This is a genomic window from Streptomyces sp. NPDC007991 (assembly GCF_042958445.1).
Lineage (GTDB): Bacteria > Actinomycetota > Actinomycetes > Streptomycetales > Streptomycetaceae > Streptomyces.
This window is the reverse complement of sequence record NZ_JBIBJD010000001.1, coordinates 517513-573587: the sequence shown is the minus strand read 5'-3', so window position 1 is coordinate 573587 and position 56075 is coordinate 517513. Positions and strand designations below refer to the sequence as shown.

Sequence of the window (56075 nt, the reverse complement as noted above, 5' to 3'; positions counted from 1 at the left end):
TGCCCGGCTACGTGGCGGGCCTGAAGCAGGGCTGGGCCTTCTCCTGGCGCTCCCTGATGGCCGCCGAGATCATCGCCTCCTTCCCCGACCTCGGCGTCGGCCTCGGACAACTCCTGGAGAACGGCCGCAACGCCAGCGACATGGCCATGGTCTTCGAAGCCATCCTCCTGATCCTCGTCGTCGGTATCGCGATCGACCTGCTGATCTTCAGCCCGCTGGAGCGGTGGGTGCTGCGCAGCCGCGGCCTGCTGGTGAAGTGACCCCGTGATCGACAAGCCCGTTCTCCTCGTCATCGCGCACGGCAGCCGCGACCCGCGGCACGCCGCGACGGTGCACGCCCTGGTGCGCCGGGTCCGCTCCCTGCGTCCCGACGTACGCGTGGAGACAGGCTTCCTGGACTTCAACGTGCCCTCGGTGCAGGGGGTGCTGGAGTCCCTGGCGGTCCAGGGCGTCCGTGACGTCGTGGCCCTCCCGCTCCTGCTGACCCGGGCGTTCCACGCGAAGGCGGACATCCCGGCGGTCCTGGCGGCCGCTCCCCCGCAGCTGCGGATCCGCCAGGCGGAGGTCCTGGGCCCGTCGCCGCTGTTGCTGTCCGCCCTGGAGCGGCGCCTGTACGAGGCGGGCCTGTCCCCCGCCGACACGTCCTCGACCGGGGTCGTGCTGGCCTCGGCGGGGTCCACCGACCCGGAGGCGATCGCAGTGATCGCAGAAATCGCGCGGGAGTGGCGGCACACCGGTTGGTGCGCCGTGCGGCCTGCGTTCGCCTCCGCATCTCTGCCCCGCACCGAGGACGCCGTCCGGGAGCTGCGGGCCCTCGGCTGCGCCCGGGTGGCGGTCGCCCCCTATGTCCTCGCCCCCGGCTTCCTGCCGGACCGCATCGCGCGGGGCGCGGTGGAGGCTGACGTCCTTGCTGACGTACTGGGGCCGGCGCCGGAGGTGGCGCGGGTGGTGCTGGAGCGCTACGAGGCGGCTCGGGTACCGGCGTTGGCGGCTGTGAGCGCCTGAACGCACGGGCTCCGATTTGCCGGAGGGCCTTACTCGCCTGCGGGGATCGGGGTAGCGTCAGTCAGTCACGCCGGATCGCAGTCTCCGGCGCTGCTCCAACTGATGTGTGCGGGAGAGGCGTTGGAGAGTTCAGCCGGGGTGGGCGGAGCCCACGGCGTCCTGGTCCTGTCGATCGGAGTGGGGAGCTTCGACGACGGCGCCCGTGAGGAGGACCTGGGTTTCATCCACGAACGGATGGACGAAACCCGTCGGGCCTTCGAGCTGCTGGGGGCGACGGTCGAGTGCTCCGTGAATCAGACGGAGGGAGAGATCGACGGTTTCCTGCGGCGTTGGCTCGTCGATGAGCCCGGACCCGCCGGCGTGACCGTCGTCCACCTGATCGGCCACGGTCGTACGGACCGCAGCGGCCGCCTGTCCTTCGTGGCCCGGGACGACCGTGAGGTCGACGTCTACCGCTGGATCGAGAAGGCCCAGCAGGAAGTCGAGCGGGACGGCAACCGGCGACGGGTGGTCTTCCTCGTCGACACCTGCTCGGCTGGCGCGGCCACGGGGCGGCAGCCGATCTCCGAACTGAACGGCAGCCGCGGGGTGTGGGCGCTGGGAGCGTCTCCCAGCACGCTGCCGACGGAGCAGGGCCGGTTCAGCCACTGGATCGCCACGGCGCTCAACCGGGTGCGCGGCTACGACTTCACACTGAACGACGAGGCGATCAAGTTCACCGCGTTCGTCCGGGAACTGATCCAGGTGGCCAGGCGGGACGTGCCCTCCTGGCGCATGTCCCTCGGCTTCAGTTTGGAACAGGGGGACGGGGACTGGCCGTTCCTGCCAAACCCCAGGACCGCCGGCCTCACCGCCGAGCAACTCCGGATGCGCCGACGCTCCCTGGGCTATGTGCCGGGCGAGGAGGAACTTCGCAAGGACCTGGGCGCCCGGATCGCCGCAGGCGAGGAGATCGCCGACGCGGTCTACTTCCACGACCGAGCCTCCGGACGTGGCCTCGTCTCCGCTGGCGGCAGGGAAGGTTTCTTCTCTGGCCGTGCCGCCGAGTTGAAGCGCTACATGGAATGGCAGGCAGGCGACGGCCCGCTGATGACGGTGACAGGTGCGGCGGGGGCCGGGAAATCGGGACTGCTGGGTGTCATCGTCTGTGCCGCGCACCCGGAACTGCGCGGGAACTTCCACGAACTGTGGGCGGATGTGGAGCCCAAACTCCCAGAGGTTCCCGACGTGGTCGCGGTGCACGCCCGGCAGCGTTCGGTCGAGCAACTGCTCGACACCATCGTGAGGCTGACGGGTCTGACACCGCCCGTGGACGAGGACGAAGACGTCCACGGTGACGAGCGCGACACCCCCGAGTGGACCGCCGACCTGCTGCGCAAGGCACTCGACCGGGAGCAGAAACATCGCCTCCTCGTGCTCGACGCGGTGGACGAGAGCACCGATCCACAGGCCGTACTGGACCTGGTCGCCGACCTGATCGCGCCGAAGAACCAGCGCGACACCGCCGGCCCGGCGCCCTGCCGCATCCTGCTCGGCGGCCGCCGCGAGGTGATCAACGGACTGTCCGCGATCGACAGGATGACGCGCGTGGCCGTCGACCGCATCGACCTGGACACCGCCGACCCGGCCGCGGTGGAGGAGGACGTACGGCAGTATATCGCGCGGTTACTGGTGACCAGCGAGTGCTACGCCACCGGGCCCGCCTCGGAGTTCGTCGGCGTACTGGCGAAACAGGGGGCGGAACGCATCGTCCGCGGCATGCGGCCGGACAGCCAGTGGGGTCCCTTCCTGCTCGCCGGGCTGTACGCCCACTACCTGATGACGCTGGAGAACCCACCGCGGGACCCCGCCGCCGCGGACGCGTACGCCAACCGTGTGTCGGCGAACCTGCCGGACCTGCTGGAGGCCGTCCTCAAGGCGCGTGCCGCGGAGCACCCCGCGCTGCGAGCGGTGCTCGCCGTGCTCGCCCGCTCCAAGGGCGACGGCATGCCGCGCGTGACGCTGCGGCGCTGTCTGCGGGCGCTGAACGCCGACGACATCACGGAGAAGGAACTCGACGAGACCCTCCGGGAAGCGTCTCCGTTCCTCCGTACCGGCGTCGACCGTGAGAGCAAGACGCTGTACCGCATCTTCCAGCAGGGGCTGGCGGACTACCTCCGCGACCGCCCGGTGAGCCGGGATCCGGTGGACGAGGCCGGCAGTCTCGAGCTGGAGCGGAAGTTGCTGGCCGAGATCGTCGGCCCTTTCATGGGCAAGGCCGACAGCGGCTCCCCGGACCGCTGGTACGCGGCCGAGCCTTATGTACTCCAACACGCATTGGGACACGTCATGGCGGCCGATTCCGCCCAGTGCGCGGAGGAACTGCTCAGCGACCCCTACTTCCTCATCAGGTTCGACCCGCGGCAGGACCACCGTGCGATCGATCTGTGCCGGTCCGAGCGGGCGCACGAGTACCTGCGGCTGCTCAGCGCGTCCTGGCCCGCACACGGCAAGCTGCGCGGCGCCGCCGACCGTGCGTCCGTGTTCGCCTTCGACTCGGACCGGTTGGGCCTGCTCGAGCACCGAAGGCGGTTCGCTCTGATCGCCAAGGAGGTGGCGTTCCAGCCGGAGGATGCCGCCCACTCGCTCCTGTGGGCTGCGGGCGGCCATGTGGACTCCAGCTCACAATTCATCGAGACAGCAGCCACATCGGTGAGAGATCTGGCGTTCTCCCCTGACGGTGAGCTGTTGGCCGTCGCCACCTACAGCGGCGTCCACGTTCTGGAAACCGAGACCTGGCAACAGGTGTCCCCCCTCTTCGGCACCACTCTCGGCAACGGTTTCGAATTGTGGGCCAGCCATGTCGCGTTCTCACCCGACGGCCGTCGGCTTGCGCTGGCCGCCGCGACCTGGTCCCGGAACGTCCAGTTGTGGGACGTGCAGAACCGCGTGCTCATTGGGAGGCCGTGGAGCGTCCAGACCGGTGCGGTCAAGGCGCTGGCCTTCTCTCCCGACAGTCGTCGCATCGCCGTCGGCAGCAGCGAGTTGGGGATCTCCGTCTGGGACGTCGGCGACGACGAACCCGTCGAGCTGGCTCGGCCGAAGGACAGCGATGACCCCACCGACGTGCAGTTCAGCCCGGACGGACGCTTCCTCGCCATGTGCGGTCCCAGGGGAGTGACGCTATGGGAAACGAAGACGTGGGAACCTCTTCCGCTCAGCACCGATGAGGCAAACGCCATCGCGTTCTCCGCCGACGCACGCCTTCTGGCCGCGGCGTGTGACGACTACGTCGTGCTGTGGTCCTGTGATGCGTACGACGAAGTGCGCCGCATCCCTATGAGCAAGCCCTCTTCCCATCTCGCCTTCTCGGCCGACGGGTCCCTGCTCGCGACGGGCGGCTGGGGTTCGCTGCGCGTGCTCGATGCGGTATCCGGGGATGAGCTGAGCTGTCTCATCGAGGCCGATGCGCGCATCGTGGGGGTCGCGTTCCATCCCCTCATCAACAGGGTTCTGGTGAGTGGCGACTTCGACGGCCATCTCCGAGTCTGGAAAGGGTTCGGCGAGGAGAAACACATTCCACAACTGACGCGGTTCGACTCCGACGATGCAACGGGCTCACCCGACGGCGGCCTCGTAGCAGCCATCGACAAGAACGAGCGTCGTCTAACACTCCGTGATGCCACGACCGGAACCGAGTTGGGGTCCTTCATGTTGAAGGCACACGATGTCGTTTTGCACTTCTCCCCGGACAGCCACGCGCTGGTGACGGTCTCCTACCGCAAGCAGTTCCTACAGGTCGTTCGCACCGGCTCGATCCCGTTCTCCGAACCGGTGGCGGTCCCCCTCGGCGGCAATCCAATCTCGACGAGCCCGGCCATCGTGTTCTCTCGTGACAGCAGGCTTTTCGCGCTCGTTGTACTGGAGCCTCATTCGGAAGCGTGGACTCTCAAGGTCTGGGACCTTCAGGAATTGCGCCTCACCACGCGCATACCTCTGCCGGGGCCACCGAATACGTTCGGCTTCGCAGGCTTGGACAAGCTGCTGGTCGGTATCGATGGCGCCCTCGCCGTTTACGCCATCAACGGTTCGGAAACGGCGGTGTCCCCCGAATGACCCGCGTCCTCGGCATCCACGGCGTCCGCAACTACAAAGCCGCCGACACCACCCCCGACATCGGAAGCAAACGCCTGCGCACCGACTGGACCGCCGCGCTCGGCAGCAGCGTCCCGGGGCTTGACCTGGAGACGGCCTACTACGCCGACCTGCTGCGCAGTGAGCGGCAGGGCGATGAGCTGGCCGACGTCGAGACGGTCCTGGTCGAGGGGTGGGCCCGGGCCTGGGGTGTCGATCCGAGCGGGGTGCAGGGCCGGGCGACGGGCTGGCTCCGCTGGATCTGCGGGCAGGTCGCTCAGCGCAGCGGGCAGCGGCCCGCCGTGGTCGAGAAGACGGTCCGCGCGTTCTTTCCGGAGGTGGCCCGCTACTTCGCCACCGGTCGGGCGGCCGTGCGGGAGCGTGTGACGGCAGCGCTGCTCCGGCACCGGCCCGATGTCGTCGTCGCCCACTCGCTGGGCAGTGTCGTCGCGTACGAGGCGCTGCACGGGCTGGCGGACGAGCTGGAGGTGAGGCTGCTGCTCACCCTCGGGTCTCCGCTGGCGCTGCCCCATGCCGTCTTCCACCGTCTCGATCCCGCTCCGCGTGACGGCGTGGGGTCCAAGCCCGACGGTGTGCTGCGGTGGGTGAACGTCGCCGATGTCGGGGACTTCGTGGCCATTCCCAAGGGGGAACTGACCCGGGTGTTCCCGGAGGTCGAGGAGCTGCCGGAGATCAGCATCGCGCCCGCGTGGCCGCACAGCGTGCTCGACTATCTCCGGCACCGCTCGGTGTCCGAGGCCATCAGGGCAGGGGCCCCGACGGGCCGTCACGCGGCGGGTTCGGGCTCCGGCCGGAGCGCGAAGGAATAGGGGGCCCACGGGCCGGTGACCTCGACGCGGAGGCCAGGGACGCCCTCGGCGGCCGCCAGGACGCCGGTGCGGAAGGCGTCGACGCGGTCGGCGGGGACGAGGTAGGCGTCGTTGCCGACGTTGGTGCCGGGGGCCGGGCCGGCGAGGCTTCCACGTTGCGGGGTGTGCGAGACGCGGTCGACGGCGAGCGTGCGGGCGGTCTGCGTGAGGTGTACGGCGGCTTGGGCGACCGTACGCCAGGCTTCCTCGTTTCTGCGTTGTCTGCGGCGGCGGATCGACAGGTAGGCGCGGCCGACGCCGAGGCCGGCGGGCAGGTCCCGCCCGGCGTCGGGGTCCGGCTCGGGTGGTGTGATGTCGGGTGTGGCGTAGATCTTGACGCCGAGTTCGACATGGCCCGTCAGGCGGTCCAGGAGGGACAGGAAGTACGCGCGGCGGGTGTCGAGGGCCTGCCGGGCGCGCTCCTCGTCGGGGTAGACGGTGGCCAGGCGCAGGGGCAGGACGGCGGCCCCGCTCGCGACGAGCGCGGCGACCACGGCGTGGTGGGAGCGGACCGTGGACTCCATCCAGTCCAGGTCGTCGAGGTGGGCCTTCAGGGGCGTCTCGGCGTAGTCGGCGGCCGGGACGTGGCCGACGGCGAAGGCCAGCCGGGAGGCGGGGTCGGCGGGCTCCACCAGGCGGACCGGGTCGCCGGCGACGCCGCGCATCTCCGCCGCCGCGGCGGCGGCCTCGGGGGTGCGGCGCAGGACCGCGTAGACGTAGACGACGGTCGGGGCGGTCGGGTCGGTCATGGCTCCGGCTTCCTGTCGGCCGCTTTGAGGGCGGCGATCTCGGCGCGCAGCCGGGCGTTCTCGTCGGCCAGGGACCGCTCGGGGCGAGCGGCGCGGGAGGAGAGGGAGGGATCGTGTTCCCACCAGTCGATGCCCATCTCCTTCGCCTTGTCGACGGAAGCGACGAGCAGGCGCAGCTTGATGGTGAGCAGTTCGATGTCGAGCAGGTTGATCCGGATGTCGCCGGCGATGACCACGCCCTTGTCGAGGACGCGTTCGAGGATGTCGGCGAGGTTGGCGCTCTGGGCGCCGGGCCCTTGGCCGTAGGGGGAGGGGAGGCGGGGCGGCCCGGTCAGTCCGCCTGTGGCCGGATGGGTCATGGTCGGGCTCGTCTCCGGGCGTCGATCTCGTCGAGTCGGTCCAGCAGTTCGTCCTCGCGGCGGTCGTACTCGTCCTCGTCGAGGCGTCCCTCCAGCAGGGCCCGTTCCAGGTCGACGAGGGCCTGCCGGACGGGGGCCGGATCGTAGTACTGCGCCTCGGCGGCGGCCTGGAGCTGCTCGGCGGCCCAGAGGGTGGTGCGCAGCGGCGCGAGCGGGAGGGTGAGGATGCCGGTGAGCAGGCCCATGTCAGGCGGCGAAGCTGTACGGGGGCAGCGGGCCGCGCAGCCTGAAGTCGTAGGCGGCGCCGTAGTCCTGGGCCAGGCGGCGGCCGGCCGTGGTGAACTCCTCGGCGCGGGCGCGTTCGACGAGGAACGACACGTTGAGGAAGTCGTCCTTGGCCGGGTCCGCCACGACGCTGGCCCTGGCGAGTGCGGACAGCCGTCCGACGATCTCCTCGGCCTGCCGCCGCTGCCGGGCGTCGACCTGCCGGGCGACCAGTTCGCCGAGGGCGAGGCGGTCCTCGTAGCTGCCGGTGCCGTCGCGGGTGCACCGGTTGAGCCGGCGGGCCTCCTCCGACCCGTCGAGCACCTCGCGCAGCAGGTCGTCCTGGTCGCGGGCGGCCTTGAGGTTGAACTCGGCGGTGCCGTGCAGTTCGCCGAGCCTTCGCGCGTAGTCCTGGCCCTGCTCCTCCAGGGCCGTCCGGACGGCGGTGTCGTCGGGGGCGAGCAGGCCGAACCGCATGGGCAGGACCGAGCCGTCGGCCATGAGCCGTTCCTGGAGTTCCTGGTGGGCGGCGAGGTCGCGCCGTTTGGGCCGCAGACCGGGCGGTGCGGCGCTGACCACGGCGGCGAGCGGGCCGTGGACGACCACGCGCGGGGGGTCGTCGGTCCCGCCGACGGTGCGCAGGCCGTCGAGCCGCAGGGGGTGGTCGGAGCGGGTGACGGCGTAGACGTAGACGCCGCTCACCGCTCGTCCTCCCGGCGGTCCTTGTCGTCGCCGTCGAAGAGGTCGCCGATCGCGTCGATGGCGCCGCCGATCGCGCCGCCGGTCTTGCCCCGGGCGCCGCTCTCGACGAGGTTGCCGACGATGTCGGTGAGCTTGTCGGGGGCCTTGCGGCCGGACTCCAGGTCGAGGCGGTTGCAGGCCTCGGCGAACCGGAGATAGGTGTCGACGCTCGCGATGACGATGCGTACGTCGATCTTGAGGATCTCGATGCCGACCAGGGAGACCCGGACGAACACGTCGATCACGAGCCCGCGGTCCAGGATCAGTTCGAGGATGTCGAAGAGGCCGCCTGTGCCCGACCCGCTGGAAGTGGCGGCGGGTTGCGTCCCACCGGTCTGCGTCATGACGGTCACGGTGCGATTCCTCTCGCGAGACTCGTTCTCGTGCCGCCCGTAGGTACGGGGGTGACGGCGGGCGTGTTCACGCCCGCAGCGAAATCGGGTCCCGCGAAAGGCGAGTCGAGGCGATCAGGACCGGCGTCAGCGGCCTCGGTCGAGCTGGCCGCGGGCGTACCGGCGGATCCGCTCGTAGCCCAGGAGCAGGCCCTCCGGGTCGAGGGTGACCCGGTAGGTCGCCATGATGGTCATGGTGTCGGGGACTCGCTCCAGCTCCACGACCTCCACGTCGGCGGTCCAGCCGTCGGGCGTCGGGCGGACGGCGGTGACGGAGTCGGGGGTCGTGCCGAGCAGTTCGGCAAGCTGGGCCGCCGCGCCGCGCATGGCCTGGACGGCCGTCGTACGGCCGGATGGAGTCGCCTGGTCATCGGTGCTCGTCATGCTCCTACCGTGTCAAGGCCCCGGTCCCTGCGGGGGTGATTCGGCCAAACGGTGTCGCCTGGTGGAAGTAGAGCAGCCACCCGTCCTCGGTCCGCCGCCACAGCGAACTGCGGTGTGCTCGGCTGCCGTCGCACTCGGTGTCGAAGGTGAGGTGGACGAGGTCGGCGGCCAGCCGTACGCCGTGCACCCGGGAGGGGACGACAGGCGGCGACTCGAGGTCGGTGGCCTCGACCAGGGCGGCGATGACGGCTTCCCGGCTCCAATGCCGCCCGGAGGCGCCGAACTCGTGGAACTCGGGGTGCAGCAGCGCCGCGATCCGCTCGGGCGAGCGGCGCACGTCCGGGTCGAGCAGTGTCAGTTCGCCGTCGATGGCGGCAGCGACGGCCGGGTCGCGTTCAGGCACCGGTCATCTCCACCAGCTTGACGACGGTGTTCCAGTTGCGGGTCGTGGCGACGACCCCCTTGTTGATGCGCGGCTTCGACAGGTGTTCGGCCAGCTTGGAGCGGCCCAGGCCGTTCGGGGCGTACAGGTACAGGGCGCGGTCCCCGAGGCGGAACTCCTCGGGGAGGTAGGCGGCCTGGTCGATCTCCGCGAAGCGCTCGGGGGTCACGGGGGCGGAGAAGTACGTGACGTGGAGCTGTTTGGGCTCCAGGTCGGTGGCCGGGAACGGGCAGGCGTCGGCGATCGCCTTCAGATAGGCGTGGTCGCGCACGATCACGTCGACGCCGAACCCGAAGTGCTCCTGGATGGCCTGCCTGATCTCGGTGGCCAGCGACTCCTCGTCGCCGTGGCCGGAGGAGAACACGGCCTGGCCGCTCTGGAGGTACGTCGTCACGTCCTCGTAGCCGAGGCCGGCCAGGAGGGTGCGCAGGTCCGCCATCGGGACCTTTTTGCTGCCACCCACGTTGATTCCGCGCAACAGTGCCGCGTACGTCGTCGTCATCCGCTCACCCTAAGGCGGCCGTCGTGCCCCGTGGGGGTGGGCACGACGGCCGGTGGGCGGCTGCCCGAGCCCCGTAAATTACTCACCGGTCATCGCGGGGCACAACCTTCTGCTCAGGATCCACACACCCGAGGAGACCGATAGGTGTAGGGGACCGCGGTCCGTTCCGGTCCTCCCCAGTGGGGAGGGAGCACGCGCCATGGGGATGAGGTCCGGCCCGTCTACTTCACCGGGCAGCACGAGGTGCCGGGTTTATCCGGCTCATACCTTCGAAACGCAAGGGGGCGGCAGGGGGCCGGCCCCGCATCACGAGGGGGCAAGCCCGTCATGGGGAACGGAGAAGCACGGGTGCGGGGCCTGGCCGCCCGGGCCGGCGGCTGGAGTGCCCGGCACCGATGGGCTGCCGTCGGGATCTGGGTGCTGTTCGTCGTCCTGGCGATGGGGCTCGGTTCGGCGGCCGGCCGGGTCGACGTCAAGGACAGCGACCAGCTGCGGGGGGAGACGCACACCGCCGCGAAGATCATCGAGGACGCCGGCATCGACGAACCGGCCGGCGAGACCGTGCTGATCCAGGCCAAGGGCTCCGGTCTGAAGGCCACGGACGCCGAGTTCCGGGACGCCGTCACGGCCGTGGTCCGGGCCGTCGAGGGGACCGGCCGCGTCACCCACGTGACCTCGCCGTACACCACGAAGACGATCTCGAAGGACGGGCGCAGCGCGCTCGTGCAGTTCGACATGCGCGGCGAGCCGGACACCGCCGGTGAGCGGGTCGAGCCGGTGCTGGGGGCCGTGGCGGACGTCCAGCAGGACCACGCGTCGCTGCGGATCGAGGAGATCGGCGGCGCCAGCATGATGAAGACGTTCGACGACGCGTTCGGGGACGACTTCAAGAAGGCCGAGTACTCCGCGGTGCCGGTGGCCCTCGGCATTCTGCTCATCGCCTTCGGCGCGCTGGTGGCGGCGCTGCTGCCGGTGGCGCTGGCGCTCACCGCGATCATGGCGACGATGGGCCTGATGGGGGTGATCAGCCACGCGGTGCCGATGACGGACGCCGCGAACTCCGTGATGCTGCTCGTCGGTCTGGCCGTCGGTGTGGACTACTGCCTGTTCTACCTGCGCCGTGAGCGGGAGGAGCGCGCCGCGGGACGGGACGCGCAGACGGCGTTGCGGATCGCCGCCGCGACCAGTGGCCGCGCGATCGTGGTCTCCGGTGTGACGGTGTGCGTGGCGATGGCGGGCATGCTGTTCACCGGGCTCGCCGAGTTCGAGGCGATGGGTCTGGCCTCGCTGATCGTGGTGGCCGTGGCCATGGTGGGGTCCGTGACCGTGCTGCCCGCGCTGCTCTCGCTGCTGGGCGAGCGGGTGGAGAAGGGCCGGGTCCCCTTCCTGAGCCGGCGCAGGCAGGGCGGCAACGGGGAGAGCCGGTTCTGGACGGCCGTCCTGCGGCGGGTGCTCGCCAAGCCGGTCGTGTCCGTGGTGGTGGCGACCGGAGCGCTGCTCGCCGTCGCGGCTCCCGCGGTCGGTATGAAGACGCAGAACTTCACGCTGGACCAGGAGTTCGGTGACTCGCTGCCGATCGTGCAGACGTACAACCGGCTCAACGAGGCCTTCCCGGGCGGCTCGGATCCCGCCCGGGTGATCGTCAAGGCGGACGACATCAACGCGCCCGAGGTGCGCTCGGCGCTGGCCGACTTCCGTGAGCGGGCGGTCAGTTCGGGGGCCTCGCGCGGCCCGGTGGAGATCGAGCTGCACGACGCGCAGAACCTCGCCTTCGTGTCCGTCCCGCTGGTCGGCGGCTCCGACCTCGACAAGGCGGGCGCGAGCCTGGACACGCTGCGCGACGACGTGCGGCCCGCCACGCTCGGCAAGGTCGACGGCGTCGAGGCCCCGATCACCGGGCAGGTCGCGGGTTCGAAGGACTTCAACGACCAGTTGGCGGGAGCCGTCGTCCCGGTCTTCGCGTTCGTCGTGGTCTTCGCCTTCGCGCTGATGCTCCTGTCGTTCCGCTCGCTGACCGTCGCGATCACGTCGATCGTGCTGAACCTGCTGTCGGTGAGCGCGGCCTACGGCGTCCTCGTCGCGGTCTTCCAGCACGGCTGGGGCGCCTCGCTGGTGGGGGCGGAGGGCGTCGGCGCGATCATCACCTGGTTGCCGCTGTTCCTCTTCGTGATCCTGTTCGGCCTGTCGATGGACTACCACGTGTTCGTGGTCTCCCGGATCCGCGAGGCGCGGATGCGGGGTCTGGCGACGAAGGACGCGATCCGGCACGGCGTGGTCACCACGGCCGGGGTCGTCACCAGTGCCGCGGTCATCATGGTCGCCGTGTTCGCGATCTTCGGGACGCTGTCCATGCAGTCCATGAAGCAGATGGGCGTCGGCCTCGCGGCCGCCGTGCTCATCGACGCGACGATCATCCGGGGCGTGCTGCTGCCTGCGGTGATGGCGCTGCTCGGGGAGCGCAACTGGTACCTGCCCACCTGGCTGCACCGGCTGCCCGACCTCACGCACGACGAGACACCGCAGGCGGTCGCGGGACCGGCGGCGCGGGACGACGAGGGCGAGCCCGTCAGGGCCTGATCCCCCCGCTCCCCCGCCGCAGCGTGCAGGGCCCGTCGGTTCCGGGGGAACCGACGGGCCCTGTCAGCCGGTGAGCCGCCGCACGTGCAGCACGTCCTCGTCGCAGCGCACGATCTCCAGCTCCCGGTCCGGGCGGTCACCCCCGAAGGTGAGCGCGAGGTGACGGTCCGACACGAGCCGCCAGCGCCCGGGCACGGCGCCGGGAGCGTCACCGCGTCCCAGCGGATGGTCGGTGAAGGTGCCGTCGGGCGCGAACTCCATGCCGCGGCGCCCGCGGGCCGGCGGGAAAGGGTGGTCGTCCGGCCGGTACACCCGCACGTCCTCGTGGTCCTCCTCGTAGGAGTGGAGCCACGAGCGGAACAGGCCCGATGGGGGCTCATGCATGACCCGGCCACCCCATTCGCCCGGATAGTCCGCCGCTCCGCTCGGCGTCGCCCGCCTCCGCAGCGCGTGTCACACGCGCACTTCCGCAGCCGCGTGCGCGGCACCCTCCGCTTCCCCGAGGGACAGACATGTCCGATGCGCAGTCATACCATCGCGTCACCTCCGCCGACTACAGCCGCTGGTGCGGCGCCATGGAGGTGCACCGCAGACTCCTCAGCCAGAACCCCGAGTACGCCGAGAACCGGGCCCAGATCGAGAACGCCGCGTTCGCCTACGAGCAGCTGGAGGCGAGCACCGCGCGGCAGAGCCTCGTCGACATCCCCGTCGTCGTGCACGTCGTGCACAGCACCACCGAGCAGAACATCGGCGACGCCCAGATCCACAGTCAGATCGAGGTGCTCAACCAGGACTTCCGCGCGGCCAACCCGGACATCGACAAGGTCCCCGCGGTCTGGCAGGACCTCGTGGCCGACGCGCGCGTCCAGTTCCACCTCGCCCGGACCGACCCGCTGGGCCGCCCCACGGACGGCATCACGCGGACCTCGACGTCGACTCCCGACTGGGACACGGACGACCTGGTCAAGTTCAGCCTCAGCGGCACACCGGCTTCGGGACCACCGGCACCGCCACCGCGCCCTTCGACGGCGGCCGCACCGCCGTGCACGAGATCGGGCACTGGCTGAACCTGCGGCACATCTGGGGCGACGACGACGAGGGCTGCAGCGGCAGCGACTTCGTGGCGGACGACGCCGCGATGTTCATGTTCACCAAGGGGCAGGCGGCGCGCATGGACGCCGCCCTCGAGCACGCCCGCATGACCCTCACCCGCCAGGCCGTCACCGTGTGACGGACCGGCGGGCGACGGCCGCCGCGACTACCGCCGGCGCGCGAGGAGTTCGGCCTCGATGAGGTCGGCCGCGCGCCGCGTGCCGCCCTCCCGGGCCGTCTCCGCCTGGATCTCCCTCAGCCGGCGGGCGACCTCCGGGTCGTCGACGAGGGCCAGAGCCGCCTCGCGCAGCGCCTCGCCGGTCGCCTCCTGGGTGAGAAGGCGGCGCGCGACACCGAGGCCCTGGAGTACCTCCGCGTTGCCGAACTGGTCCGCGGCCTGCGGTACGGCGATCATCGGCGTGGCGGTGGCCAGGCCCTCCTGGCTGCCGCCGGCGCCCGCGTGCGTGACGAACAGGTCGGCCTGCTTCAGGATCGCCAACTGCGGTACCCAGGTGCGCACGTCGACGTTGGCCGGAACGTCCGCGAACTCGGCCGGGTCGATGTGCTTGCCGACCGAGAGCACCAGGTGCCAGCCGGGCAGGTCGCCGAATGCCTTGACGCACTCCCGGTAGAAGCCGGGCTGCTTGGTGAAGGCGGACCCGAGCGACACGAGCGCGACCTTCTCGGCACCGGCCGGCCGCTGCCAGCCGCCCTCGGCGGTGCGGTCGCCCTGACAGGCCCCGACGAAGGAGTACACGCGTCCGTCGACGCGGTCCGCGTTCGGCTGGAGCGCCCTGGGGATCAGGACGATCGAGCGGTCGGGACGGCCCCCGAAGTCGTCGGGGTGCTGAGTGATCCCGTTCTCCTCCAGCCAGGCGTGGAAGCGGGCGTAGTAGGCACGGCCGCGCTCGGTCTTCTTCGGCTCCTCCCACAGGGGCTCGGCGACCTCCTTCTCGAACCCCTCCCAGGCGACCATGGCCGGCGACAGGGAGATCGCGGGCACGCCCCAGCGGTGGGCCAGGACGCGGGCCGGGTAGGAGGCGATGTCGTGCAGGACGAGGTCCGGTTCGTCGCCCTCGTACGCCTCGATCAGCTGCGGGAGGGCCTGGATCGCGTCGTCGAGGAACGGCTCCACGTTGTCCAGCAGCGTGCTCCCCCAGGCTTCCGGGTCGTCGTCGGGCGAGGGCAGCGTCGAGTGCCACGGCTTCACCTCGGCACCGGTGTCCGCGACCTTCTCCGCGAGGACCGGCGGGATCGCGTACGTCACGCGGTGGCCGCGCGCCACGAGTTCGCGGATCACCTCCAGACTCGGGTTCACATGGCCGTGGGCGGCGATGGAGAACATGGCGATGTGCGCGCGACTGGTCATGCGCCCGACCGTATACGAGACGAGACGTCTCGTGCAATCAATAAGGGTTCAGCGGGTCAGCCCCTCGTGCAGCCGAAGCCACCTCTCCGGCGTCACCTCGCCCACCAGCACGCCCGGGTCCAGGCGCACCGCCCGGAACGCGGCGTCCACCCGCCGCCGCGGCCAGGCCCGCCGCAGCGACGCGTGCAGTGAACCGCCGGCCCCGGAGAAGCCCAACTCGACCAGCTGGCGCCAGCTCCGGTACGCCGCGGCGTCGAGCAGCGGGGTGTCGCGCCGCTCCAGGCGCAGCACCCCGGCGTCCACGCGGGGCACGGGCCGGAAGCTGCGCCTGCCCACGCGGCCCAGCAGCCGCCACTCGTAGCGGGGCCAGGTCCGGACCGTCAGCAGCGTCCAGCTGCCGTAGTCGCCGGTGCGTTTACGGGCGTACTCGAGCTGGGTGAGCAGCGTGGCGTCGGTGAGGGCGGGGGCGTGCAGGCACCAGTCGACAACGGCCGCGGTACGGGAGAACGGCACGTTCCCGGCGACCGAGAAAGGCGTGCGCGGCGGCTGTGCGGCCAGGAAGTCCGCGCCGACGACCCGCACCTGCGGGGTGCCGGAGAAGCGGCCCCGCAGGACGGGCACGAGCCGCGGGTCGATCTCGTACGCGTGCAGCTCCCGGCAGCGTCGCGCCAGCGCGGCGGTCAACGCGCCCTTGCCCGCGCCGACTTCGAGCAGCAGAGGGACCGGCCGGGCCCCCGGGGCGGCGAGCCGGGCGAAGCGTTCGGCGGTGGCGCGGTCGGCGAGGAAGTTCTGGGAGAGCGCGCGGGAAGTAGCGGTGGGGCGGGCCATGGCCTGCGGTCCTTGTCTTCCGTGAGGGGTGTGGGGGCAGCCGAAGGCCCCGACCGGAAGACAGAGGGAGAGGAGAGGTGAGACGCCGGGCTCAGAGGCTCAGCGGGCGTGACTCCCCGGGCCGGTCAGGGCTCCGGGGCCGCTGCGCACCCGTGCGGCGTGCGCGCAGCCCCGGCCGTGACCGGAGATGTAGATCGCGTTGATACCCACGGGCAGCACGCTAGGCGCTGCCGAAGACGACGCGCAACGGGATTTCGCCGGGGTTCAGCGCTGGTAGCGCGCCAGCACCAGGTTGCCGTCCTCCTCCAGGCGTGTGCGCAGCTCACGGATGCCGATGGCGCCGCTGTAGTACTCCTGGAGGGCCGGGGTCGCCACCTTGTCCTTCCATTCGGGGTAGCCCCGTACGGTCTGTGCGGGCGCCGGGCGCAGATGGGCGGCGAGCGCGGTGCCGGTCGCCCAGCCGTGCTCGGGTGTGCGCAGGGCCGGGTGGTTCAGCGCCCGGCCGCCGGTCGGCAGCATCCAGTCGCCGAGGGCGAGGCGGACCATGTTCCGCGGTCTCAGCATGAAGTCGATGAAGGCGGCGGCCTCCTTCTTGTGCGGGCAGTCCTGGGCGACCGACAGCGTCTGCGGGCTGACGCCCTGGGTGAGTCCCGCAGCGCCGGCCGGGGCGGGCAGCACCTGCCAGGCGAAGCCCTTCGGGGCCTGCTGCGCGATCTGCTGGCGGTAGGAGAAGCCGAGCGGGACCATCGCGTATCTGCCGCCGAAGAAGCCCGGCAGGGTGTCGGAGCCGCCGCTGCCCAGGGTCGTGGGCGAGGCACTGCGGTCGGCGCCGGCCTGGGCGTGGATGGTGCGCGGCACCACCTGGTCGGCCGCCTCGAACCGGACCGTCACCTTGCCGTCGGCCCCCCGGTGGAAGAGCTGTCCGCCCGTCGACAGGGAGAGGTTGAGCGTGGCGGAGACCGGTTCTTTCAGGGGCCAGGCGACGCCGTACTTCCCCCGGCCGCTGAGCTGTCCGGTGATGCGGCGGAACTCGGGCCAGCTCCACGGCTTCCGGGGGGTCGGGATCCGCACTCCGGAGCGCTTGAGCCACGTCGCGTTGGCGATCAGCACACGCGGCTCCTGGAGGAACGGCACACCGTAGACGCCGTCGCCGAAGGTGGTGGTCTCCCAACTGCGCCGCGGGATGTCCGACTTCAGCCGGGCGGGCAGCAGATCGGTGAGGTCGGCGAGGTAGCCGCCGTAGGCGAAGTCGGCGAGGTCGTCGGAGGCGTCGTGGATGATGTCGGGTGCCTCACCGCCCTCGAAGGCCGTCAGGAGCTGGTCGTGGACGCTGTCCCAGTTGCCCTGGACGTACTCGACCCGCACGCCCGGGTGGGTGGCGTTCCACTCCTTCACCAGTTCCTTGTTGGCCTCGACCGATTCCTCCTGCCAGGCCAGGGACTGGAAGCGCAGGATGATCCGGCCGTCGTCGCGGGTGCCGCCCGAGGAGCAGCCGGCGAGGAGCAGCAGGAGGACCAGGGACAGCAGGCGTGCGCGCATCAGCTCTTCACCGCCCCGGTGAGCAGGCCGCCCGTGATGCGCCGCTGGATGATCGCGAAGACGACGAGTGAGGGCAGCGTGGCGAGGAACGCGGCGGCGGCGAGCGGGCCCAGGTCGGCGACGCCCTCGGCACCGATGAAATGGGCGAGCACCACCGGGAGGGTCTGTTTCTCCGGTGTCTTGAGCAGCACGAGCGCGAAGAAGAACTCGTTCCACGCGGTGATGAACGCGAACAGCGCGGTCGCCACGACGCCCGGAGCGAGCAGCGGCCCCGTCACCGACACCAGCGTCCGCACCCGGCCCGCCCCGTCGACCGCCGCGGCCTCCTCCAGCTCGGGCGGCACGGCCCGTACGTACCCGGCGAGCATCCACAGCGCGAAGGGCAGCGCCCACACCACGTACACCAGCACCAGCCCCGGCACGGAGTCGATCATTCTCAGGTTCTTCAGCACGAGGAACAGCGGGATGATCAGCAGCACGAACGGGAACGCCTGGCTGACCACCACCCAGCCCGTCACGGCCTTCGCGAGCCGGGTGCGGCGCCGGGCGACGACGTAGGCCATCGGTGTCGCGATCAGCACGGCGACGACGGCCGCCGCGAGTGCGGCGAGCAGGGAGTTGAGGGCGGCGTGCAGCAGCGGCTGTTCGTCGAAGGCCTGCCGGAAGTTGGCGAGGGTCGGGTCGCCGGGGATCCACGTCGGGTGCAGGCTGCCCAGCTCGCGCGGCGGTTTGAACGCGGTGGAGACCAGCCAGAGGAACGGGAAGGCGAGAAAGACCAGATAGGCGAGCAGCGCGGTGTACTGGCCGACGCGGGCCGGGGTGCTGGTCCTCATGTGTCGTCACCTTGCCTGAGGCGGCCGGCGAGGAAGACGGCCAGGGCGATCGAGATCAGGGCCACCATCACGCAGCCCATCGCCGCCGCGTAGCCGAACTGTCCGTAGCGGAAGGCCTCTTCGTACGCGAAGAGCATGGGCAGGCGGGTCCGGCCCCCCGGGCCGCCGCTGGTGAGGACGTAGACCAGGGCGAAGGAGTTGAAGTTCCAGATCAGGTTGAGCGCGGTGATGGCCAGCGCGATGGGCCTCAGGGCGGGCCAGGTGACCGTGCGGAAGCGGCGCCAGGCGCCCGCTCCGTCGACCGCCGCGGCCTCGTGGAGTTCGCGCGGGGTGTTCTGCAGCCCGGCGAGCAGCGCCACCGTCGTCTGCGGCATGCCCGCCCAGACCCCGACGACGATCACGGCGGGCAGTGCGGTGGCCAAGCCGCTCAGCCAGTCCCGGCCGCCGCCCAGGCCGAGGTCGCGCAGGGTCTCGTTGAGGACGCCGGCGTCCGGGTTGTAGACGAGCCGCCACATGATGCCGACGACGACCTCGGGCATGGCCCAGGGAATGATCGCCAGGGCACGGGCCAGCCGGCGCAGCCGCAGGTCCTGGTCGAGCAGCAGGGCGAGGCCCAGCGCGAGCAGGAACTGCGGCACGGTCACCCCGGCCGCCCACACCAGCCCGATCCGGAACGACTCCCAGAACAGCGTGTCGTGCAGCAGGTCCCGGAAGTTGAGGACGCCGGTCCACCGGGTGGGCTCGGTGCGGCCCGACTGGGCGTCGGTGAAGGCCAGCAGGATCCCGTACAGCAGCGGCCCGACGCTGAGGACGAGGATGGGGAGCAGGGCGGGCAGCACGAGGAACCAGGCGCCGTGGTCGACGGCCCGCCGGGGCCGGCCCGCGCCGGGCGGGCGTCCGGCCGGTCTCCCCGGCGGCGAAGGGGGCGAAGCCTCGGTCACCAACGTCACGGCATCAGCCCCTTTGACGGCTCGGGCGGCCAGGTCATGGTCGTGAAGGCGTTCTGCCTCGTCAAGGCACCGCGCACGCCGTCCGACCTGTGCCGATGCGACACTGACCGGCGGATGGCCGGAACCCGGCGGCGCACGACAGGGACGACGGCGGCGAACGTGACGACGGAGGCGGACGATGGACGAGGCACGGGCTCGGGACGTACTGGCGCGGGCGGGCGTGCTGCCGGGTGCGGCCGGCGAGGCACGGCTGCTCGCGCTGGGCGAGAACGCGGTGTTCGCCTCCGGTGACCTGGTCGTCAAGGTGGGCCGCGACGCCGGACTCCTCGACCGGGCGCGGCGCGAACTGGACATCGCGCTGTGGCTCGCCGAGGCGGATGTCCCGGCGGTACGGGCGGCCGAGCGCGAGCCCCTGGCGGTCGACGGGCACCCGGTGACGGTGTGGCACCGGCTGCCGGATGCCGTACGGGCCGCCGAGCCGCGGGATTTGGCCGAACTGCTGCGGGTCGTGCACGCCACGCCCCCTCCTTCCTTCGATCTGCCGCCCCGCGATCTGCTGGGCGGTGTGGAGCGCTGGCTGCGGCTCGCCGGGGACGCGATCGATCCGGCGGACGCGGCGTATCTGCGGGAGCGGCGGGACGGGTTCGCGGCACAGGCGGCGGCGCTGACGCCGCATCTGCCGCCGGGGCCGATCCATGGGGACGCGCTGCCGCGCAATGTGCATGTGGGGCCCAAGGGTCCGGTTCTCGTCGATCTGGAGACGGTCTCGTCCGACCTGCGCGAGCACGACTTGGTGGTGATGGCCCTCTCCCACGACCGCTACGGGCTCCCGGACGAGGCGTACGGCTCCTTCACTGAGACGTACGGCTGGGATGTGCGGGAGTGGGAGGGGTGCTCGGTGTTGCGGGGCGCCCGGGAGACGGCCAGTTGCGCGTGGGTGGCGCAGCATGCGCCGAGCAACCCGCAGGCGCTGGCGGAGTTCCGGCGGCGGGTGGCTTCGCTGCGGGACGGGGACGAGACGGTGCGGTGGTATCCGTTCTGAGCGCCTACGGTTCTCTGCTCTGGATGCCTCGGGCGGCTCGGCGTAGTTCGGTGAGGACGGTGCGGACCGCTGTGCGGGCCATGCGCTCCGGGCGGTACAGGGCGTCGATGTGGCGTCGCGCCTGCGCTCCGCTGAGCGGCCGGAGCACGAGCGCCGGATGCGGGCGCATGGTCCAGCGTGGCATCAGGGCGATACCGCCCCCGGCGGCCACGACCTCGGCGACCACCGAGAACTCGTTGATGCGGTGGGCGAGACGGAGCCTTCGGCCCGCCGCGGCGGCGATGGCCTCGATCGTCGCCAGGACCGGGAACCCCTCGTGCACGGTGATCCACGGCTCGTCGGCCACGTCGCGCGGGGTGACGCGGCGCTTGGCGGCCAGGGGGTGGCCGGCGGGCATGGCCACGTCCAGCGGCTCGCGCAGCAGCGTCGTCGTGGCCACCGTGTCCGGCCATGGCGGGGCGTGGTCCAGGCGGTGAGCCAGGACCACGTCGTACTCCCGGGTGAGCCGGGGGAAGTCCTGCTGCGCTACGTCCTCGTCGGCCAGCCTCGGCACCGGCTTGCCCGCACCGGCCAGCGCGCGCAGCAGCGGCGGGAAGAAGGCGGCGCCCGCGCTGTGGAACGCCGCCACCGACACCTCGCCGCCGGGCGCCCCCACGAACTCCTCGACGGTGTGCCGTGCGCGGGCCAGCGCCGTCTCCACCTCCACGGCCGCGCCCGCCAGCGCCTGCCCGGCGTCGGTGAGCACCAGCCGTCGCCCCTGACGCTCGGTGAGCGGCACCGGGATCGCGCGCTGAAGCAGCCGTAGCTGCTGGGAGATCGCCGACGGCGTCACCAGCAGCGCCTCGGCCACCGCCGTGACGCTGCCCAGTTCGCCGAGCTCTCGCAGGATCCGCAGCTGCCGTTCGTCCATCGCCTCAGTGTAGGGAGGATGTAGGTCTGCTAAATGATCGTTTTAGGGACTGGTACTGGGCTTCATAGACGTCTCCGGTGCACCGTAGGCGCGTGTCCGACGTCCGACGTACCGATGCGGTACTCCTCCTTGTCGCGCTCGTCTGGGGTTCCAGTTATCTGTCCGCCCAGACGGCCACTGCCGCGCTCCCCGTCCTGCTGGTGCTGTTCGCCCGCTACGCCCTTTCCGCGCTCGCCTGCGTCGGCGTCGTCGCCGCCCGGCGGCGCGGGTCGCGCCGGTGGACGCGTGACGAGCTGCGGGCCGGGGTACCCCTGGGGCTGACCCAGGCCGCGGTCCTGGTCGTGGAGACGTACGGCGTCGCTCACACCAGTGCCGCCAACGCCGGGCTCATCATCAGTCTGACCATCGTCCTCACCCCGCTCCTCGACCGTGCCGGCCGCCGTGGCGCGCTGCCCGTCTCCTTCTTCGCCGCGACCGGTGTGTGCGTCCTGGCCGTCGGGCTGCTGATGTCCGGCAACGGCTTCCACGCGCCACGCCTCGGCGACCTGCTGATGCTCGGCGCCGCGCTGATCCGGGCCGCGCATGTCGCGCTGGTCGGCCGCTTCACCACCGGGCGGGCGATCCGGCCGCTGCATCTGACGACGGTGCAGACACTCGTCGGCACGGCCCTGTTCCTGCCGGTCGCCGCGCCCGGCCTGCCGACGCTGGTCCGCACGGACCCGGCGACCTGGGCCCAGCTGGTCTATCTCGCCCTGTTCTGCAGTGTGTTCGCCTTCCTGGCCCAGACCTGGGCCGTGCAGCGCACCTCCGCCAGCCGGGCCAGCCTGTTGCTGGGCACCGAGCCGGTCTGGGCCGTCGCCGTGGGCACCGCCCTCGGCGGTGAGCACCTCACGCCCCTCACCGGCCTCGGGGCCGCCTTGATGGTGGCCGGTACGTACTGGGGCCAGGCAGTGGAACGCGCGCACCGAAGCACCCCCGGGCCCCCGCCTCCCCCGTCCCGCCCCCTCGGCAAGGACTCCGCACGCCCGACCGCTCCCAGCACGCCCCCCGTCGGCACGACACCGACCACCACCTGATCTCCCTGCTCGACTCCGCCTCCGTCGACTACCGCCTCATCGACCACGAGCCCGAAGGCGCCACCGAAGCCGTCTGCGCGTTGCGCGGGCATCCTGCCTCCGAGGCCGCGTCGCCGCCCTGAGGACCGTCGATGACGACAACCTCGACCCGATCCGCGCGCCAAGTCACTGCCGAGGACGCCCTCCGCGCCCGGACCGCAAGCGTGGGACGGGCCTGCGCCCGGGGAGTTCGCACCGCACCGTTTCGTCACAGGGCGACGAGCTGCCACTGCTGGTTGGTGCCGGTACCGACAGGCCACTGGATGACGCGGGCGTTGTCGGCCGTGGAGCCGTCTGCGACGTCCGCGCACCAGCCGTTGCCGACGTTGACGAGCCGGTGGTAGGCGCCGCCCGCGTCGACGAGCTTCCACCGCTGGCTGTCGCCGCCCGTGTCCTGCCACTGGACGAGCTGGGCGCCCTGGGCGGAGCCGCCGGGGCTGTCGAGGACCTTGCCGCTGTGTCGGGCGGCGAGGCGACAGTTGGTCGGGCAGGGCCGGCAGGATCTCCAGGACGCCGGGGCGGGAGTAGATCAGGGACTCGGCGAGTACGCCGGGCAGGGCGTGGGCGGCGTCGGCGTTGTAGATGTCGAGGTTCGGGTTGTGGGAGGTCATCAGCGACCTGAAGACCATGTTGTTGCCGATGATCTTCTTCAGGTTGTCGTAGACCTTGCCGCCGTCCTTCAGCCGGGCGCCGGCCAGGGCGCGGTGGTGGCTGCCGTGGGCGGAGATGTTCTGGTCGCCGCGCTTCTCCAGGGCCTTGAGCGCCGGGCGGACGAGCGAGGGCTCCTCCTCGGGGTTGATCTCGTGCAGCGGCCAGGCGCCGTACAGGTGCTGGATGTGCCGGTGGTTGTAGCGGTCGGTCAGGCTGGGCCAGGACCATTCGGCGAGCGCGCCGTCGCCGTTGACGCGGTAGTCGGGGATCTTGCGCAGCAGTGCGGTCCAGCGGGCGACTCCCTGGCCGCTGCCCTGTTCGACGCCGAGGGTGTTGGCCGCGTCGATGGCGGCCTGCAAGGCGTGCTTGCCTGCCGTGATGTCGACGGTGGCGTTGATCGACAGACACACGCCGGTGTTGCCGGGCGAGTTCTCCATGGAGAAGGACGGCACGAAGACCGCCTTGCCGCCCGAGTCGGTGCGGGTGAGGAAGTCCTCGTAGAACAGGGCCAGTTCCATCAGGGCGGGAGCCAGCTTGGTGCGGTGGAAGTCGCTGTCGCCGGTGACCTCGTAATACTCCAGCATCGGATAGAGCAGCCAGTCCGCACCGCCGGTCCAGCACTGTCCCGGGAACGAGCTGTTGTTGAAGTGGAGCATGTGGCCGTACTCGCCGTCGGTGCGGGACGGGGCCAGGAAGCCGCGGGCTCCGTAGAGGTTCTTCGCGTTGGTGCGCCAGTCGTCGAGCTGGCCCAGGATCAGGTCGAAGTAGCCCTCCATCGCCTCGGTCGTGTCGAGGATGTTGCCGCCCGCGACCTGGAGGTTGACGTTGGCGTCGGTGGTGAAGTCGTCGGCCCAGGCGCCGTTCCAGGAGCCCGTCCAGATGCCGGTGAGCCGGGGCGGCAGGATGCCGCTGGAGCTGATGAAGAGGTAGCGGCCCGAGTCGTAGAGGCGCTCCAGCAGGGCGAGGTCGATGACGCTCCGGTCCGCGTTCTGGCGGGCTATCAGCTCGCTGACGGAGAGCTTGCGGCCGGCGTCGGACACGTTCAGGTCGAGGCGGGAGCGGTCGTAGAGCCCGGTGTGGAGGGCGGTGTGCGCGGAGCTCAGCGTCGTGTAGTGCCGAGCGTGGCCAACTGGGCGTGCAGCGGCTCGGAGTTCCAGGCCGTGGAGGATTCGTAGCGGTCCAGTTTGGTCAGTAGGATCACCCTGGTCGCCCTCGCTACGGTCGCCGACGTGTCCGGTGCGTCGAACGCGGACGGCGCCGCCGTGATCCAGTGGCCCTACTCCGGCCAAGGCAACCAGCAGTGGGCCTTCCAGTCCACCGGGGACGGCTACCACACCATCACCTGCCTCAACGGCGGCAAGGTGCTCGACGTGGCAGGGTCCTCAACGGCGGACGGCGCGGCGGTCGTTCAGACGACCGCCGACGGCAGGACGAGCCAGCAGTGGCAGCTGCGCCCGCAGACCGGTGGCGAATTCATCCTGGTCAACCGCAACAGCGGCAAGGTGCTCGATGTCAAGGGAGGCAGTACGGACGACGGTGCCGCGCTGATCCAGTACCGCGACGTCGGCAGCTCCAACCAGCGGTGGACCTTCCACCGCGTCACCGGCTAGGTGCCTCCCAGCGGATCCAGACATCCGGTCAAATCCTGACGGTGACTCATCTCGGAGCCGCCTCCAGGGCTTTGAGCGGTCCCACCCTTGACATACATGGGATGTAACGCCAGTCTCCGTGCCGGAAATCAGGTGCGAGTGATACACGGTGGACCCCGAATCAACCGGAAGGTCGCATGAAACTCCTGCAACGAAGCGGAGCTCGAGTCGCTGGAACGGCCATCGCCGTCCTCGCCCTCATGGGCTCGGCCACCGCGGTGCCCGCGTCCGCTGCGACGCCGGGGAGCTGGACCTCGGTCCAGCCCGGGGTTCCGCAGACCGGCTGCGACGGGGTCCGCGCCACCGTGGCGCTGGACGCGAACGGCGCCCTCTCGCTCGGCGCAACCTGGAACTGCCGGCAAGCCCTGATACCCGCTCCGATCGGGCTGCTGACCAGTCAAGTCGACTACACGACCGGACTGGAGTTCGTCAGCCGCACCGATTCGCCCATCTCGTACAACTACGAGGTCAAGGCGGGGAAGTCCCGCGTTCGAGCGCGGTCCGCGACCGAGACGAGGCTGGTGTTCGCCAAGGGCTCCGCGCGGATGACCGTGCACGTCCGCACATCCGCGGAGGGGCTGGCGCTGCGCTACGAGATGCCGTCGGGCGCGACGGTGCTGCGCGAGGCGACCTCGTTCGAGCTGCCGACCGACGCCCAGCTGTCCCGGCAGGCGTTCAGTCCCGATCACGAGATGGGTTATGCGACCTCCACGGTCGCCGACGTTCCGACGGGCTCTTACGACATGGGCATGTTCGCCCAACACGCCAACGGCGCGCGGGTGCTGCTCGCCGAGTCCGGTGTGGACGGGGGCTATTCGGGTGGCCGGTTCGCCCACACTCAGGGCACCGGCCGGTTCACCGTCACGCTGGCCGACGCGCAGATCGCGCGATCCGGCGCGTTCACCACGCCATGGCGCACGGCCACCATCGGCAGCACGGCGACGATTGTGGAGTCCACGCTGGTCGACGACGTCGCACCCGCGTCGAAGGTCTCCGACACCTCCTGGATCAAGCCGGGTGTCGCCGCATGGCCGTGGCTGGACGGCCAGACGGCCACCCAGCGCGACCTGACCAAACTCAAGCAGTGGGCCGACTACGCCTCCTCGCAGGGGTGGCCCTACCTTCTGGTGGACGACGGCTGGAAGGGCGCCCAGTCGATCATTCCCGAGCTCGTCGACTACGCCCGGGCCCGCGGCGTGCGGATCATGCTCTGGTACCACTGGCAGGACCTGGACACCGCCACCGAGCGGGACGCCGAGTTCACCAAGATCACCGGATGGGGTGTCGTCGGCGTCAAGATCGACTTCATGGGTTCCGAGGCCCAGGCCCGTCACCAGTGGTACGACGCAGCCCTGGCCGACACAGCCCGGTACAAGCTGATGGTCGACCTGCACGGCTCGCGCCTGTCCGTCGGCGTCCACCGCACCTGGCCGCAGGTGCTGACCAATGAGGCCGTCCGGGGCGAGGAATACTCCGGCGGGCGGAACATCGGGCACGTGGCCGCGCTCCCGTTCACGCGCGGCGCAATCGGCCCCGCCGACTACTCGCCGATGAGCTTCCAGCAGGGCAACCCGAACAGCGACGCCGCCGAACTCGCCCTCGCCGTACTCCTGGACAGCGGCATCATGCTGCCGGGCAGCCGTATTTCGGACTACCAGGCCCGGCCGGAGGCACAGCGGTGGCTGCGCATGCTGCCGACCGTGTGGGACGAGACGAAGTACGTCTCGGGCGACCCGCTCACCGGAGGGGTCATCGCTCGTCGCAGCGGCGACCGGTGGTTCGTCGGAGCGTTCAGGCGCGGCGGCGCCACCGCCATCGCCTACCCGACCACGTTCCTCGGCTCCGGTACCTGGCACGCGGAGATCACCACCGACGGCTCCAACGGTCTGACCCGCACCAGCAAGGTCATCAAGGCCGGTGACACGCTGAGCATCCCGGCGGTCGCGGGCGGCGGCCACGTGGTCAGGCTGACCAAGGTCCCGGTCGTCCCGACCGGCAACCGCACGGTGGCCATCGCCGGCGGCAGCCACGTCCTCGACGTGAAGAGCGGAAGTGTCGCGGACAACGCCGAGATCATTCGCTGGCCCAGCAACGGCGCCGTCAACCAGCGCTTCGCGTTCGTGCCCCTCGACGACGGGTACACGCGGATCGTCAGCCAGGCCAGCGGCAAGGACGTCGTCATCCGGAACGCGTCCCGCGACGCGGGCGCGAAGGTCATCCAGTACCAGTACGAGGCCAACGCGAACACCAACGACGAGTGGCTGGCGGAAGACGCGGGCAACGGCCGTATCCGGCTACTCAACCGCCACAGCGGTCTCTACCTCACCGCGGGCAGCGCCCAGGGCGACCAGTTGGAACAACGCCCGTTCGACGGCGCCGACCACCAGCTGTTCACCGTTTCCTGACGCCGTTGAAGAAGGCAGGCGTTCGGGTCCATGGAGGAGGCGAGGGCGTCCGGTCGGATCAGGATTCACCGCACGGAGGCCTTCGTGTCCCACGGTAACGAAGCACTGCTAGGCGTCCGCCGGCTCTCTCAGCGGCCATGCCCCGTCCACCAGTGCCGCCGCGTCGCCCTTGCCGCGCAGGAAGCTCTGGAAGTCCGCCGCCCACTGCGCGTACCACTCGATCTGGCGGCGGTGGAGGTCCGCCGGGCCGAGGGAGGCGATCTTGGGGTGGCGGGCGGCTATCGCACCGGCCAGGCGGGCCGCCGCGAGGGCGTCGGCCATGGCGTCATGGGCGGAGTCGAGGACGACGCCGTACTCGGCGCAGACCGCTTCGAGGTTGCGTTTGCCCCGGCGGTAGCGGTCGACCCAGCGGTCGATGGTGTACGGGTCGATGACCGGGGCGGGGTCCACGCCGCCCAGGCGGTCGCGCAGGGACGGCAGTCCGTGGCGGCGCAGCTCGGCGGAGAGCAGGGTCAGGTCGAAGGCGGCGTTGTAGGCGACGACCGGCACGCCCGCCTTCCAGTAGGAGGTGAGGACGTCGGCGAGGGCGTCCGCCACCTGGTCGGCCGGTCTGCCCTCGGCCGCCGCGCGCTCGCTGCTGATGCCGTGCACCGCCACCGCGTCCGCGGGGATCGGCACCCCCGGGTCGGCCAGCCACTCCCGGCGCCCCATCGGCTGCCCGGCCCTGACCTCGATCACGGCTGCCGTGACGATGCGCGCCTCGCGCGGATCCGTGCCCGTCGTCTCCAGGTCGAAGCCGATCAGCAGCTCCTGGTGCCAGCCCATGGGCGGGCCCCCCTTCCGTGGTGCGTTCCCCCAGTGGTCTCCACCTTCCCATGCACCACTGACAATCAGAGGACCGCGCTCCGCTTCGGCGCCGAACCACGCGGCCAGGAGGCACAGTTCACGACACCGGCCGCGAATCCGCCCACATCACCTCGAACTCCTCGCGATAGGTGGGAAAGAGGCCACTTTCGTCGATCTCGCCCGACTTGACCACCTTGCCGCTGTTGCGCAGCACGAACACCGGCGCTTCCATCCCACGGGTCCGGCGCAGGTAGTTCTGCACGACCGCGATGCCGTCCGCCCCGTCGCCGTCGACCAGGTACGCCGTGAAGCGGGGCGTCTCGTCGAAGACCTGGATCTCGAAGGCCCCCGGGTCGCGCAGCCGCGCCCGCACCCGGCGCATGTGCAGGATGTTCATCTCGACGGCCCGGCTGAGCTCGCCGCGCTTGATGCCCAGTTCGCGTTCGCGCCGCTTGACCGCGCTGGAGGCCGGGTTGAGGAACAGCAGCCGCACCCGGCAGCCGGACTCGGCCAGCCGGACCAGGCGGCGGCCGGAGAAGTTCTGCACGAGCAGGTTGAGGCCGATGCCGATGGCGTCGAGACGGCGGGCGCCGCCGAAGATGTCCTCGGCCGGGAACTGGCGCATCAGCCGCACCCGGTCCGGGTGGACGGCGACCACGTCGGCGTACCGGTCGCCGACCAGGTCCTCGACCGCGTCGATGGGCAGCCGGCGCGCGGAGGGCACGTCCCCGCCCGCGCCGAGCATCTCCAGCAGCCGGGCGGAGGCGCGCTCGGCCTGGTTCAGGACGGCCTCGGACAGGGCCCGGTTGCGGGAGACGACGTTCCGGGTGACCTCCAGCTCGTCCAGGGCGAGCTCGACGTCCCGGCGGTCGTCGAAGTAGGGCTCGAAGCAAGGCCAGTGCTGCACCATGAGCTCGCGCAGCTGCGGCAGGGTGAGGAAGGACAGGACGTTGTCGTCGGCCGGGTCGAGCAGATAGCCCTTGCGGCGGCTGACCTCGCGTACGGCGACCGCGCGCTGCACCCACTCCTGCCCGGCGGGTCCGGCGGCGGCCACCACCCAGTCCTCGCCGTGGACGGGTTCGTACACGGGGCGCAGGACGGCGGCGACGACCGCGCGCAGCCGCTGCTCGACGAGGTTCAGCCAGATGTAGGCCCGGCCGGCCCGCTGGGCGCGGGTGCGCACCTCGCGCCAGGCGTCGGCGTCCCAGTCCAGCTCCGGGCCGATCGAGCCCGTCGCGTCCATCGGCCGCGCCAGGGACACGGCACCGGTCGGGACGTCTGCGGAGTTCCCCTCGTGACCCTCGTCACCAGGGGGCAGCTCCAGCCCTCCCGAGCCCACCCGCGCACCGCCTTCCGCTCCCCCGAGCACTCCCGAGGGGCCTGGTCCCACCCAACGATCAAGGAAGGGTACTCCGGGAGCGGTCGGCGGTGCAGCCCGATGGGGAGGGCAGTTCTCCGCCGCGAGGCTGCCCTGGGCCGGGGCCGCTCCGCCCTGCCCCGCGACAATCTTCCCCCTACTCCCCCAAGAGCCCCGATAGCATCACGTGCCCCACTGGTTCGGCATCACGCATATGCACTGGTCAGTCGGCAAGGGGGAGATAAGTCATAGGAGGTTCCCTCACTTTCGGGGAGACTCGGGACCAAGGCGTCCCCACCGGCGCCGCTCACCTGAAAGAGTCGTATCCATGCAGGTCTGGCCTGGAGAGGCATATCCACTCGGTGCCACGTACGACGGCGCCGGGACCAACTTCGCGGTCTTCTCGGAGGCCGCGGACCGAGTAGAGCTGTGTCTGCTGCACGACGACGGCTCGGAGACGGCGATCGAGCTCCGGGAGAGCGACGCGTTCGTACGGCACGCGTACGTGCCGGGCATCATGCCGGGACAGCGGTACGGGTTCCGGGTGCACGGCCCGTACGCCCCGGAGCGCGGGCTGCGCTGCAACTCCGCGAAACTCCTGCTCGACCCGTACGCGCGTGCGATCAGCGGTTCGATCAGCTGGGGCGAGGAGGTCTACGGCTACCACTTCGACGATCCCGACCGGCGCAATGATCTCGACTCGGCACCGCACACGATGACGTCGGTGGTGGTCAACCCGTACTTCGACTGGGGCGACGACCGCCTGCCGCGCACCGAGTACCACCACACGGTGATCTACGAGGCCCACGTCAAGGGCCTCACCATGCGGCACCCGGGCCTGCCGGAGGAGCTGCGCGGCACCTACGCGGCCCTCGCGCACCCGGCGGTCATCGAGCACCTCACGGAGCTCGGGGTCACGGCGCTGGAGCTGATGCCCGTACACCAGTTCGTGAACGATCACCGTCTGGTCGACATGGGCCTGAACAACTACTGGGGCTACAACACGATCGGTTTCTTCGCCCCGCACAACGCCTACGCCTCCTGGGGTGACCGCGGCCAGCAGGTGCTGGAGTTCAAGTCGGCGGTGAAGGCGCTGCACGAGGCCGGGATCGAGGTGATCCTCGACGTCGTCTACAACCACACCGCCGAGGGCAACCACCTGGGCCCGACCCTGTCCTTCAAGGGCCTGGACAACTCGCGCTACTACCGGCTGACGGACGACCCCCGCTACTACATGGACACGACAGGGACCGGGAACTCCCTGCTCATGCGGTCCCCGCACGTGCTCCAGCTGATCATGGACTCGCTGCGGTACTGGGTCACGGAGATGCACGTCGACGGCTTCCGCTTCGACCTGGCGGCGACGCTCGCCCGGCAGTTCCACGAGGTGGACCGGCTGTCGTCGTTCTTCGACCTGGTGCAGCAGGACCCCGTGGTCTCGCAGGTCAAGCTGATCGCCGAGCCGTGGGACGTGGGCGAGGGCGGCTACCAGGTGGGGAACTTCCCGCCGCTGTGGACCGAGTGGAACGGCAAGTACCGGGACACCGTGCGCGACCTGTGGCGGGGCGAGCAGCGCACCCTCGCGGAGTTCGCCTCACGGCTGACCGGCTCGTCCGACCTGTACCAGGACGACGGGCGGCGCCCGCTGGCCTCCATCAACTTCGTGACCTGCCACGACGGCTTCACCCTGCACGATCTCGTGTCGTACAACGACAAGCACAACGAGGCCAACGGCGAGGACAACCGCGACGGCGAGAGCCACAACCGGTCCTGGAACTGCGGGACCGAGGGCGAGACCGGCGACCCGGACGTGCTGCGGCTGCGGGCCCGGCAGATGCGGAACTTCATCGCGACGCTGATGCTGTCCCAGGGCGTGCCCATGATCAGCCACGGCGACGAGTTCGCCCGCACCCAGTGCGGCAACAACAACGCCTACTGCCAGGACAACGAACTGGCCTGGGTCGAGTGGCCGGCCGACGGCGGTGACGGCGAGGAAGGCGAGGGGGGCCTGAGCCGGGAGCTGCTGGCCTTCACGCGCGCGATGGTGTGGCTGCGCCGGGACCACCCGGTCCTGCGCCGCCGGCGCTTCTTCCACGGCCGGCCGGTGGAGGGCACCCACGACGACCTGTCCGACATCGCCTGGTTCACCCCCGAGGGCCGCGAGATGACCCAGCGGGACTGGGACTCGGCTCGGGCCTCGGCGCTGACGGTGTTCCTCAACGGCAACGCGATCTCGGAGCCGGGCCCGCGCGGGGAGCGCATCACCGACGACTCGTTCCTGCTGATGTTCAACGCCTCGCCCAAGCCGCTGGAATTCCTGGTTCCGGTCAACCACGGGCGGCAGTGGCAGGTGGTCGTCGACACGGCCCGCGCGGACGGTGTGCCGCCCGGCACGGGCCCGAAGGTGCAGGCCGGTGACCGGCTGACCCTGGCCGACCGGAGCATGACGGTGCTCCAGCGGCCCGTGTAGCCGGCGGCGCGACGCCCGGTTCGCCCCCGTTTCGCCGCCCGGACAGAGCCACTCGTCCGGGCGACGCGCGGCGCACCTGGCGCGGGCGATGACACGAACGGCGGCGGGGCGGGTACGTAGGTCTGCATGACACCTGAGCGACCTGACCCGGTGGTGCCCACGGCCACGTACCGGCTGCAACTGCAGCCCGAGTTCCCGTTCGGGGCCGCGGCGGCCGTCGTGCCGTATCTGGCCTCGCTCGGCGTCTCCCACCTGCATCTGTCCCCCGTCCTGGAGGCCGTGCCCGGCTCGGGGCACGGCTACGACGTCGTCGACCACGCGCGCGTGCGCGAGGAACTGGGCGGCGAGGAGGGACTGCGGGCGCTGGCGCGCACGGCGCGCGAACACGGCCTCGGCCTGGTGGTGGACATCGTCCCGAACCACATGGCCATGGCCCCGCGCCACAACCGCGCCCTGTGGGAGGTGCTCCGCGAGGGCCCGAAGTCGCCGTACGCGCGCTGGTTCGACATCGACTGGGAGGCGCAGGACGGCCAGGTCCTGCTGCCGGTGCTCGGCGGGCCGCTCGGCGACGTGCTCGGGGAGCTGCGCGTCGACGGTGACGTCCTGCGCTACTACGACCATGTGTTCCCGCTGCGCGAGGGCACCGAGGACCTGCCGTTGCCGCACCTGCTGGACGCGCAGTGGTACCGCCCGGTGTGGTGGCGGCTGGCCCGGACCGAGCTCAACTACCGGCGGTTCTTCAGCATCTCGGAGCTGATCGGGGTGCGGGTGGAGGACCCGGAGGTGTTCGAGGCCACCCACGACAAGGTCCTCCAGCTGCTCCACGAGGGCGTGATCGACGGGCTGCGCGTCGACCACCCCGACGGTCTCGCCGACCCCGACGGCTACCTCCGGCGGCTGCACGAGGCGACCGGGGGCCGCTGGACCGTCGTGGAGAAGATCCTGGCCGACGGTGAGCGGCTGCCGGCCTCCTGGCCCGTCGCGGGCACCACCGGCTACGACGCCCTGCGGCACGTGGACGGGCTCTTCACGGATCCCGCCGGGTTCGGGGAGCTGCTGGGGCAGTACCGGCGGTTCGCGGCCCCGCAGACGGACCGGGGCGGGCAGTGGGAGGCGACGGTACGGCGGGCGGCGTACAAGGTCCTCACGCACGAGCTGGCGACCGAGACCGACCGGCTGGTGCGGGTGGCGGCCCGGCTGTGCGCGACTTCGCCGGAGCCAGCGCTGCGCGACCGCGCGCCCTGGGCGCTGCGCACCGCGCTCCAGGAGCTGCTGGTGCGGCTGGAGGTCTACCGGCCGTACGAGTCCGTCGACGCGGCGTCCGTGGTCACCGAGGAGGCCGCCGCCGAGGCCCGGCTCGCCTTCGCCGTGCCCGAGGAGGCCGGTGCCGTGGACGTCGTGCGGGACCTCGTGCTGGGGCGGTACGGCGACGGGCCCGCGCAGCTGGAGTTCCGGACGCGGTTCGCGCAGACCTCGTCGGCGCTGCGGGCGAAGTCCGTGGAGGACACGGCGTTCTACCGGTACGTGCCGCTGCTGTCGGCGACCGAGGTGGGCGGGAATCCGGGCGGTCCGGCGCTGTCGCCGGAGGAGTTCCACGCGTACTGCGCGCGCGTGCAGCGCGACTGGCCGCTGACCGGGACGGTCGCCTCGACGCACGACACGAAGCGCAGTGCCGATGTCCGGGCGGCGCTGCACGTGCTCACCGAGTGCCCGGAGCGCTGGGCGGACGTCCTCGCCGAGGTGACGCGCACCGGCGACGGCGTGCCGGACGCGCAACTGGCGTGGGCGGCCTGGCAGACGGTGTTCGGGCTCGGCCCGGCGTCCGGGGCGCTGGAGCGGGTCCAGGGGGCGCTGCTGAAGCACGTGCGCGAGGCGGGCCTGTTCACCAGCTGGACCGAGCAGGAGCCGCCGTACGAGGAGGCGGTGGCGGGGTTCGTGGCGGCCGGGCCGTGCGGGACGCCGGGTGAGCGGATCGCCGCGTTCCGGGACTCTCTCGCGCCGCACATCCGGGCGAACGTGCTGGGCACCGCCCTGGTCCAGCTGACGATGCCGGGGGTGCCGGACGTCTACCAGGGCACGGAGGCCGAGTCCCGGGCGCTGGTCGACCCCGACAACCGGCGGGCGGTGAGCTTCCCGCCCGAGGAGTCCGGCGGGACGTCCGGGGAGAAGATCGCGGTGACGCGGTCGGCACTCGGGCTGCGGGCACGACGCCCCGGCGCCTTCGGCGACACGGCGACGTACCAGCCGCTGCCGGCCCAGGGACCGATGGCGGCCCACTGCCTGGCGTTCGCCCGCTCCGGTGAGGTGGTGACGGCCGTGAGCCGCCTGTCGCTCCGGCTCGCGGAGGCGGGCGGCTGGCAGGACACCCGGCTGCCGCTGCCGCCGGGCCGCTGGGCGGACACGCTGGAACCGGCCCGGGAGTTCACGGGCCACGCACGCGTGGAGGAACTGTTCGAGCGGCTGCCGGTGGCGTTGCTGGAGCGGGTGGGCGACTGAGGCGGGGCTGCTCGCGGCGCGGCAGGCACGCGGCGGGCGGGGCCGGGCAGCGCGGCACCCACGCGGGTGTGCGCGGTACGCCACCCCGGCCGCCTCCAGGCACACCGGACACGGCAACGCCCCACACCCCGCGAGCACGCCGGGCACGCCGGGCACGCCGGGCACGCCGGGCACGCCGGGCACAGGCAACGCGGCACCCACGCCGGTGTGCGCGGTACGCCACCCGGCCGCCTCCGGACCCACCGGACCCACCGGACCCACCGGACACCGCAACGCCTCACACTGGTCGGAGGCGGTCGGTGAGGTGTTCCTGGCCCTGGCCGGACGCGGGCCTCACCAGCGGTGACAACGCGCCGGTGACGCCACGCGGGCAGCGGTGACGCACACCGGCCGGCAGGCCCGTCGCGCGCCGGCCGGCCATGCTTCCGGGCGCCCCGTGGAGCCGCCCCCGTCATGCCCTTGACACCGCCCCATGGCCGTGGGGTACTGCGATTGGCGAACTCGGCCGGATGTGACGGGGGTGAGTGTCCTGCCGGAGCTGCGCTACCCGACAGTGGCCGAACAGGCCCTGGCCGCCCGGGCGTTGACCTCTCGTCGGCCCGGGCTGTGCACCCTGCGGCAGGTGGGTGCCTCGCGTGCGGGCAGGCCACTGCACCTGCTGTCGGTGGGCCGCGCCCGCCGCGCGGTGCTGGTGGTCGCCGGCGCCCACGCCAACGAGCCGACCGGCTCCTGCACCCTGCTGGCGCTGGCCCGACGGGTACTGGCACAGCGGGAGTTGCGCGACGGCATCTCCTGGCACTTCCTGCTGTGCGCGGACCCCGACGGGGCGAGTCTGCACATGACGCCGGCGCCGCGCAGCCTCTTCGACTACCACCTCGGCTTCTTCCGCCCCGCGGGCCCGGAGCAGCCGGAGTGGGCCCCGTCCCTGCTGCCGCCGGACCGGCTGCCGCCCGAGACCCGGGCCCTGACCGGCGTCATCGACGAGCTGCGGCCCTACCTCCAGGTGACGCTGCACGGCACGGACCTGGGCGGCAGCTGGGTGCAGTTGACGAAGGACGTGCCCGGGCTGGCCGAGCCGTTCGCCAAGTCCGCGGCGGAGCTGCACATCCCGGTGGAGACCGGCGCCTCGGACGCCGCGGGCTGGCCCGCCTCCGGGCCGGGCGTGCACGTCATGCCCCCGCCGGAGACCGGGCCCGCGTACCCGAGCCTGCCGGACGACGCGCGGCACAGCACCTGGTACCACGCCCACCGGTACGGCGGTCTGACCGCGGTGGTCGAGGTGCCGATGTGGGCGAGCGACCTGGTGGACGACCCGGCTCCGCATCCCGCCCCGGCGGCGGCGATCGGGCAGCTCGCGGGCCGGCTGCGACGGGACGCGCTGGAGGTGACGCGGGTCCTCGACGGCGCGCTGCCCCGGCTCGCGGACCTGGACGGACCGTTGCTGCGGGCCGCGCGGTGGGGGCTGGAGCTGGTGCCGGGGCTGGCCGACGACCTGGTGCGCATCCCGCCCGCCGACCCCACCCGGGCCTACGTCGGCAGCGTGGACGCGTTCGCGCGCCGGGTGCCGCTGCGGGCGGCGGCGATGCTGCGGCGGGTGCTGCGCGGGACCGACGACCGGGCGGCCGGGCAACTGGAGGAACTCGTGGCGACCTGGAGCGACGCGTTCGCGGAACGCTTCAGGGCCCGCTGGGTGCCGCTGGAGCACCAGGTCGAGCACCAGTCCCGCACGGTGGTCGCCGCGGCGCTGCACGCGCGCGAGGGGACGTCGTAGACACCGGCCCGACCGCGCCGTCATCGCGCCGTCACTCCCGCTGCATCGGCACCGCCGCACCCGATTCCCACCCCGGCTCGCCCGGGCCGGAGCACGCGCGCGTGTCCCGCGCGGCCAGTTCGAAGGCGGCGAGCACCACCCGCGCCTGGTACTCCGCCTGGCGGGCCACCGGGATCCAGTGCGCCCCGCAGCCGTCGCGGTAGTCGGCGCACCACTCGTCGATCAGCCGGTCCAGCTCCGGCAGCGCCCCGGCCGGGTCGTGTCCCGAGGCCCGCACGAGCTGGTGCAGGAGACCGGCGGTGCGCAGGGCCAGCCGGCGCCCGGAGACGCGCAGGGCGGCGAGGTGGGCGGTGCTCATCGGCGGCAGGGGGTGGGCCGCGCCGTCGCCGGTGTCGGGGTCCCAGGCGTCGGCGAGACCGGGGCAGACCAGTAAATAGTCGTCGACCGGGGCCAGCAGGCGCGCGGCGTCGGGCACGGTGGCGAGGTGCGGGCGGACGCGGGCCAGGAGGTGCCGCAGGAGCCCCGTGTCATGGCGCAGGGTGCGGCTCACGGCCCGCAGCACCGCGTCCCGGTCGGCGGGCGGGGAGCCGTCCGTCACGGCCGCCACGCCCCACATGGGCGCTTCGACGACCGCGGTGACGGTGCCGTGCCGGTGCGGGTGGAACCACGTCGACTCGACGGCGGCCTCCGTGATGGCCGCGGCGAGGCCGGCCGGGCGCGGCGGCGGGATGCGGTAGACGGCGGGTCCGAGTCCGGGCCAGTACAGGGCGTCGTAGGCGCCGAGTTCGCGGGGGATGCCGAGCCGGGCGGCGATGTGGGCGAGGCGCCGGCCGAGGCCGGGCAGGTCGTCGGTGAGCTCGACGAAGCCGCCGCCGACGTCGACGCCGTGCAGGGAGCACTGGAGGAAGGGCCGCAGTTCGTCCTGGACGTCGAGCAGGGCCCGGGTCTCCGGCAGGGCGGCGCCGGCCGCGCCGTCGGGCAGCCACTCGGGCTGCTCCAGGAAGCCGGGCCGGAAGAAGTTCCGGAAGTACTGTCCGAGTGTGTACGGGCCGGTCAGCCAGCCCTCGTTGCGGCGCAGCCCGTCCGGGTCGAGGCACAGCAGCAGGTTCCAGGTGGCGTCGGCGCCCTCGGTGAGCCGCGGGTCGGCCAGCGCCCGCTCGGCCAGGCGCAGCGCGGTGGCGCCGCCCACGGGTTCGTTGGCGTGGGGTCCGGCGACGACGAGGGCCTGGCGGCTGCCGTGGCCGACGCAGAGCAGCCACAGGGGAGTGCCCGCGCGGGATGTGCCGATCCTGCGCAGCCGGGCATCTCGCGGGTGGCGGGCGACGAGTGCGGCGGCCCGGGCGCCCAGTTCGTCGACGGTCGGGTAGTGCAGGAGGGGCGGCAGGGCACACCTCCCCGATGCGGTGCCGTCACTTCACCAGCTGTACATGGCGTACGCACAGTCAGTCACGACTTCAGGGGTACGTCAACACCGTGGAACACAATGGGTTTTGAGCCACTCCCCGGGGAGCGACAGCCGGTAAATCCAAGGCCAGAGCTAAGGTGTGGCTCGGTTTCCGGCCAGCGGCCGCGCGCTGGTTCCCGGGCAGCCGGCCGCGCGGCGGTTCCCCGTCAGCCGTCCGACAGCCGGAACGTCATCCGCCCGAACCCGACCTGGTCGCCCTCGCGCACGACGGCCGCGCCGACGACGCGCCGTCCGTTCACCGTCGTGCCGTTGGTGGAGCCGAGGTCGCGCAGCACCCACATGCCGCCCTGGTGGCGGAGTTCGGCGTGGACGCGGGAGACGGTCTCGTGGTTGAGACGCAGTCCGCTGGCGGGGTCGCGGCCTATGCGCAGCGGGTGGCTGTGCGACGGGTGCGGCAGCTGCAGCTTGGGCAGGCGCTCGGCCTGCCAGGCTCTGCGCAGCCGTACGGTGAATCCGGAGACCGCCTCGACGGTGCCGAACACCAGGCGGGAGAACCGGCTCTCCGTGGGAAGGTCGGCGGTGAGCACGGCGAGTTCGTCCGGGCGGCGGGCGGCGAGCGCCAGTTCCATGCGGCGGATGAACGTGTCGTGGGAGAGGCGGCCCATGGCGACGCCGTCACGAAGCACCTTCAGCGCCCTGTCGCGCTCCACGTCGGACAACCGCGCCGGGTAGGTGTTGAACTCGAAGGACGACGTCACGTTCGTGATTGTCGGGCAGTGCGGCCGGGCTGTCCAGGAAACGGGAGAACGCCCGCCACGCGCGCGTACCTGCCGAGACCCGCCGCAAATGGGTGGATGCGCCAGCGGATTGATCGCGTTTGACGCACCATGGACGGGCTACATCACGGTGAGCAGACGAAGGGGAACCGTCCGTGCAGTTCGAGGTGTGGGCACCGCAGGCAGGCCGTGTGACGCTCCAGTGCGACGGCGTCACGCGCGCGTTGGAGCGCGATCCGGAACGGACGGGATGGTGGCGGGGCGAGGCGGACGCACGCGACGGGTCCCGGTACGGCTTCGCCCTCGACGACGGTCCGCTACGGCCCGATCCGTGCTCACGCCGGCAGCCGGACGGCCCGGACGGGCTGAGCGCGGTCGTCGACCACGAGCGGTACGAGTGGCGCGCACAGTGGCCGGGACGGCCGCTGCCCGGCGCGGTGCTGTACGAGTTGCACGTCGGGACGTACACGCGCGAGGGCACCCTGGACGCGGCGGCCGAGCGGCTCGGCCACCTCGCCGAACTGGGCGTCACGCACGTGCAGCTGATGCCGCTGTGCCCCTTCCCCGGCACGCACGGCTGGGGGTACGAGGGCGTCTCGCTGTGGGCCGTGCACGAGCCGTACGGCGGGCCCGAGGCGCTGAAACGCTTCGTCGACCGGGCTCACGAACGGGGCCTCGGCGTGGTGCTCGACGTGGTGCACAACCACTTCGGCCCGTCCGGCAACTATCTGCCCCTCTTCGGGCCGTACCTCACGGACCGGCATCACACGCCCTGGGGCGCCGCGGTCAACCTGGACGCGCCCGGCTCGGACGAGGTGCGCGCCTTCCTCGTCGGCAGCGCGCTGGCATGGCTGCGCGACTACCGGATCGACGGGCTGCGCCTGGACGCGGTGCACGCCCTGGTGGACACGCGCGCGCTCCACTTCCTGGAGGAGCTGTCGACGGCCGTGGACGCCCTGGCCGCCGAGGTGGACCGGCCGCTGTTCCTGGTCGCCGAGACGGACCTGAACGACCCGCGGATCATCACCTCCCGGGACGAGGGCGGCCTCGGACTGCACGCGCAGTGGAACGACGACTTCCACCACGCCCTGCACACCACGCTGACCGGCGAGTCGCAGGGCTACTACGCCGACTTCGCGCGCGCTCCGCTCGCCGGGCTCGCCAAGACCCTCACCGGCGGCTACTTCCACGACGGGACGTACTCCAGCTTCCGGGAGCGGCACCACGGGCGCCCCCTGGACCGGACGCGGGTGGCCGGGCACCGGCTGCTCGGCTACAGCCAGACCCACGACCAGGTGGGCAACCGCGCCCAGGGGGACCGGCTTTCGGCCCTGGTCTCCCCCGGGCTGCTGGCCTGTGCGGCCACGCTGACCCTGACGGCCCCCTTCACGCCGATGCTCTTCATGGGCGAGGAGTGGGCGGCGGGCACACCCTGGCAGTTCTTCACCGACCACACCGACCCGCAGCTGGCGGACGCGGTACGGCGGGGCAGGCGGCGGGAGTTCGCCGCGCACGGCTGGAAGGAGGAGGACGTGCCCGACCCGCAGGACCCGGCGACCCGGGACCGCTCCTGCCTCGACTGGTCCGAGCCGGAACGCGAGCCCCACGCGCGCGTGCTGGACTGGTACCGGCGGCTCCTCGCCGTGCGCCGCGAGCAGCCCGACCTGACCGATCCCGACCTCGCCGACACCAAGGTCGCCTACGACGAGGAGCGCCGCTGGATCGCCTTCCGGCGCGGGGACGTCCTCGTGGCGGTGAACCTGGCGCCGGAACCGGCCGCGCTGCCGCTCGGCGTCCCGCACGCGCGTGTGCTGGCAGCGTGGGAGCCGGTGGAGACGCCCGGGGCGGACGGGGTGGTGCGGCTGCCCGCGGAGTCGGCCGTGGTGCTCGTGCAGGACTGAACCTCGGGAGGGGTCAGCCGAGCTTCGCGTCCTGCGCCTCGATCACCGGCGCCAGGAGGCCCGGTCGCGCGATGAAGGCGCCGCCCACCGCCGTGTAGACGGCGATGACGTCCGCGTGGCGTACGACGGTGGTGCGGACGGGCCTCGACGCGCCGCCCTCGACCGTGACGACCCCGCGGTAGGCGAGGGCCTCGTCGCCGGCCGCGGGGGTGTCCTCGGGCTCGAACGGGTCGTACAGCTCGCTGGTGCCGTTCGCCTTGGCGGTGAAGCCGAGGGAACAGCCCTGCACGGCGTCGGCGAGGAGGGTGTCCATCGCCGTCACCGCCATGCCCTGGTCGTAGGTGGCGAGGGTGACGTAGATCCGGGTGCCGGGGGCCTCCTCGGTCGTGACGACGCGGCTCAGGAAGGCCTGCGGCCTGCCGAGGGGCAACTGGTGCGTCATGGCCGCCAGCGGTGTACAGGGCGCGTCGCCGGTGATCTCCTGCGCGGACCTGGCGAAGACGGACTTCCCCTCGGCCGGGTCGAACTCCCGTACCGAGTAGCCGGTGCCGAGGTCGGCCGGGGCGACCAGGAGCCTGGTGATGCGTTCCGCCGGGGTGGGCTGCCGCGCCGGGGAAGCCGTGGCTTTGGGCTTGGCCCGGGCGGCGGTGCCGGAGCAGCCGGCCAGGCACGTGAGGGCGGCGGCCAGCAGGGACACGGTCGCGACGGTGCGCTTCATGGGCGGAGGATAGCCGTACGGCACACGGCGGCCCGCGCCGCTACAGGGCGTCGTCCGCGTCCCGCAGGTCCGTGACCCGTTCCAGCAGGATCGGCTCCCAGGCCCGGCGCAGCTGCGTGCGCAGCGCGGTCAGCCGGCCCCTGTCCCGGCCCGTGAGGGCCTCGGCGAGGTGGACGACCGTGTCGCAGCGGGCCAGCCACAGGCCGCGCAGGCAGGGGCGGGCGCCGTAGCCGGCGAGGGTGGCGGCGCGTACGGCCGCGGGTGAGCCGACGGCGAGCGCGAGGCCCGCGATGTCCTCGGCCGGGTCGCCGACGACCGCGCCGGCCCAGCCGAGGACGCCGCGCACGCGTCCGTCGGCGCTGACCACGAGATGGCCGCCCGTGAGCGCGTGGTGGGTGAGGACCGCCGAGCCGGACTGTGCGGCGAGCTGGGCCGCGGCGGGCGCCGTGAGCTGGTTCAGGCGGGCGGCGTCGAACTCGTCGGCGTCGGCGAGGCGTTCGGCGGCGCGTACGGCGGCCCGGCGCAGTGCCTCCAGGGAACGCGGCGCGGCCCGCGGCACGCCGAGGGTCTCGGCCTGCCGGACCGGCACCTCGCGCAGCCCCGAGAGCAGTCCGGCGAGGTCGGCCTCGCCGACGGCGGACACGTCGTGCTCCTCGCCCGAGCCGCCCGGCAGCTTGGTGTCCAGCGTGTAGGTCAGCCCGGCCGCCCACTCGCCGTGCGCCACGCTGACCGGCACCGCCACCGGGACGTGCGGGCGGACGAGGTCGCGCAGGCGCAGTTCGCGGCGCTGGCGCACGGTGGCGTCGCGGTCGGGGGCGAGGCGCAGCACATGGCGGGTGCCGACCCACCAGGTGGCCGGGCCGGCGCCCTCGGTGGCGGGCCGGACGTCGGGGCCGGCGGCGCGGCCCCCGCCCTGCTCGGGCTCTCCGCCGCCCCTGCCCCTCTTGCCTTCCTGGCCTTCCTTGCCGCCGTCCTTGCCGCCATTCTTGAGCAGGGAACGGACCAGTCGGCGGACGGTGTCCGCGGTGGGTGTCGGTGCCTGGGTCATGGTCGCGCCGTTGCCGTTCGTAAGGCGTGTGGTGGACATCGGTGCCGTCACTCCACTATGACCAGCTCGCGGGAGGTGGTGTTCAGGCGCCGCCCGCCGTCCTCGGTGACCGTCACGATGTCCTCGATGCGCACGCCGAACCGGCCGGGCAGATAGATGCCGGGTTCCACGGAGAAGCACATGCCGGGCACGAGGGGCCGCTCTTCGCCCTCGATCATGTACGGCGGCTCGTGGGTGGTGACGCCGATGCCGTGTCCGGTGCGGTGGATGAAGTACTCGCCGTAGCCGGCGCCGGCGATGACCGCGCGGGCGGCCCGGTCCACGTCCTGGCAGGCGGCGCCCGGGCGCACGGCCTGGAACCCCGCATCCTGGGCCTCGCGCACGATGTCGTGCACGCGGCGTTCCTCGTCGGTGGGCGCGCCGACGTGGACCGTGCGGGAGGTGTCGGAGCCGTAGCCGTCCTTCAGGCCGCCGAAGTCGAGGACGACCATGTCGCCGTGTTCGATGACGCGGTCGCCGGCCTCGTGGTGCGGGTTGGCGCCGTTCGGTCCGGAGGCGACGATGGTGAAGTCGACCTGCTCGTGTCCGTACCGGCGCAGCAGCCGGTCGAGGTCGGCGGCCACCTCCGATTCCCGGCGGCCTGCGAAGGGGACGTTCCGGATCTCCTCGAACGTCGCGTCGGCGGCGGCTCCCGCGGCCGTCATGAGCTCCAGCTCCGCCGCGTCCTTGACGGCGCGCAGCATCGGCAGGGCCTCGGTGAGCGAGGTGTAGGAGCTGCCGGGCACGGCCTGCTGCAAGGCCAGCAGGTGCAGGGCCCAGGCGTTGTCGCTGATGCCGAACCGGCCGGAGGCGTCGAGCAGGGCGGCGGTGGCGGCGTAGGGGTCCTTGCCGTCGGTCCAGTCGCGCAGGGTCAGGGCGGGCGCGCCGGCCGCCTTCTGCGCGTCCGGGGCCTCCAGTGCGGGGACGACGAGGACGGGGTGCTGCCCGGCGGTGAGGACCAGCAGGGTGAGCCGTTCGGTGACCGCCGGGGGCGTGTAGCCGGTGAGCCACACCAGATCCGGTCCAGGGGCCACCAGCAGGCCCGCGAGACCGGCCTCGGCGGCCGTCCGCGCGGCCCGCTCCATACGGGCCCGGTAGTCGTCGGCGGTGAAGGACGCGGCCGTACTTCCGGTCATCCGGACCTCCCAGGGACGGACGAAGGGGCTACGGGCAGCATCCTGCCCGGCCGGAGGGGGCGGCGCGAGCGGTCTGCGTACTTCGTCCGAGCATCACTACTAACGGCACAGCGTTGCTCATGCATGAGAAAATAATGCTTGGATGCTTGCCATCCATTAACCGTTCGATAGTGCCCGCCGGCCCGGGATCGCCGGGCTGATCACCGGCCACGCGCACACGCCCGCCGCGACGTCGCTCGCGGGGCGCCCGCTCGTCGCCTTCCACGTCCTGGCCGACACAGGGCGGCTCACGAGCCACTTCCGGGTGGTCACGTGACGACAGCCGGTACGACCGTCAGCTGCCGGTAGCCGCCGCTGCGGTGCCGCACCGTCAGCCTCACCTCGGTGCCGGGGCGGGCGCGGGCGACGGCCCGGGCCAGGTCGGCGGCCGTGTCGATGCGGGTCGTGCCGACGACGAGGAGCAGGTCACCGCGGACCAGGCCCGCTTCCTGAGCCGGCCCGGGGACATGGAGTCCGACGACCAGGGCCCCCGGCTTCCCGGCGTCCATGACCTCCACGCCGAGGGTCACGGCGGCCGGCGCGGACACGGCGGCGGACGGCGAGGGACTGGCCGGCGACAGCGTGTGCCACCCCCGCGGATCGAGGCCGGCGCCCGTGCCGATCACCGTGGCGCCCATCGCCCCGAGGCCGATCCCCGACAGGACCAGGACGACGCCGGCGAACCCGGCGCACAGTACGTTGAGCAGCCGCCGCCCGCGGCGCCGGGCGGCATGCTGACGGGGCCGTGACGGGCCTGCCCCCGTCGCCGACGCCGCCCCTTGGGGCTCCCGACCCGGCATCGGCTTGGGTCGCAGCGCGGTCTGTTCCATGGCTCGCCTCCGGATGGTGCGGACCGCCTCCGTCGGATGCGGAACGATCACGGCTGGTGCTCTACCCGGCACACCGGCGCGCGATGAGCCACGAACGAGTGAGACTGATCCGGCCTCCCCGGCCTTCCGGGGAGGCCGGAACGACGGCACGGCTCGCACCGCACCCGGCCTTCCGGATGCGGTGCGAGCCGTGGTCGCGGGGCCGGTCGGGCCGGTCGGCCCGTGTGGCCCTCCCCGTAGGCGATGCGCACGCGCTGTCCGCGCCGGACCTCGATGGTCGGGCCCGGCACCTGGCCGTCGTAGCCCCACATCAGGGTCGGCGGGAGCTGCGGGTGCAGGCGCACCCAGGCGGGGCGCAGGGCGATCTCGGTCTCGCGCAGGACGTCACCGGAGGCCGGACCCAGGACGGGCGGGACGGGCAGCGGCGCGATGTACGGCGTCAGTTCGGCCGGGGCGGGCGCCTGACGCCCCGTGTCCATGGCGTCGGCCGGCTTGTCGATGATGTCGGTCAAGGGGAAACCCCCGGGCGCACCACCGGGGGTTCCGTCATGTCCCGTTCCGAGTCGATCTGACCGGAAAGCGCCGCCTAGCGGAAGGCGGGTACGGGCACGGCCGGCGGCCGGTCCGGGAGGAAGCCGTGGGCGCGCCGGCCGAGCCACTCGGCCTTGTAGCGGTCCACCTCGCGGTGCCAGTTGAGGATGCCCGCCATCCAGTTCCGCAGGTCCGTCACGTACGTCCCCATGGCCGCGCGCGCCTCCTCCGTGAGCTGGAAGTCGTCGTACAGGATGGGCAGTTCGTGCGCGACGACATGCTCGAACTGACGCATGCGCCGGCTCAACAGGTCGTGCACGATGCCGAGGCCGGTCGGGTAGTCGCAGCCGAAGAAGGTCTGCACGACGAGGATCGCGTTGTGGATCTCGCCCTCGTACTCGATCTCCTTCTGGTACGAGAAGACGTCGTTGACCAGGCACGCGAAGTCCATCGCGGCGTTCTCCAGGGAGCGCACCGGGCCGCTGCGGTAGACCTCGGGCGGGACGGCCGGGCCGTGGCCCATCCGGCACAGGCTCAGGGTGAGGTCGGAACCGAAGGTCGCGCGGCGCATCTCCAGGTAGTCGACCGGGTCGGGCACGCGGTTCTGGAGCTGGTTGGACAGCTCCCACACCCAGCTCTCGGTCATGACGTTGATCGCGTCCTTCAGGGTGCGCCGCGCCTCGGGCGTCATCTCCGCGGTGGTGCGCAGCCACAGGTCGACGAGGCCGCGCTCCATGGCGTTTGCGGGGACCGGCGTCGCCTCGCCCGCGACCGGCATGCAGTCGGACAGGCGTGCCGTGGTCAGCCGGGCGGCGGCCAGGTCGCGGCGGTGGCCGTAGACCAGCGGGTAGTAGTCGTCGCCGTAGGTGCCCCAGGCGAGCCACTGCGCGCTGAGGTCGAGGGCCTCGGGTGTGGCGTCCGGGTCGAGGCCGGCCGAGCAGAGCGGGAGGTCGTAGGCCCGGAGCTTGTCCTCGTCCCAGACGCCCTCGCCGAGGATGCCCATCCGGTCCACCCAGTCGCGCAGACTCCGGCGGGCGTTGTCCAGGTGCGGGCTGAGCTCCAGCGGGAACGGCATGCGGATGTCGGGGATCCGGGACGGCCCGACCTTCTGGTACGGCACGTGCGTGTAGGCGCGCAGCCGCTCCGCTCCGGCCGTGGCGAGCAGGGCGCGGACGTCGGCGGCGGAGGTGCCGATGCCGCTGAACCCCGGCCACGGCTTGCTGCCGCGCGCGTTCTCGTTCATGTAGCGGCTGGAGCGCAGATGCCACTCGTGGCCGCCGGACTGCCAGTCCTGAAGCCCCTTGGTGTACGCCGCCACGGCCGCGACCTCGCCGGGCGTGAGGCCGTTCTCCAGGGCCACCGCGGGCACTTCGGTGAACGCCGTGTGCTCGAACTGGTGGAGGCGGGAGGTGAGGACGTCGTTGACAATGTCGGCGGCCTCCTGGGTGGTGCAGCCGAAGAAGGTCTCCAGGACGAGCACGCCGTTGCTGTTCTCGCCCTCGTCCTCGACCTCCCGCTGGTAGGAGAACAGGTCGTTGCGCAGGTGCACGGCGTCGGAGAACGTCTCCATCAGCACCCTGAGCGGCCTGGACCCGGCGACTGCGGCGGGCACTTCGGCCGTCGCGTACTCCACGAGCCCGGCCGACCAGGGGGCGCCGCCGACCTTGCGGCGCATCTCGATGTACTCGACGGGGTTGGCGATCCGCCCCTCGTTGATGTTGGACAGCTCCCACAGGGACTCGTTCAGCAGGTGCTCGGTCGCCACGGCGAAGCGGCGGCGCCAGTCCTGCGACATCGTCGGCACCGTACGCGCCCAGAGGTCGGCCAGGCCCGCCTCGACCGGGTTCTCCGGCTCCGGTACGGAAGTCGAGAGGTCCAGCGGCATGAACAGGGGCAGCCGGTCCAGGTGGTCCTTGCCGGCGACACGGTCCTGGCTGCGCTTGTACTTCTCCAGGAAGTGGTCGTCGAAGAAGAAGACCCACACGTACCAGTCGGTGATGAGGGAGAGGGCGGGTCCGTCGCAGTCGGGGTGGGTGTAGGCGCAGAGCAGGCCGTAGTCGTGCGCGTCGAGGTCGGCCTGTTCCCAGACGCCGGAGCCCTCCAGCATGCCCATCTCGCGCGCCCACTCGGCCGAATGGGCCCGGGCCTGGTCGAGATGGGGGTTCAGCCGCGCGGGATGCGGCATGTAGAAGTGCGGGAGTTCGAACGGCTGCGTCATGGCCGGGCCCTACCCGGCACCCCGCGGCGGCATCCACGGGGCCGGACATGATCACACCATCGCGTGAATCGGGGCCGAATACGGGGGTTTTCGCCGGGGCCCTAGGGGGTCCGTACCTGGATCAGCGCGTGGGTGCCGCTGGTGCGCCAGCGCTGGTCCTGCGCGGCGACGAGTTCGGCCTCGGTGCGGGCGTCGAGGCCGGTGATCACGTCGGACTTGAGGGTGCGCAGGGCGGCGACGGGGCCCGGGAAGTACGCGGTGACTTCCGTGAACGGCGTGGTCGGGGCCCAGAGCCGGTCGCCCACGAGGCGGCGGTAGTTGAGGTCGCCCTTGACGACGGTGAGCGTGGCCGAGGCGAAGTCGGCGCGCAGGCCGGCGGGCATCTCCTCGTACGGCAGCGGGGCGCAGGAGAAGGGGTGGGCGCGCAGGCTCAGGCGGCCGTCGGCCAGGGCGGACCAGAGGCGCTGTCCGTACTCGGCGGCCGCTCCCCCGGCGCCGGTGAGGCGGCGCAGGGCGTCGACGACGTCGGCGGTGGTGGCGTCGGAGACGTAGTACGGGTAGGGCTTGACGTGCAGGACGGCCCGTCCGATGCGCCCGTGGGCCAGGAGGTGGGCGATGAGGAGGAGGTCGGGGACGAGTTCGCGGCCCGCGTTGTCGGCGACGAGGCACAGGGTGCCCGAGCCGGTGCTGCCGAGCAGGGCCCACAGGCGGTCGCTGTCGTCGGCCACCAGGCCGGGGGCGGCGTCGGCGGGGCGTGCTCCCTCGGCGGAGAGACGGAAGCCGAGGTCGGCGCGGTTGCCCCAGAGGGAGCCGTGCAGCAGGGCCTGTGCCTGATCTCCGGCGGGCAGGCCGGCGAGGTCGTCGAGCGCGGCCAGCTCCTCGTCGGTCTGATGGGAGTCGAGTTCGGCCAGTTTGGAGGGCCGGAAGGGGTCGATGCCCTGCCAGGGGCCGGGGCCGAAGTAGCCGACGGCTTGGAGCAGTCGGCGGTAGAACCAGCTCTCGGACCACAGCCACGGCACGTCGAACCAGGACCGGCCGGCGTACTCGCGCAGCCCCCAGCTCTCCCAGAGGTCACGGTCGTGCGCGTCGGCGGGGAGCGGTTCGATCTCACCCCCGGTGCAGCCGGCCAGCAACTCGTCGAGCGCGCCGTGCTGCCAGGGTTCGTAGGGGAAGGCCTCGCGCACCTGCCGGATGATGGCCGGGTGCCGCTCGGCGAGCACGCTGTGGGGGAAGGAGCCCGGCTGGTCGCCGAGGAGCACGGGTGCGGAGGGGATCTCGGGCATGCGGCTCACCGTAACGCGCGGGCACCACACCCTGACCAACTGACCGGCACCCTGCGGCCGAGCCCGTCAGACCGGTGCCAGTTCGCGTTCCAGACGGGCCGCCAGGCTCAGGTAGCGGGCGCGGCGGGTGACCGGGACCAGGCCGCGGATGAGTATGTTCCACATCTCGGCCGTCCGGCGGGGCTGGCGCGCGACCGGCTCGCGGGAGCGGCCCACCACCCGGGTGCCGACGAAGAAGCAGACCAGGGAGTGGGCCACGACGTCGATATCGATGTCCGGGTGGACATCGGCCTCCTTGACCGCGCCGACGAGCCGGGCCGTGACGATGTCCAGCCACTCCGTGAACGGATGGCTCAGTGGCGGACGGGGCCGGATCCCGCCGGTGGCGAGCCGCAGTCCGGCCCTGAGGACCGGGTCCTCGACGGACATGCGGGTGATGCCGAACGTGAGGCGCATCAGCGCCTCCAGGGACGTGTGGCCGCGATGGCCGGTCTCCGCCGCCAGCCGGCGGGCGGTGTGCGACTGGAGTTCGAGGATCGCGTGCGCGAGATCCTCCTTCGCCGCGAAATGGAAGTAAAGGGCGCCCTTGGTGACCTGAGCGTGCTCCACGATGTCGCTGAGACTGGTCGATTCGTAGCCACGACGGTCGAACAGGTCAGCGGCGGCCGTGATGATCGTCGAGCGGGTCTGCTCGGCTCGCAACTGCCTCGCCATCGACTGAACTCTCCCGGGACAGAAATGAACGGGTCATGCCGTTTGTTTTTACCCCCCGTACACGATAACTCACCCTCAGACGGCGTTCACCACACCAGTGTGCCGGAGTGCGGGTGCACATCCGGCAAAACAATCGCAACTGGTGAAAGAAAACAGCGCGTTCGGTATCTAACTGTGGGGGTTGTGCGGCCGGACGTAAAGACGGGCCGGCCGGTGCCCCATCCGCACCGGCCGGCCCGCCCGCTCGTGAGCTGCCCGTTCAGCGTCCTCGCCCAAGGAGGACCGGGAGATTCAGAAGGATCAGAAGGTCAGCTTCCAGCCGTTGAGCGTGCCGGTGTCCTGCGCCGCTGTGTCCTGGACGCGCAGCTTCCAGGTGCCGTTGGCGCTCTCGCCGGAGGCGTTGACCGTGTAGGTGGTCTTCACGTCGTCGGCGGAGTCGGAGGCGGCGGACTTCAGACGGTACGCCGAACCGTCCGGCGCGACCAGGTCGATGACGAGGTCGCCGCGGTAGGTGTGGGTGATGTCGACGCCGACCTGGAGAGCCGAGGGGGCGTTGCCGCTGCGGCCGGTGACGCTGATCGGCGACTCGACCGCCGCGCCGTTGTCCGGGATGGCGACGGGGGTGGTGCTGGAGAAGGTCGTGCCGGTGGACGTACCGCCCTTGACGGCCTGGACCGTCTTCGCGGCGTCCGCGAGGCCCGCGCCGCAGCCGCCGGAGCAGGTGCCGGGCAGGGGACGGGCGTTGGCCTTGATGGCCGACTCGATCTGGGCCGGAGTGAGGGCGGAGTTGGCCGACTTCACCAGGGCGGCGAGGCCCGCGACGTGCGGGGTGGCCATGCTGGTGCCCTGGTAGTAGGCGTAGCTCTCGCTGGACGGCGTCTTGGTGCCGGAGTTCAGCGTGGACAGGATGCCGTTGGCGGTGGAGGTGCGGGTCTCGCCGCCGGGGGCGGCGATGTCCACGAGCGAGCCGTAGTTGGAGTACGAGGCGCGGCTGCCGGCGCGGTTGGTCGCGGCGACCGCGATGACGTTGTTGCAGTTGGCCGGCGAGGCGTTGGAGACATTCTGGTTCTCGTTGCCGGCCGCGACGACGACCGTGGTGCCGCGGTTCACGGCGCCGTTGATGGCGCTCTGGGTGGCGCTGGAGCAGGCACCGCTCCCGCCGAGGCTCATGTTGATGACCTTGGCGACGTTGGTGTTGGCGGGGACGCCGGAGACGGTGCCGCCGGACGCCCAGGTGATGGCGTCGATGATGTCGGAGTCGTAGCCGCCGCACTTGCCGAGCACACGGACCGGGGAGATCTTCGCGCCGTGGGCGATGCCCGCGATGCCCTTGCCGTTGTTGGTGGCGGCGGCGATGGTGCCGGCCACGTGGGTGCCGTGCCAGGAGGAGCCGGAGGCCGGGATGCCCTGGCCGCACTCGTCCGCGTTGTACCAGTCGCCCGGGTCGGCCGGGTTGCTGTCACGGCCGTTGCCGTCGACGGAGACGGCGGTGTCGGAGATGAAGTCGTAGCCGCCGACGATGTTCGCGGCCAGGTCGGAGTGGGTGACGTAGCCGGTGTCGATGACGGCGACGGTGACGCCGGTGCCGGTGGTGGTGTCCCAGGCCGCCGGGACGTTCATGCCCGCGGTGGACTCGAACAGGTCCCACTGCTTGCCGTAGTCGGTGTCGTTCGGGGTGGCCGTCGGCTTGTTCAGGCGGTCCGGCACGACGTAGGCGACCTGCGGGTCGGCCTCGTACTGGGCGACGACGTCGGCGACGTCCGCCCGGGCGGGGTTCGTGCCCAGGTCGACGAGGGCGGCGCCGGTGCCGAGGCGGCGCTGGAAGTCGACGTCCTCGCCGGTCTTCTCGGCCTTGGCCGCGGCGTCGGCGGCGGCGGCCTTGTCGGACTTCGCCTCGCTCGCGCCGGACTTGTAGCCGACGATGAGCCGCTCGGCCGGGGTGCCGGGGGCGGCCTCGGTCCGGGCGGCCGGGACGGCGGCGGGCCCGGGGGCGGTCTCCTGGGCGACGGCGACCGAGGCGGGGGCGGCGGTCAGCAGGGCGGCGGAGACGGCGGCGACGGATATCAGCTTCCGTCTGAACTCTGGGGAGATACGCACGGTCGTTGCCTTTCGTGGCCGGACTCCGGGCTGGGCGGAGCGGCGGTGGATGCGCTTCGTCGCTGAAGCGGAGGGGGGTGGTTCGAAAGAGCGACGCAGTGGCCGGCCAGGCGTGTGGGGAGCGACCCGTTCGGGGTTACCTGTGGGTCAGCTGTGGCTGAACAATAGGCAAAGGCCAGGTCATCGGGATACGGGGGAAACCCTCGATCCAGCTGGAAACCCACCCTCTATGGCGGGCAGTTGGGCGCGAATGGCCCGCTTTCGAACAGGTCGTGGCGCGGTGAACGCGCCGGGCCGGTTGCCCGTACTGCACTACCGACCGCTCCGGCCCGGCCGAGGAGACGAAAGACGGATGCCCCGTACGACCGCACACCGCGCCGCACTCGCGGCCGCCCTCGTGACCCCGTTGCTGCTGCCGCTGTGGGCGGCGGGGCCGGCGCGGGCGCACGGTGCGCCGACGGATCCCGTGAGCCGGGTGGTGGCCTGCTCCCCCGAGGGCGGTGAGCGCGCGGGCTCGGCGGCCTGCCGCGCGGCCGTCGCCGCGAACGGCGCGCCCTTCACGGCGTGGGACAACCTGCGCGTGGCGAACGTGGGCGGCCGGGACCGGCAGGTCATTCCCGACGGGAAGCTGTGCAGCGGGGGCCTGCCCGGCTACCGAGGGCTCGACCTCGCCCGCGCCGACTGGCCGGCGACCCGGATGACGCCCGGCGGGAGGCTGACCATGCGGTACGTCTCGACGATCCCGCACACCGGCACGTTCCGGATGTACCTGACGAAGCCCGGCTACGATCCGGCCGGGCCGCTGTCCTGGTCCGACCTGCCCGACAAGCCGTTCGCCGAGGTGACGGATCCTGCCCTGACGGACGGCGCGTACCGCCTCGAGGCGACCCTGCCCTCCGACCGGACCGGGCGGCACGTGCTGTACACGGTCTGGCAGAACAGCAGTACGCCGGACACGTACTACTCGTGCTCGGATGTGCTGTTCCCGGAGAAGAAGGACGCGGCGCTTCCGCAGAAGAAGCAGAAGAAGCAGGAGAAGGAGCCCGAGAAGAAGCCGGAGAAGCAGGAGGCTCCGGAAGGGAAGAAGGAGAGCGCCCCGTCGGCATCCCCCTCCGGCCCGTCCACCCCCATGCTGGCGGGCGGCGCCGCTGCGGTGCTGGTGCTCACCGGCGGCGCCGCCCTGGCGGCACGGCTGCGTCGGCGCTGAACCGACGCTCATCGGCCGTCAGTTGACGTTGACGGCGGCGCCCCCCTTGGCCACCGGGGCGTACTTGGCCGTGAAGAAGGCGTTGGCGAAGCACAGCGACGAGCCGGACGCCTTCGTGAACTGCTGGTTGGTGAAGGAGATGCTGTTGTCGGCGTTGTCCGCCTTGCCGGTCAGGCTGGGGGCCCGGTAGACGCAGTTGATCGTGCCGAGCAGGGTGCGCAGCTTGACGGTGGACTGGATGACGGAGCCCGCGGCCGGGGTCACGGAGACGGTGCCGTCCGAGGACACGGCGGCGGTGTAGGGCAGGTTGTCGACGGTGATGCCGCTGACGCCGAGCACTCCGACGACGTTGGCGGTGCAGCCGGCGGTGTCGAAGGTGTGGGAGGTCAGGGACTCGGTGGCGGTGCCGGGAGCGGCCGGGTTGTCGGTGACGGTGGCGGCGAACGCCGATGAGGTGCACGAGATGCCGCTGGTGCCGGTCGCGCTGGAGTAGAAGGTGGCGGCGGTGCCGCTCGCCAGGGAGGCGTTGAGGACGTCGCCGACCGCGACGGCCGCGCCGTCGGTGGTGGTCAGGACGGGGGTGTCGGCCGCCGAGGCGGGGGCGGCGAGCCCGAGGGCGGCGACGGCGGCGGTGAGGGTGAGGAGGGTGCGCGTACGCATGGGGGTGTACCTCTTCTCTGAAGCGGGGTGAGGGTGGCGGGGACGCGGTGGGGCGTCCGCCGTTGCCGGCCCGTTACGCCTTCTCCGTACGTGACGGACCGGCAACGGCAGACCGGTGACCGGCCGCGGGCACGCACGGGAACGGGCCGGCGGCCGGGCCGGGCGGGGGGTGGCTGGTGGCACGGCGTACCGGGAGGAGCCCGTGCCGGTGCTGTGGAAGGTCGGAAGACCCGTGCGGTGGAAAGCCCGTGCGGACGCATCGGGCGGCGAGCTGCCCGTACGGGACGAGCGGTTCCGGGACACGCGGACGGTGCCGCGCGGCGGATCCGGCGCCACGGATCCGGTGGGACGAGGAGAGTTGTAGACCTACCCGTCAGTCAACGTCAAGGCTTGGCAGGGGAGTTGTGTACTCGCTGAGACTTTCCGAAGGGCGGTGACTCACATGCGGCGCACATTCGACACTTCTTGTTCACACTTCCCTTGACCCTTCATGTAACCCCCGGTAACTTCCGAGTCGGCTACTGCGACGTAACGAGAAAGCCCTTGCGACCGCCTGGAGTTGCGAGGGGACGTGCGTACGCGGTCGGTGTCCGCGCCAGGGCAGCGTGCCACCGAAGTTTGATCCGCACCGACATGCACCTGGAGCAGACATGACCTCCTCCGCCGAGCACACCTCCGACAGACCGGAAGGCACCGCCGCCGCGGACACCGGTGACGTTCCCGCGCGCCGCGGCCGGGTCCGGGCCCGCCGGGCCGCCGTGATGGCGGTGCCGGCCGCCGCGGTCGCCGCCGGCCTCGCGATCCTCACGGCCGAGGGGGCGCTGGGCGTGCAGTTCGCCATCTCCGGCATGCCCTTCACGGTCACCGCCACCGAGCTGAACGGCACCGGCTTCGCACAGTTCGGCGGTCTGGACGAGATGGCCGAGGGCAGCCCCAACGCGGGTGACACCGGCGGCCAGGTCCTGGTCGTCACCTCCGTGATCAAGGACGCGACGCTCAGCAAGCTGTGCCAGAGCGTGGACCTGGGCGGCACGAACCTGGTCATCAGGGCGGGTGAGGGTGCGGCGAAGGTCCGGGCCAGCGACCTGACCACCGACTCCACGGAGCTCACGGGCGACGCGGCCTTCAAGAACATCGAGATCGGCAACGACGCCAGCACGCTGAACAAGGCCGGCCCGCAGGGCCGTGGGCCGAAGGGCGTGTTCAGCCAGCAGTCCGACACCGTGCGCATCGCCAACCTGCGGCAGACCAACTACGCCACGACGGCGGGTGTGTTCAAGCTGCCCGGGCTGAAACTGGGCTTCAGCGGGTCGGGTTGCTGATGCCCGGCGGTCCGCGCGGGACGTTTCGGCCCGCCTTCCGCCAGTGGCGGGCGGGCCGTCCCTTCTGGGGCGGGCTGCTGCTCGCCCTGGGCGGGGCGGAGGTCCTGCTCACCCTGAAGGCGTCGCTGGACGTCATCCTGCACGTCGGCATGCAGGGCCTGGCCGGCTATCTGCTCCCGGCCGTGATGCTGCTGTGCGGCGTGCTGATCCTCTTCAACCCCTCCCAGCGCCTGTTCTACTCGGTGATCGGGGTACTGGTCTCCCTGGGGACCTGGCTGACCTCGAACCTGGGGGGCTTCTTCGTGGGCCTGCTCCTGGGCGTGGCCGGCAGCTGCCTCACCTTCGGCTGGCTGCCGGACCAGGAGCCGCGCGTCAGCCGGCGCCGGCGCAGGAAGGCGGCCCGGGCCGCGAAGGCGGTGGCCCAGCCCCTGGAGCGGGAAGCGGGCCGGACCGCCTGAAACAGGCCAGTGATTCTCCGCCCTCTGGCGACGCCCGGCCGCGGCGACTTGGCTGGACGTGGCACGCATCCGCCCACGAGGCGTTCCGCGTGCCCTGCGAACAGCCGCCAGCCCAGGGAGAGAGTCCGATGGAATTCACGCACCCGATAGTGATCGACCCGACCGGCCGCGACATCCACGGCGAGGCCGCCCGGATCCGCGAGCGCGGACCCGTCACGCCCGTCGAACTCCCCCACGGTGTCCCGGCCTGGGCGGTCAGCAGCGCCCCGTTGCTGAAGCGGCTGCTCACCGACCCGCGGGTGTCGAAGGACGCGCACCTGCACTGGCACCGCTGGCTCGACGGCGAGGTCTCACCGGACTGGCCGCTGTACACCTGGGTCGCGGTGCGGAGCATGTTCACGGCCTACGGCACCGACCACAAACGGCTGCGCACCCTCGTCTCCAAGGCGTTCACCGCCCGCCGCACCGCCGAGCTGCGGCCCCGGATCGAGGAGATCACCGCGGCGCTGCTCGACCGGGTCGCCAAGGCCGGGGCGGACGGCGGGGCGGACGGCCACCCGGTCGATCTGCGGGAGGAGTTCTGCTATCCGCTGCCGATCCAGGTCATCGGCGAACTGCTCGGCTTACCCGAGGAGCTGGGACCCGAGCTGCGCACCGTGGTGGACAGCATCTTCCACACCTCGGCCGACGCGGCCGAAGTCGCCGACACCTACGCCCGGTTCTACGCCGTCCTCGGTGAGCTCGTCGCCGCGAAACGGGCGGCGCCCGGCGACGACCTGACCAGCGCGCTGATCGCGGCCCGTGAGGAGGAGAGCGGTACGCGGCTCAGCGAGCAGGAGCTGCTCGACACGCTGATGCTGATGATCAGCGCCGGCCACGAGACGACGGTCAACCTGCTCGACAACGCCGTCCACGCGCTGCTCACCCAGCCCGACCAGCTGGCCCACGTCCGCGCCGGTCGCGCCTCCTGGGACGACGTGATCGAGGAGACCCTGCGCGCCGAGGCACCGGTGGCCAGCCTGCCGCTGCGGTACGCCGTCGAGGACCTGCCGCTGGGTGAACTGGGCGGCCCCGAGGGCAGTGTGATCCGCAAGGGCGAGGCGATCCTGGCCGCGTACGCCGCCGCCGGACGCGACCCCGAGGAGCACGGCCCGGACGCCGGCGCCTTCGACGTCACCCGCGCCGTGAAGGATCACCTGGCCTTCGGATACGGCGTCCACCACTGCCTGGGCGCCCCGCTCGGCCGGCTGGAGGCGCGCGTGGCCCTGCCGGCCCTGTTCGAGCGGTTCCCCGGCCTCTCCCTCGCCGTACCGGCAAACGAGCTGCGGCCGGTGGACTCGTTCATCTCCCACGGCCATCGGTCGCTGCCGGTGCTGACGGGCTGACGGGCTGAGCGGCGGGCCCGGCCGGGTCTCCGGCGGCCGGGTCCGCCGCGCCCTCCTCCTTCAGCGCCCTCGCCTCGCTCTTGAGGATCCTCATCGAGCGGCCCAGTGAACGTGCCGTGTCGGGCAGTTTCTTCGAGCCGAACATGACGATCACGACGATCGCCACGATGAGCAGATGCCAGGGCTCCAGTCCGTTGCGCAGCACGTCATGCCCTCCCTCTCGCCGACAGTTGCTACATTGCGCAACTGTACAACCCCCGGGTGAGAGGCAAGCGGACGCCGATGACGGTCACCAGCAACCGGAGGACTCAGCCGCCGCGGCACCGGGCCGCCGCGCGCGAGCACGGGCGGCAACGCGGTCGCCGACGCGGCCGTGACCGTGGCCATGGCATACGGGTCGGCCTCGCCGTCTTCCTGGCCCTGCTGGTGCTCGCCGCGGGCGGAGCCGGCTGGCTGTACCTGAAGCTGGACGGCGACATCAGCACCTTCGACTCGGGCGGCCTCTCCGACAACCGCCCCGAGGCCGGTTCGTCGCGGGGCGAGAACGTCCTGGTCATCGGCTCCGACACCCGCACCGGCGGCAACGAG

Annotated in this window: 49 protein-coding genes and 5 pseudogenes (2 of these 54 only partly in view); 21 read left to right on the top strand and 33 right to left on the bottom strand. The window is 71.9% G+C overall.

Going from position 1 to position 56075, the window contains the following annotated elements; all coding sequences use genetic code 11:
- Together ACFZDA_RS02425 and ACFZDA_RS02420 are read left to right on the top strand one after the other, a co-directional pair.
- Window positions 1-260 carry the final stretch of an ABC transporter permease subunit gene (locus tag ACFZDA_RS02425; RefSeq protein WP_391073625.1) on the top strand. It extends 637 nt beyond the left edge of the window, so 260 of the gene's 897 nt are visible here — the last part of the coding sequence; the start codon falls outside the window, past its left edge; the stop codon is at window positions 258-260.
- Window positions 261-264: 4 nt separating this feature from the next.
- On the top strand, window positions 265-1005 hold the full coding sequence (locus ACFZDA_RS02420; RefSeq protein WP_391073623.1) for a CbiX/SirB N-terminal domain-containing protein: 741 nt from the start codon (window positions 265-267) through the stop codon (window positions 1003-1005).
- A 129-nt stretch (window positions 1006-1134) separates the two neighbouring features.
- On the opposite strand, the gene ACFZDA_RS02415 is transcribed toward ACFZDA_RS02420, so the two are convergent.
- A complete protein-coding gene (locus ACFZDA_RS02415; protein ID WP_391073620.1) occupies window positions 1135-1392 on the bottom strand; it encodes a hypothetical protein in 258 nt (85 codons plus the stop codon).
- 33 nt (window positions 1393-1425) lie between these two features.
- Between ACFZDA_RS02415 and ACFZDA_RS02410 the strand changes: the two genes are divergently transcribed.
- Window positions 1426-5100 (top strand): hypothetical protein, encoded by a 3675-nt coding sequence (locus ACFZDA_RS02410; protein ID WP_391073617.1) that lies wholly within the window; start codon window positions 1426-1428, stop codon window positions 5098-5100.
- Window positions 5097-5948, top strand: a complete 852-nt coding sequence (locus ACFZDA_RS02405; RefSeq protein WP_391073614.1) for a serine peptidase — start codon at window positions 5097-5099, stop codon at window positions 5946-5948. The genes ACFZDA_RS02410 and ACFZDA_RS02405 overlap by 4 nt, the downstream gene beginning before the upstream one ends.
- Here the strand turns inward: ACFZDA_RS02405 and ACFZDA_RS02400 are convergent.
- The 8 genes from ACFZDA_RS02400 to ACFZDA_RS02365 all read right to left on the bottom strand — a co-directional run bounded on the left by ACFZDA_RS02400 (window position 5906) and on the right by ACFZDA_RS02365 (window position 9820).
- A complete protein-coding gene (locus ACFZDA_RS02400) occupies window positions 5906-6736 on the bottom strand; it encodes a GvpL/GvpF family gas vesicle protein (protein ID WP_391073612.1) in 831 nt (276 codons plus the stop codon). The two genes, ACFZDA_RS02405 and ACFZDA_RS02400, sit on opposite strands and share 43 nt — an antisense overlap.
- A complete protein-coding gene (locus ACFZDA_RS02395) occupies window positions 6733-7095 on the bottom strand; it encodes a gas vesicle protein GvpJ (protein WP_391073609.1) in 363 nt (120 codons plus the stop codon). The genes ACFZDA_RS02400 and ACFZDA_RS02395 overlap by 4 nt, the downstream gene beginning before the upstream one ends.
- Window positions 7092-7340 (bottom strand): gas vesicle protein GvpG, encoded by a 249-nt coding sequence (locus ACFZDA_RS02390; RefSeq protein ID WP_391073606.1) that lies wholly within the window; start codon window positions 7338-7340, stop codon window positions 7092-7094. The genes ACFZDA_RS02395 and ACFZDA_RS02390 overlap by 4 nt, the downstream gene beginning before the upstream one ends.
- Before the next feature lies 1 nt (window position 7341).
- The gene (locus ACFZDA_RS02385; protein ID WP_391073603.1) at window positions 7342-8061 is read right to left on the bottom strand and encodes a GvpL/GvpF family gas vesicle protein; all 720 of its coding nucleotides are present in this window, start codon (window positions 8059-8061) and stop codon (window positions 7342-7344) included.
- Window positions 8058-8444: a gas vesicle protein GvpJ gene (gene gvpJ / locus ACFZDA_RS02380; protein ID WP_391073600.1), complete on the bottom strand. Its 387-nt coding sequence runs from the start codon at window positions 8442-8444 to the stop codon at window positions 8058-8060. The genes ACFZDA_RS02385 and gvpJ overlap by 4 nt, the downstream gene beginning before the upstream one ends.
- Window positions 8445-8579: 135 nt before the next feature.
- Window positions 8580-8876, bottom strand: a complete 297-nt coding sequence (locus ACFZDA_RS02375; RefSeq protein WP_391073597.1) for a gas vesicle protein GvpO — start codon at window positions 8874-8876, stop codon at window positions 8580-8582.
- 4 nt (window positions 8877-8880) lie between these two features.
- The gene (locus tag ACFZDA_RS02370) at window positions 8881-9279 is read right to left on the bottom strand and encodes a DUF4440 domain-containing protein (protein ID WP_391073594.1); all 399 of its coding nucleotides are present in this window, start codon (window positions 9277-9279) and stop codon (window positions 8881-8883) included.
- Complete coding sequence (locus tag ACFZDA_RS02365) at window positions 9272-9820, bottom strand: DUF1697 domain-containing protein (RefSeq protein ID WP_391073591.1); 549 nt, start codon at window positions 9818-9820, stop codon at window positions 9272-9274. Before ACFZDA_RS02365 ends, ACFZDA_RS02370 begins: the two co-directional genes overlap by 8 nt.
- Before the next feature lie 327 nt (window positions 9821-10147).
- On the opposite strand from ACFZDA_RS02365, the gene ACFZDA_RS02360 reads away from it, so the two are divergent.
- Window positions 10148-12397: an MMPL family transporter gene (locus ACFZDA_RS02360; protein WP_391073589.1), complete on the top strand. Its 2250-nt coding sequence runs from the start codon at window positions 10148-10150 to the stop codon at window positions 12395-12397.
- Window positions 12398-12460: 63 nt separating this feature from the next.
- Here the strand turns inward: ACFZDA_RS02360 and ACFZDA_RS02355 are convergent, their stop codons facing one another.
- A complete protein-coding gene (locus ACFZDA_RS02355; protein ID WP_391073586.1) occupies window positions 12461-12781 on the bottom strand; it encodes a hypothetical protein in 321 nt (106 codons plus the stop codon).
- Window positions 12782-12909: 128 nt separating this feature from the next.
- Between ACFZDA_RS02355 and ACFZDA_RS02350 the strand changes: the two genes are divergently transcribed.
- Entirely contained in the window at window positions 12910-13464 is a 555-nt protein-coding gene (locus ACFZDA_RS02350; RefSeq protein WP_391073583.1) for a hypothetical protein, read from the top strand.
- Window positions 13440-13628 (top strand): hypothetical protein, encoded by a 189-nt coding sequence (locus ACFZDA_RS02345; RefSeq protein WP_391073580.1) that lies wholly within the window; start codon window positions 13440-13442, stop codon window positions 13626-13628. The genes ACFZDA_RS02350 and ACFZDA_RS02345 overlap by 25 nt, the downstream gene beginning before the upstream one ends.
- 27 nt (window positions 13629-13655) lie before the next feature.
- Here ACFZDA_RS02345 and mgt read toward each other — a convergent pair.
- The 5 genes and pseudogenes from mgt to ACFZDA_RS02320 all read right to left on the bottom strand — a co-directional run bounded on the left by mgt (window position 13656) and on the right by ACFZDA_RS02320 (window position 19008).
- A pseudogene (gene mgt, locus ACFZDA_RS02340) lies at window positions 13656-14895 on the bottom strand (macrolide-inactivating glycosyltransferase).
- A gap of 11 nt (window positions 14896-14906) precedes the next feature.
- The gene (gene erm, locus ACFZDA_RS02335) at window positions 14907-15686 is read right to left on the bottom strand and encodes an ErmE/ErmH/ErmO/ErmR family 23S rRNA (adenine(2058)-N(6))-methyltransferase (RefSeq protein ID WP_391073577.1); all 780 of its coding nucleotides are present in this window, start codon (window positions 15684-15686) and stop codon (window positions 14907-14909) included.
- A gap of 264 nt (window positions 15687-15950) precedes the next feature.
- The gene (locus ACFZDA_RS02330; protein WP_391073574.1) at window positions 15951-17225 is read right to left on the bottom strand and encodes an extracellular solute-binding protein; all 1275 of its coding nucleotides are present in this window, start codon (window positions 17223-17225) and stop codon (window positions 15951-15953) included.
- Window positions 17225-18058 (bottom strand): ABC transporter permease subunit, encoded by an 834-nt coding sequence (locus ACFZDA_RS02325; protein ID WP_391073571.1) that lies wholly within the window; start codon window positions 18056-18058, stop codon window positions 17225-17227. The genes ACFZDA_RS02330 and ACFZDA_RS02325 overlap by 1 nt, the downstream gene beginning before the upstream one ends.
- Window positions 18055-19008 carry an ABC transporter permease subunit gene (locus ACFZDA_RS02320; RefSeq protein WP_391073569.1) on the bottom strand — a complete coding sequence of 318 codons (954 nt, stop codon included), beginning with the start codon at window positions 19006-19008 and terminating at the stop codon, window positions 18055-18057. Before ACFZDA_RS02320 ends, ACFZDA_RS02325 begins: the two co-directional genes overlap by 4 nt.
- Before the next feature lie 178 nt (window positions 19009-19186).
- Here ACFZDA_RS02320 and ACFZDA_RS02315 point away from each other — a divergent pair, with 178 nt between their 5' ends.
- Window positions 19187-20050, top strand: a complete 864-nt coding sequence (locus tag ACFZDA_RS02315) for a phosphotransferase (RefSeq protein ID WP_391073566.1) — start codon at window positions 19187-19189, stop codon at window positions 20048-20050.
- Window positions 20051-20054: 4 nt separating this feature from the next.
- Here the strand turns inward: ACFZDA_RS02315 and ACFZDA_RS02310 are convergent, their stop codons facing one another.
- The gene (locus ACFZDA_RS02310; protein WP_391073563.1) at window positions 20055-20960 is read right to left on the bottom strand and encodes a LysR substrate-binding domain-containing protein; all 906 of its coding nucleotides are present in this window, start codon (window positions 20958-20960) and stop codon (window positions 20055-20057) included.
- Window positions 20961-21052: 92 nt separating this feature from the next.
- On the opposite strand from ACFZDA_RS02310, the gene ACFZDA_RS02305 reads away from it, so the two are divergent.
- Window positions 21053-22036, top strand: a complete 984-nt coding sequence (locus ACFZDA_RS02305; protein WP_391073560.1) for an EamA family transporter — start codon at window positions 21053-21055, stop codon at window positions 22034-22036.
- Between the two features lie 247 nt (window positions 22037-22283).
- Here the strand turns inward: ACFZDA_RS02305 and ACFZDA_RS02300 are convergent.
- Window positions 22284-22493, bottom strand: a pseudogene (locus tag ACFZDA_RS02300) (RICIN domain-containing protein); the annotation flags it as partial.
- A gap of 175 nt (window positions 22494-22668) precedes the next feature.
- A pseudogene (locus ACFZDA_RS02295) lies at window positions 22669-23829 on the bottom strand (lectin); the annotation flags it as partial.
- A 126-nt stretch (window positions 23830-23955) separates the two neighbouring features.
- Between ACFZDA_RS02295 and ACFZDA_RS02290 the strand changes: the two are divergent.
- Together ACFZDA_RS02290 and ACFZDA_RS02285 are read left to right on the top strand one after the other, a co-directional pair.
- Window positions 23956-24336, top strand: coding sequence for an RICIN domain-containing protein (locus ACFZDA_RS02290; RefSeq protein ID WP_391073557.1), 381 nt, complete (start codon window positions 23956-23958; stop codon window positions 24334-24336).
- Between the two features lie 239 nt (window positions 24337-24575).
- On the top strand, window positions 24576-26780 hold the full coding sequence (locus ACFZDA_RS02285) for a glycoside hydrolase family 97 catalytic domain-containing protein (RefSeq protein ID WP_391073554.1): 2205 nt from the start codon (window positions 24576-24578) through the stop codon (window positions 26778-26780).
- Window positions 26781-26888: 108 nt separating this feature from the next.
- On the opposite strand, the gene ACFZDA_RS02280 is transcribed toward ACFZDA_RS02285, so the two are convergent.
- Entirely contained in the window at window positions 26889-27605 is a 717-nt protein-coding gene (locus ACFZDA_RS02280; protein ID WP_391073552.1) for an exonuclease domain-containing protein, read from the bottom strand.
- A 118-nt stretch (window positions 27606-27723) separates the two neighbouring features.
- The gene (locus ACFZDA_RS02275) at window positions 27724-28965 is read right to left on the bottom strand and encodes an SAV2148 family HEPN domain-containing protein (protein WP_359036713.1); all 1242 of its coding nucleotides are present in this window, start codon (window positions 28963-28965) and stop codon (window positions 27724-27726) included.
- Window positions 28966-29311: 346 nt separating this feature from the next.
- On the opposite strand from ACFZDA_RS02275, the gene glgX reads away from it, so the two are divergent.
- The 3 genes from glgX to ACFZDA_RS02260 all read left to right on the top strand — a co-directional run bounded on the left by glgX (window position 29312) and on the right by ACFZDA_RS02260 (window position 35720).
- On the top strand, window positions 29312-31453 hold the full coding sequence (gene glgX / locus ACFZDA_RS02270) for a glycogen debranching protein GlgX (protein WP_391073549.1): 2142 nt from the start codon (window positions 29312-29314) through the stop codon (window positions 31451-31453).
- A 126-nt stretch (window positions 31454-31579) separates the two neighbouring features.
- Entirely contained in the window at window positions 31580-33949 is a 2370-nt protein-coding gene (gene treY, locus ACFZDA_RS02265; RefSeq protein WP_391073546.1) for a malto-oligosyltrehalose synthase, read from the top strand.
- A 520-nt stretch (window positions 33950-34469) separates the two neighbouring features.
- The gene (locus ACFZDA_RS02260; RefSeq protein ID WP_391073543.1) at window positions 34470-35720 is read left to right on the top strand and encodes a M14 family zinc carboxypeptidase; all 1251 of its coding nucleotides are present in this window, start codon (window positions 34470-34472) and stop codon (window positions 35718-35720) included.
- Window positions 35721-35751: 31 nt separating this feature from the next.
- Here the strand turns inward: ACFZDA_RS02260 and ACFZDA_RS02255 are convergent, their stop codons facing one another.
- Both ACFZDA_RS02255 and ACFZDA_RS02250 read right to left on the bottom strand, forming a co-directional pair.
- Window positions 35752-37104 (bottom strand): M14 family zinc carboxypeptidase, encoded by a 1353-nt coding sequence (locus tag ACFZDA_RS02255; RefSeq protein WP_391074564.1) that lies wholly within the window; start codon window positions 37102-37104, stop codon window positions 35752-35754.
- A gap of 227 nt (window positions 37105-37331) precedes the next feature.
- Entirely contained in the window at window positions 37332-37883 is a 552-nt protein-coding gene (locus ACFZDA_RS02250; RefSeq protein WP_391073540.1) for an FHA domain-containing protein, read from the bottom strand.
- A gap of 173 nt (window positions 37884-38056) precedes the next feature.
- Here ACFZDA_RS02250 and treZ point away from each other — a divergent pair, with 173 nt between their 5' ends.
- Window positions 38057-39802, top strand: a complete 1746-nt coding sequence (gene treZ / locus ACFZDA_RS02245; RefSeq protein ID WP_391073538.1) for a malto-oligosyltrehalose trehalohydrolase — start codon at window positions 38057-38059, stop codon at window positions 39800-39802.
- A 13-nt stretch (window positions 39803-39815) separates the two neighbouring features.
- Here the strand turns inward: treZ and ACFZDA_RS02240 are convergent, their stop codons facing one another.
- Genes ACFZDA_RS02240 through ACFZDA_RS02230 form a run of 3 tightly spaced genes read right to left on the bottom strand, consistent with a single transcriptional unit; the run spans window position 39816 to window position 42743 of the window.
- Window positions 39816-40520: a hypothetical protein gene (locus ACFZDA_RS02240; protein ID WP_391073536.1), complete on the bottom strand. Its 705-nt coding sequence runs from the start codon at window positions 40518-40520 to the stop codon at window positions 39816-39818.
- Between the two features lie 40 nt (window positions 40521-40560).
- A complete protein-coding gene (locus ACFZDA_RS02235; RefSeq protein WP_391074561.1) occupies window positions 40561-41568 on the bottom strand; it encodes a phosphotransferase in 1008 nt (335 codons plus the stop codon).
- 47 nt (window positions 41569-41615) lie between these two features.
- Entirely contained in the window at window positions 41616-42743 is a 1128-nt protein-coding gene (locus ACFZDA_RS02230) for a M24 family metallopeptidase (protein WP_391073533.1), read from the bottom strand.
- Window positions 42744-42918: 175 nt separating this feature from the next.
- On the opposite strand from ACFZDA_RS02230, the pseudogene ACFZDA_RS02225 reads away from it, so the two are divergent.
- Window positions 42919-43059 (top strand): annotated as a pseudogene (locus tag ACFZDA_RS02225) (phosphodiesterase); the annotation flags it as partial.
- Here the strand turns inward: ACFZDA_RS02225 and ACFZDA_RS02220 are convergent.
- The 6 genes and pseudogenes from ACFZDA_RS02220 to ACFZDA_RS02195 form a co-directional block, all read right to left on the bottom strand.
- Complete coding sequence (locus ACFZDA_RS02220; protein ID WP_391073530.1) at window positions 43052-43612, bottom strand: PDZ domain-containing protein; 561 nt, start codon at window positions 43610-43612, stop codon at window positions 43052-43054. The pseudogene ACFZDA_RS02225 and the gene ACFZDA_RS02220 overlap by 8 nt on opposite strands.
- 236 nt (window positions 43613-43848) lie before the next feature.
- Window positions 43849-44091 (bottom strand): annotated as a pseudogene (locus ACFZDA_RS02215) (multicopper oxidase domain-containing protein); the annotation flags it as partial.
- A gap of 107 nt (window positions 44092-44198) precedes the next feature.
- Window positions 44199-46361 (bottom strand): germacradienol/geosmin synthase Cyc2, encoded by a 2163-nt coding sequence (gene cyc2 / locus ACFZDA_RS02210; protein ID WP_391073527.1) that lies wholly within the window; start codon window positions 46359-46361, stop codon window positions 44199-44201.
- A 101-nt stretch (window positions 46362-46462) separates the two neighbouring features.
- On the bottom strand, window positions 46463-47644 hold the full coding sequence (locus ACFZDA_RS02205) for an ARMT1-like domain-containing protein (RefSeq protein ID WP_391073524.1): 1182 nt from the start codon (window positions 47642-47644) through the stop codon (window positions 46463-46465).
- A gap of 66 nt (window positions 47645-47710) precedes the next feature.
- Complete coding sequence (locus ACFZDA_RS02200) at window positions 47711-48358, bottom strand: ScbR family autoregulator-binding transcription factor (RefSeq protein WP_391073521.1); 648 nt, start codon at window positions 48356-48358, stop codon at window positions 47711-47713.
- A gap of 300 nt (window positions 48359-48658) precedes the next feature.
- Window positions 48659-50455, bottom strand: coding sequence for a S8 family serine peptidase (locus ACFZDA_RS02195; RefSeq protein WP_391073518.1), 1797 nt, complete (start codon window positions 50453-50455; stop codon window positions 48659-48661).
- Between the two features lie 352 nt (window positions 50456-50807).
- Between ACFZDA_RS02195 and ACFZDA_RS02190 the strand changes: the two genes are divergently transcribed.
- Window positions 50808-51662: a lytic polysaccharide monooxygenase gene (locus ACFZDA_RS02190; protein WP_391073515.1), complete on the top strand. Its 855-nt coding sequence runs from the start codon at window positions 50808-50810 to the stop codon at window positions 51660-51662.
- A gap of 18 nt (window positions 51663-51680) precedes the next feature.
- Here ACFZDA_RS02190 and ACFZDA_RS02185 read toward each other — a convergent pair whose 3' ends face one another.
- Window positions 51681-52322 (bottom strand): Tat pathway signal sequence domain protein, encoded by a 642-nt coding sequence (locus ACFZDA_RS02185; RefSeq protein ID WP_391073513.1) that lies wholly within the window; start codon window positions 52320-52322, stop codon window positions 51681-51683.
- A 650-nt stretch (window positions 52323-52972) separates the two neighbouring features.
- Between ACFZDA_RS02185 and ACFZDA_RS02180 the strand changes: the two genes are divergently transcribed.
- From ACFZDA_RS02180 to ACFZDA_RS02170, 3 genes are all read left to right on the top strand, one after another.
- A complete protein-coding gene (locus ACFZDA_RS02180) occupies window positions 52973-53644 on the top strand; it encodes a DUF6230 family protein (RefSeq protein ID WP_391073511.1) in 672 nt (223 codons plus the stop codon).
- Window positions 53644-54102, top strand: coding sequence for a DUF6114 domain-containing protein (locus ACFZDA_RS02175; protein WP_391073508.1), 459 nt, complete (start codon window positions 53644-53646; stop codon window positions 54100-54102). The genes ACFZDA_RS02180 and ACFZDA_RS02175 overlap by 1 nt, the downstream gene beginning before the upstream one ends.
- A 128-nt stretch (window positions 54103-54230) precedes the next feature.
- Window positions 54231-55487, top strand: a complete 1257-nt coding sequence (locus ACFZDA_RS02170) for a cytochrome P450 (RefSeq protein WP_391073505.1) — start codon at window positions 54231-54233, stop codon at window positions 55485-55487.
- Here ACFZDA_RS02170 and tatA read toward each other — a convergent pair.
- Complete coding sequence (gene tatA / locus ACFZDA_RS02165) at window positions 55444-55692, bottom strand: Sec-independent protein translocase subunit TatA (RefSeq protein ID WP_391073502.1); 249 nt, start codon at window positions 55690-55692, stop codon at window positions 55444-55446. The genes ACFZDA_RS02170 and tatA overlap by 44 nt on opposite strands.
- Window positions 55693-55769: 77 nt before the next feature.
- Here tatA and ACFZDA_RS02160 point away from each other — a divergent pair, with 77 nt between their 5' ends.
- A protein-coding gene (locus tag ACFZDA_RS02160) for an LCP family protein (RefSeq protein ID WP_391074558.1) crosses the window boundary here: on the top strand, window positions 55770-56075 show its 5' end (the start). Its footprint extends 1239 nt past the window's final position; only the first 306 of its 1545 coding nucleotides appear in the window; the start codon lies at window positions 55770-55772; its stop codon lies beyond the right edge, outside the window.

What these genes read in the sequence shown, in the direction of transcription:
- ACFZDA_RS02405 (WP_391073614.1), top strand. Translation starts at nt 5,097, where the DNA reads ATGACCCGCGTCCTCGGCATCCACGGCGTCCGCAACTACAAAGCCGCC.
- ACFZDA_RS02400 (WP_391073612.1), bottom strand. Translation starts at nt 6,736, where the DNA reads ATGACCGACCCGACCGCCCCGACCGTCGTCTACGTCTACGCGGTCCTG.
- ACFZDA_RS02395 (WP_391073609.1), bottom strand. Translation starts at nt 7,095, where the DNA reads ATGACCCATCCGGCCACAGGCGGACTGACCGGGCCGCCCCGCCTCCCC.
- ACFZDA_RS02390 (WP_391073606.1), bottom strand. Translation starts at nt 7,340, where the DNA reads ATGGGCCTGCTCACCGGCATCCTCACCCTCCCGCTCGCGCCGCTGCGC.
- gvpJ (WP_391073600.1), bottom strand. Translation starts at nt 8,444, where the DNA reads ATGACGCAGACCGGTGGGACGCAACCCGCCGCCACTTCCAGCGGGTCG.
- ACFZDA_RS02375 (WP_391073597.1), bottom strand. Translation starts at nt 8,876, where the DNA reads ATGACGAGCACCGATGACCAGGCGACTCCATCCGGCCGTACGACGGCC.
- ACFZDA_RS02365 (WP_391073591.1), bottom strand. Translation starts at nt 9,820, where the DNA reads ATGACGACGACGTACGCGGCACTGTTGCGCGGAATCAACGTGGGTGGC.
- ACFZDA_RS02360 (WP_391073589.1), top strand. Translation starts at nt 10,148, where the DNA reads ATGGGGAACGGAGAAGCACGGGTGCGGGGCCTGGCCGCCCGGGCCGGC.
- ACFZDA_RS02355 (WP_391073586.1), bottom strand. Translation starts at nt 12,781, where the DNA reads ATGCATGAGCCCCCATCGGGCCTGTTCCGCTCGTGGCTCCACTCCTAC.
- ACFZDA_RS02350 (WP_391073583.1), top strand. Translation starts at nt 12,910, where the DNA reads ATGTCCGATGCGCAGTCATACCATCGCGTCACCTCCGCCGACTACAGC.
- erm (WP_391073577.1), bottom strand. Translation starts at nt 15,686, where the DNA reads ATGGCCCGCCCCACCGCTACTTCCCGCGCGCTCTCCCAGAACTTCCTC.
- ACFZDA_RS02330 (WP_391073574.1), bottom strand. Translation starts at nt 17,225, where the DNA reads ATGCGCGCACGCCTGCTGTCCCTGGTCCTCCTGCTGCTCCTCGCCGGC.
- ACFZDA_RS02325 (WP_391073571.1), bottom strand. Translation starts at nt 18,058, where the DNA reads ATGAGGACCAGCACCCCGGCCCGCGTCGGCCAGTACACCGCGCTGCTC.
- ACFZDA_RS02315 (WP_391073566.1), top strand. Translation starts at nt 19,187, where the DNA reads ATGGACGAGGCACGGGCTCGGGACGTACTGGCGCGGGCGGGCGTGCTG.
- ACFZDA_RS02310 (WP_391073563.1), bottom strand. Translation starts at nt 20,960, where the DNA reads ATGGACGAACGGCAGCTGCGGATCCTGCGAGAGCTCGGCGAACTGGGC.
- ACFZDA_RS02285 (WP_391073554.1), top strand. Translation starts at nt 24,576, where the DNA reads ATGGGCTCGGCCACCGCGGTGCCCGCGTCCGCTGCGACGCCGGGGAGC.
- ACFZDA_RS02280 (WP_391073552.1), bottom strand. Translation starts at nt 27,605, where the DNA reads ATGGGCTGGCACCAGGAGCTGCTGATCGGCTTCGACCTGGAGACGACG.
- glgX (WP_391073549.1), top strand. Translation starts at nt 29,312, where the DNA reads ATGCAGGTCTGGCCTGGAGAGGCATATCCACTCGGTGCCACGTACGAC.
- treY (WP_391073546.1), top strand. Translation starts at nt 31,580, where the DNA reads ATGACACCTGAGCGACCTGACCCGGTGGTGCCCACGGCCACGTACCGG.
- ACFZDA_RS02240 (WP_391073536.1), bottom strand. Translation starts at nt 40,520, where the DNA reads ATGAAGCGCACCGTCGCGACCGTGTCCCTGCTGGCCGCCGCCCTCACG.
- ACFZDA_RS02235 (WP_391074561.1), bottom strand. Translation starts at nt 41,568, where the DNA reads ATGACCCAGGCACCGACACCCACCGCGGACACCGTCCGCCGACTGGTC.
- ACFZDA_RS02230 (WP_391073533.1), bottom strand. Translation starts at nt 42,743, where the DNA reads ATGACCGGAAGTACGGCCGCGTCCTTCACCGCCGACGACTACCGGGCC.
- ACFZDA_RS02220 (WP_391073530.1), bottom strand. Translation starts at nt 43,612, where the DNA reads ATGGAACAGACCGCGCTGCGACCCAAGCCGATGCCGGGTCGGGAGCCC.
- cyc2 (WP_391073527.1), bottom strand. Translation starts at nt 46,361, where the DNA reads ATGACGCAGCCGTTCGAACTCCCGCACTTCTACATGCCGCATCCCGCG.
- ACFZDA_RS02205 (WP_391073524.1), bottom strand. Translation starts at nt 47,644, where the DNA reads ATGCCCGAGATCCCCTCCGCACCCGTGCTCCTCGGCGACCAGCCGGGC.
- ACFZDA_RS02200 (WP_391073521.1), bottom strand. Translation starts at nt 48,358, where the DNA reads ATGGCGAGGCAGTTGCGAGCCGAGCAGACCCGCTCGACGATCATCACG.
- ACFZDA_RS02190 (WP_391073515.1), top strand. Translation starts at nt 50,808, where the DNA reads ATGCCCCGTACGACCGCACACCGCGCCGCACTCGCGGCCGCCCTCGTG.
- ACFZDA_RS02185 (WP_391073513.1), bottom strand. Translation starts at nt 52,322, where the DNA reads ATGCGTACGCGCACCCTCCTCACCCTCACCGCCGCCGTCGCCGCCCTC.
- ACFZDA_RS02180 (WP_391073511.1), top strand. Translation starts at nt 52,973, where the DNA reads ATGACCTCCTCCGCCGAGCACACCTCCGACAGACCGGAAGGCACCGCC.
- ACFZDA_RS02175 (WP_391073508.1), top strand. Translation starts at nt 53,644, where the DNA reads ATGCCCGGCGGTCCGCGCGGGACGTTTCGGCCCGCCTTCCGCCAGTGG.
- ACFZDA_RS02170 (WP_391073505.1), top strand. Translation starts at nt 54,231, where the DNA reads ATGGAATTCACGCACCCGATAGTGATCGACCCGACCGGCCGCGACATC.